General features: G+C 40.9%; 52 protein-coding genes and 5 tRNA genes (1 of these 57 only partly in view). 7 read left to right on the top strand and 50 right to left on the bottom strand.

All coding sequences use genetic code 11. The annotated features are described in order from the left end of the window. Positions 1-426: 426 nt before the first annotated feature. From BLU58_RS07630 to BLU58_RS07615, 4 genes are all read right to left on the bottom strand, one after another. Positions 427-1,335, bottom strand: a complete 909-nt coding sequence (locus tag BLU58_RS07630) for a tyrosine-type recombinase/integrase (protein ID WP_093291626.1) — start codon at positions 1,333-1,335, stop codon at positions 427-429. A 92-nt stretch (positions 1,336-1,427) separates the two neighbouring features. Next, positions 1,428-1,502, bottom strand: a tRNA-Ser gene (locus BLU58_RS07625). 290 nt (positions 1,503-1,792) lie between these two features. Further along, the gene (locus BLU58_RS07620) at positions 1,793-2,176 is read right to left on the bottom strand and encodes a hypothetical protein (RefSeq protein WP_093291625.1); all 384 of its coding nucleotides are present in this window, start codon (positions 2,174-2,176) and stop codon (positions 1,793-1,795) included. A gap of 128 nt (positions 2,177-2,304) precedes the next feature. After that, positions 2,305-2,610 (bottom strand): hypothetical protein, encoded by a 306-nt coding sequence (locus tag BLU58_RS07615; RefSeq protein ID WP_093291624.1) that lies wholly within the window; start codon positions 2,608-2,610, stop codon positions 2,305-2,307. Between the two features lie 495 nt (positions 2,611-3,105). Between BLU58_RS07615 and BLU58_RS07610 the strand changes: the two genes are divergently transcribed. Next, the gene (locus tag BLU58_RS07610) at positions 3,106-4,452 is read left to right on the top strand and encodes a helix-turn-helix domain-containing protein (RefSeq protein WP_093291623.1); all 1,347 of its coding nucleotides are present in this window, start codon (positions 3,106-3,108) and stop codon (positions 4,450-4,452) included. A gap of 317 nt (positions 4,453-4,769) precedes the next feature. On the opposite strand, the gene BLU58_RS07605 is transcribed toward BLU58_RS07610, so the two are convergent. The 25 genes from BLU58_RS07605 to BLU58_RS07480 all read right to left on the bottom strand — a co-directional run bounded on the left by BLU58_RS07605 (position 4,770) and on the right by BLU58_RS07480 (position 27,182). Next, positions 4,770-5,276 (bottom strand): stage II sporulation protein M, encoded by a 507-nt coding sequence (locus BLU58_RS07605; protein ID WP_093291622.1) that lies wholly within the window; start codon positions 5,274-5,276, stop codon positions 4,770-4,772. Next, positions 5,273-5,977: an ABC transporter ATP-binding protein gene (locus BLU58_RS07600; protein ID WP_093291621.1), complete on the bottom strand. Its 705-nt coding sequence runs from the start codon at positions 5,975-5,977 to the stop codon at positions 5,273-5,275. The genes BLU58_RS07605 and BLU58_RS07600 overlap by 4 nt, the downstream gene beginning before the upstream one ends. Beyond that, a complete protein-coding gene (locus tag BLU58_RS07595; protein WP_176786556.1) occupies positions 5,974-7,698 on the bottom strand; it encodes a hypothetical protein in 1,725 nt (574 codons plus the stop codon). The genes BLU58_RS07600 and BLU58_RS07595 overlap by 4 nt, the downstream gene beginning before the upstream one ends. Positions 7,699-7,710: 12 nt before the next feature. Beyond that, positions 7,711-8,319 (bottom strand): Yip1 family protein, encoded by a 609-nt coding sequence (locus BLU58_RS07590; RefSeq protein WP_176786555.1) that lies wholly within the window; start codon positions 8,317-8,319, stop codon positions 7,711-7,713. An 86-nt stretch (positions 8,320-8,405) separates the two neighbouring features. Beyond that, the gene (locus BLU58_RS07585) at positions 8,406-8,693 is read right to left on the bottom strand and encodes a circular bacteriocin, circularin A/uberolysin family (RefSeq protein WP_093291618.1); all 288 of its coding nucleotides are present in this window, start codon (positions 8,691-8,693) and stop codon (positions 8,406-8,408) included. A gap of 14 nt (positions 8,694-8,707) precedes the next feature. Further along, positions 8,708-8,884 (bottom strand): hypothetical protein, encoded by a 177-nt coding sequence (locus tag BLU58_RS16355; protein ID WP_176786554.1) that lies wholly within the window; start codon positions 8,882-8,884, stop codon positions 8,708-8,710. A 462-nt stretch (positions 8,885-9,346) separates the two neighbouring features. Beyond that, on the bottom strand, positions 9,347-9,955 hold the full coding sequence (locus tag BLU58_RS07575; RefSeq protein ID WP_093291616.1) for a hypothetical protein: 609 nt from the start codon (positions 9,953-9,955) through the stop codon (positions 9,347-9,349). Positions 9,956-10,451: 496 nt separating this feature from the next. Next, positions 10,452-11,045 carry an N-acetylmuramoyl-L-alanine amidase gene (locus BLU58_RS07565; protein ID WP_093291614.1) on the bottom strand — a complete coding sequence of 198 codons (594 nt, stop codon included), beginning with the start codon at positions 11,043-11,045 and terminating at the stop codon, positions 10,452-10,454. After that, positions 11,038-11,274: a phage holin gene (locus BLU58_RS07560; RefSeq protein WP_093291613.1), complete on the bottom strand. Its 237-nt coding sequence runs from the start codon at positions 11,272-11,274 to the stop codon at positions 11,038-11,040. Before BLU58_RS07560 ends, BLU58_RS07565 begins: the two co-directional genes overlap by 8 nt. Positions 11,275-11,286: 12 nt before the next feature. Continuing rightward, on the bottom strand, positions 11,287-11,583 hold the full coding sequence (locus BLU58_RS07555; RefSeq protein ID WP_093291612.1) for a hypothetical protein: 297 nt from the start codon (positions 11,581-11,583) through the stop codon (positions 11,287-11,289). Between the two features lie 38 nt (positions 11,584-11,621). Then, a complete protein-coding gene (locus BLU58_RS07550) occupies positions 11,622-12,710 on the bottom strand; it encodes a phage tail protein (protein WP_176786553.1) in 1,089 nt (362 codons plus the stop codon). After that, positions 12,701-14,128, bottom strand: coding sequence for a distal tail protein Dit (locus BLU58_RS07545; RefSeq protein WP_176786552.1), 1,428 nt, complete (start codon positions 14,126-14,128; stop codon positions 12,701-12,703). The genes BLU58_RS07550 and BLU58_RS07545 overlap by 10 nt, the downstream gene beginning before the upstream one ends. Further along, the gene (locus BLU58_RS07540) at positions 14,112-16,967 is read right to left on the bottom strand and encodes a phage tail tape measure protein (protein ID WP_093291609.1); all 2,856 of its coding nucleotides are present in this window, start codon (positions 16,965-16,967) and stop codon (positions 14,112-14,114) included. The genes BLU58_RS07545 and BLU58_RS07540 overlap by 17 nt, the downstream gene beginning before the upstream one ends. 176 nt (positions 16,968-17,143) lie before the next feature. Beyond that, positions 17,144-17,659 carry a hypothetical protein gene (locus BLU58_RS07535; RefSeq protein WP_093291608.1) on the bottom strand — a complete coding sequence of 172 codons (516 nt, stop codon included), beginning with the start codon at positions 17,657-17,659 and terminating at the stop codon, positions 17,144-17,146. A 76-nt stretch (positions 17,660-17,735) separates the two neighbouring features. After that, positions 17,736-18,668 carry a phage tail tube protein gene (locus BLU58_RS07530; protein WP_093291607.1) on the bottom strand — a complete coding sequence of 311 codons (933 nt, stop codon included), beginning with the start codon at positions 18,666-18,668 and terminating at the stop codon, positions 17,736-17,738. A 14-nt stretch (positions 18,669-18,682) separates the two neighbouring features. After that, the gene (locus tag BLU58_RS07525; RefSeq protein ID WP_093291606.1) at positions 18,683-19,144 is read right to left on the bottom strand and encodes a hypothetical protein; all 462 of its coding nucleotides are present in this window, start codon (positions 19,142-19,144) and stop codon (positions 18,683-18,685) included. Further along, entirely contained in the window at positions 19,144-19,575 is a 432-nt protein-coding gene (locus BLU58_RS07520; RefSeq protein WP_093291605.1) for an HK97 gp10 family phage protein, read from the bottom strand. Before BLU58_RS07520 ends, BLU58_RS07525 begins: the two co-directional genes overlap by 1 nt. Beyond that, positions 19,575-19,952: a hypothetical protein gene (locus tag BLU58_RS07515; RefSeq protein WP_093291604.1), complete on the bottom strand. Its 378-nt coding sequence runs from the start codon at positions 19,950-19,952 to the stop codon at positions 19,575-19,577. The genes BLU58_RS07520 and BLU58_RS07515 overlap by 1 nt, the downstream gene beginning before the upstream one ends. Beyond that, positions 19,952-20,263, bottom strand: a complete 312-nt coding sequence (locus BLU58_RS07510) for a hypothetical protein (protein WP_093291603.1) — start codon at positions 20,261-20,263, stop codon at positions 19,952-19,954. The genes BLU58_RS07515 and BLU58_RS07510 overlap by 1 nt, the downstream gene beginning before the upstream one ends. After that, positions 20,241-21,212: a phage major capsid protein gene (locus tag BLU58_RS07505; protein ID WP_093291602.1), complete on the bottom strand. Its 972-nt coding sequence runs from the start codon at positions 21,210-21,212 to the stop codon at positions 20,241-20,243. The genes BLU58_RS07510 and BLU58_RS07505 overlap by 23 nt, the downstream gene beginning before the upstream one ends. A gap of 17 nt (positions 21,213-21,229) precedes the next feature. Next, entirely contained in the window at positions 21,230-22,174 is a 945-nt protein-coding gene (locus tag BLU58_RS07500) for an XkdF-like putative serine protease domain-containing protein (RefSeq protein ID WP_369813706.1), read from the bottom strand. A 426-nt stretch (positions 22,175-22,600) separates the two neighbouring features. Beyond that, positions 22,601-23,101, bottom strand: a complete 501-nt coding sequence (locus BLU58_RS07495) for a hypothetical protein (protein ID WP_093291600.1) — start codon at positions 23,099-23,101, stop codon at positions 22,601-22,603. Between the two features lie 494 nt (positions 23,102-23,595). Next, complete coding sequence (locus tag BLU58_RS07490; protein ID WP_093291599.1) at positions 23,596-24,450, bottom strand: phage head morphogenesis protein; 855 nt, start codon at positions 24,448-24,450, stop codon at positions 23,596-23,598. Next, positions 24,447-25,874 (bottom strand): phage portal protein, encoded by a 1,428-nt coding sequence (locus tag BLU58_RS07485; RefSeq protein ID WP_093291598.1) that lies wholly within the window; start codon positions 25,872-25,874, stop codon positions 24,447-24,449. The genes BLU58_RS07490 and BLU58_RS07485 overlap by 4 nt, the downstream gene beginning before the upstream one ends. 12 nt (positions 25,875-25,886) lie before the next feature. Continuing rightward, a complete protein-coding gene (locus BLU58_RS07480; protein WP_176786551.1) occupies positions 25,887-27,182 on the bottom strand; it encodes a DNA-packaging protein in 1,296 nt (431 codons plus the stop codon). A gap of 131 nt (positions 27,183-27,313) precedes the next feature. On the opposite strand from BLU58_RS07480, the gene BLU58_RS07475 reads away from it, so the two are divergent. After that, positions 27,314-27,514, top strand: coding sequence for a hypothetical protein (locus BLU58_RS07475; protein WP_093291597.1), 201 nt, complete (start codon positions 27,314-27,316; stop codon positions 27,512-27,514). 144 nt (positions 27,515-27,658) lie between these two features. Then, on the top strand, positions 27,659-27,895 hold the full coding sequence (locus tag BLU58_RS07470) for a hypothetical protein (RefSeq protein WP_093291596.1): 237 nt from the start codon (positions 27,659-27,661) through the stop codon (positions 27,893-27,895). Between the two features lie 38 nt (positions 27,896-27,933). On the opposite strand, the gene BLU58_RS07465 is transcribed toward BLU58_RS07470, so the two are convergent. The 14 genes from BLU58_RS07465 to BLU58_RS07400 all read right to left on the bottom strand — a co-directional run bounded on the left by BLU58_RS07465 (position 27,934) and on the right by BLU58_RS07400 (position 38,135). Continuing rightward, positions 27,934-28,383, bottom strand: a complete 450-nt coding sequence (locus BLU58_RS07465; protein ID WP_093291595.1) for an IS630 transposase-related protein — start codon at positions 28,381-28,383, stop codon at positions 27,934-27,936. Further along, complete coding sequence (locus BLU58_RS07460; RefSeq protein WP_093291594.1) at positions 28,380-29,633, bottom strand: site-specific DNA-methyltransferase; 1,254 nt, start codon at positions 29,631-29,633, stop codon at positions 28,380-28,382. Before BLU58_RS07460 ends, BLU58_RS07465 begins: the two co-directional genes overlap by 4 nt. A 291-nt stretch (positions 29,634-29,924) precedes the next feature. Next, complete coding sequence (locus BLU58_RS07455; RefSeq protein WP_093291593.1) at positions 29,925-30,395, bottom strand: hypothetical protein; 471 nt, start codon at positions 30,393-30,395, stop codon at positions 29,925-29,927. 221 nt (positions 30,396-30,616) lie between these two features. Continuing rightward, on the bottom strand, positions 30,617-31,093 hold the full coding sequence (locus BLU58_RS07450) for a hypothetical protein (protein WP_093291592.1): 477 nt from the start codon (positions 31,091-31,093) through the stop codon (positions 30,617-30,619). Between the two features lie 14 nt (positions 31,094-31,107). After that, positions 31,108-32,967: an HNH endonuclease gene (locus BLU58_RS07445; protein ID WP_093291591.1), complete on the bottom strand. Its 1,860-nt coding sequence runs from the start codon at positions 32,965-32,967 to the stop codon at positions 31,108-31,110. Positions 32,968-33,151: 184 nt separating this feature from the next. Next, positions 33,152-33,541: an ArpU family phage packaging/lysis transcriptional regulator gene (locus BLU58_RS07440; RefSeq protein WP_093291590.1), complete on the bottom strand. Its 390-nt coding sequence runs from the start codon at positions 33,539-33,541 to the stop codon at positions 33,152-33,154. Positions 33,542-33,572: 31 nt separating this feature from the next. Then, the gene (locus BLU58_RS07435; protein ID WP_093291589.1) at positions 33,573-33,950 is read right to left on the bottom strand and encodes a RusA family crossover junction endodeoxyribonuclease; all 378 of its coding nucleotides are present in this window, start codon (positions 33,948-33,950) and stop codon (positions 33,573-33,575) included. A gap of 16 nt (positions 33,951-33,966) precedes the next feature. Continuing rightward, positions 33,967-34,149: a hypothetical protein gene (locus tag BLU58_RS07430; protein ID WP_093291588.1), complete on the bottom strand. Its 183-nt coding sequence runs from the start codon at positions 34,147-34,149 to the stop codon at positions 33,967-33,969. A 3-nt stretch (positions 34,150-34,152) separates the two neighbouring features. Beyond that, positions 34,153-35,457: a replicative DNA helicase gene (locus BLU58_RS07425; protein ID WP_093291587.1), complete on the bottom strand. Its 1,305-nt coding sequence runs from the start codon at positions 35,455-35,457 to the stop codon at positions 34,153-34,155. After that, complete coding sequence (locus tag BLU58_RS07420; RefSeq protein WP_093291586.1) at positions 35,417-36,337, bottom strand: hypothetical protein; 921 nt, start codon at positions 36,335-36,337, stop codon at positions 35,417-35,419. Before BLU58_RS07420 ends, BLU58_RS07425 begins: the two co-directional genes overlap by 41 nt. Positions 36,338-36,547: 210 nt before the next feature. Further along, complete coding sequence (locus tag BLU58_RS07415; RefSeq protein ID WP_093291585.1) at positions 36,548-36,775, bottom strand: hypothetical protein; 228 nt, start codon at positions 36,773-36,775, stop codon at positions 36,548-36,550. After that, positions 36,750-37,502: an ATP-binding protein gene (locus BLU58_RS07410; RefSeq protein ID WP_093291584.1), complete on the bottom strand. Its 753-nt coding sequence runs from the start codon at positions 37,500-37,502 to the stop codon at positions 36,750-36,752. Before BLU58_RS07410 ends, BLU58_RS07415 begins: the two co-directional genes overlap by 26 nt. 215 nt (positions 37,503-37,717) lie before the next feature. Beyond that, positions 37,718-37,936 carry a helix-turn-helix domain-containing protein gene (locus BLU58_RS07405; RefSeq protein WP_176786550.1) on the bottom strand — a complete coding sequence of 73 codons (219 nt, stop codon included), beginning with the start codon at positions 37,934-37,936 and terminating at the stop codon, positions 37,718-37,720. A 16-nt stretch (positions 37,937-37,952) separates the two neighbouring features. Next, a complete protein-coding gene (locus tag BLU58_RS07400) occupies positions 37,953-38,135 on the bottom strand; it encodes a MerR family transcriptional regulator (RefSeq protein WP_072336655.1) in 183 nt (60 codons plus the stop codon). Between the two features lie 231 nt (positions 38,136-38,366). Between BLU58_RS07400 and BLU58_RS07395 the strand changes: the two genes are divergently transcribed. From BLU58_RS07395 to BLU58_RS07385, 3 genes are all read left to right on the top strand, one after another. Continuing rightward, complete coding sequence (locus tag BLU58_RS07395) at positions 38,367-38,744, top strand: helix-turn-helix domain-containing protein (protein WP_093291582.1); 378 nt, start codon at positions 38,367-38,369, stop codon at positions 38,742-38,744. Between the two features lie 21 nt (positions 38,745-38,765). After that, the gene (locus BLU58_RS07390) at positions 38,766-39,182 is read left to right on the top strand and encodes a hypothetical protein (protein WP_093291581.1); all 417 of its coding nucleotides are present in this window, start codon (positions 38,766-38,768) and stop codon (positions 39,180-39,182) included. A gap of 113 nt (positions 39,183-39,295) precedes the next feature. Then, on the top strand, positions 39,296-40,417 hold the full coding sequence (locus BLU58_RS07385) for a site-specific integrase (protein ID WP_093291580.1): 1,122 nt from the start codon (positions 39,296-39,298) through the stop codon (positions 40,415-40,417). A gap of 98 nt (positions 40,418-40,515) precedes the next feature. On the opposite strand, the gene BLU58_RS07380 is transcribed toward BLU58_RS07385, so the two are convergent. The 6 genes from BLU58_RS07380 to BLU58_RS07360 all read right to left on the bottom strand — a co-directional run bounded on the left by BLU58_RS07380 (position 40,516) and on the right by BLU58_RS07360 (position 42,145). Then, positions 40,516-40,590 (bottom strand) — tRNA-Val (locus BLU58_RS07380). Between the two features lie 20 nt (positions 40,591-40,610). Continuing rightward, a tRNA-Ile gene (locus BLU58_RS07375) sits at positions 40,611-40,685 on the bottom strand. A gap of 17 nt (positions 40,686-40,702) precedes the next feature. Further along, positions 40,703-40,779: transfer RNA gene (locus BLU58_RS07370), tRNA-Asp, on the bottom strand. A gap of 4 nt (positions 40,780-40,783) precedes the next feature. Further along, positions 40,784-40,858 (bottom strand) — tRNA-Met (locus BLU58_RS07365). Between the two features lie 98 nt (positions 40,859-40,956). After that, the gene (locus BLU58_RS16350; RefSeq protein ID WP_176786549.1) at positions 40,957-41,130 is read right to left on the bottom strand and encodes a hypothetical protein; all 174 of its coding nucleotides are present in this window, start codon (positions 41,128-41,130) and stop codon (positions 40,957-40,959) included. 496 nt (positions 41,131-41,626) lie between these two features. Further along, the gene (locus tag BLU58_RS07360; RefSeq protein ID WP_093291579.1) at positions 41,627-42,145 is read right to left on the bottom strand and encodes a phosphatidylglycerophosphatase A family protein; all 519 of its coding nucleotides are present in this window, start codon (positions 42,143-42,145) and stop codon (positions 41,627-41,629) included. 130 nt (positions 42,146-42,275) lie between these two features. Between BLU58_RS07360 and BLU58_RS07355 the strand changes: the two genes are divergently transcribed. Continuing rightward, a complete protein-coding gene (locus BLU58_RS07355) occupies positions 42,276-42,713 on the top strand; it encodes a GNAT family N-acetyltransferase (RefSeq protein WP_255404645.1) in 438 nt (145 codons plus the stop codon). 73 nt (positions 42,714-42,786) lie between these two features. Here the strand turns inward: BLU58_RS07355 and BLU58_RS07350 are convergent, their stop codons facing one another. Next, positions 42,787-44,129 carry the 3' portion of a YecA family protein gene (locus BLU58_RS07350; protein WP_093291578.1) on the bottom strand. The gene runs 118 nt beyond the window's last position, so only the last 1,343 of its 1,461 coding nucleotides appear in the window; its start codon lies beyond the right edge, outside the window; the stop codon is at positions 42,787-42,789.

Genomic DNA, 44,129 nt, shown 5'->3' with positions numbered 1-44,129 from the left:
CTTGGTTTTCTGGTCATAATCGTTCCCTCGTTTCTCCTGTTGAAACAAGTTTACCTGACCTTATTTTTTCTGTCTAACTTACTGTAGCCTATCCAGAAATAAAAATCTTCTCTTGTACATGGGAAACAAGAATATTCATCTATGTTCATAATACCGCAAACATATCTTGAATTGAAACACAAATACCTCCCTCAAAAAGACAGGAGGTGCGTAATTATAGATCACAATTGTTATAATGCGATAATTCATGTAAGGTTAGAGAGTGATTACGTCCATAATCACTCTCTTTTTATGTCTTTGCTTGCTCCAAGATGATCCTAGCTATCATAGCCAAACTCTCTACAACACTATATACCCAAACTGTGTGCCTTATGTAACACATCATACAAAATTTTGCCACCTACTGTATTTTCTAAAAGAAGTGAATCAAATCAGGTCATTCAAAGGATTGTTTGTATCCAGTGAGTCTTTCAGCTCATGAGCAAAATACCCGATATATAGCTGTGTGACTGTGATTTTAGAATGTCTAGCAAGAAGTTGCACCTCTCTCAAGTTACTACCATTTTTTAATAATTCCTTGATAAAGTAGGCACGTAATGCGTGAGGACTAAAATCCGATTTTATCCCTAGTTTCTTCTTCAGTCTTTTAAAGAAATTTTGTATACCGTTTCGAGAAAAGGGTTCTCCTTTTTCTGTAACAAAAAGAGACAAAGGTACTTTTTCAAACTTTCTTTCTAGAAACAATCTCCAATCTAGTATTTCACGGGCAAGAGCTTCTGATAATGGCACACTTTGCTGTTTTCTCGACTTGCTTTCATTGATTCGGATTAAACTGTCTTGAAAATCGACATCTGCCCATGTTAAGCGTTCAAGTTCTTTAATCCTTAGACCTGTACCAGTCAGGAACAGAATTAGAGCGTAATTCCTTCTAGACGTAAACGTATCATCTCTTCGCCTATTCCGCCTAAGAGTACTTAGAACTAACTTTAGATCATCTGTCGACACAATTTTAGGCTTATGGTCTTCCTTCTGGGCTTTTATATTTTGGGTCAGCATTTCCTTAACAATCCCTTCTTCTACCAACCATTTAGAAAAGGATCGCAACAATTTAAGCTTTGTGTTATGAGTTCCAGCGTTATTTCCCTTCTCAACACAGTCTCTTAAGTACTGTTTGGATAACCTAGGATTCAAGTCCTCCAAATGTTCAATGTTTTGTTTATGTAACCATTGATTCCAATTTTTAAAAAAAGTTTCATAGGCTACAAGTGAATTTCGTTTCAATCCTTCGTACTTTTTGTCTGCCAGAAATTCTTTTTGTATTGATTCGATTAACATAAAAAGACCTCCTAACGAACTTGTTTAGAGTCCATTAGAAGGTCATTATCGCTCATTTGATGGGCTAATAACTGAAATCGTTAAACTGCACGTGGTGGGCAGTACTAGGATCGAACTAGCGACCTCTTCCGTGTCAGGGTAGATTTGGACGTGTTCGGTAGCTTCCCATAATGTAAACAAGCTAATTCTAGTGCGGAATATCAAACTCAATCTTTACCTGAGTTAACATCAGTTAACCTTATTTCACAATAGTGCGTGGTCAAAATGTGGGCATTGTGGGCAAATGGTCAAGTAGATATATAAATGTGGCAAGTTATGAATTCGCTCTATAGAAAGAACAAGCAAGCCCCTGTGATAGCCAGATCTATCAGAGATGGCTATCACAGGGGCTTATAGTGTCAGTATATGCGTGCTGATTTATACTGCTATCGCCATATAAAGAGTTGTAAGTATAGTGTTATGCTACTTGCCCGATAAGCTTAACCAAAGTCAAAGCATCTACATAAGGAAGACCAAGTTTTATAAAGAAAGAAGTAATTTCCTTTTCTCCTAGTAAATCTGCCTTTTCAAAGAAGTCCGCTATTTCATCTGAGTTACTTCTAACAACTTTTCCTGCTTTTGGTGATAGCTTTTCTAGAACTCCATCTAGGTATTTTCCTCCATTACGAAATGCATATGCAATTATTTTCGCTTTCGATCCGTCAAGCTTTAAGTTGTACTGAGCAATTTCAACAAGTTTATCCTGTTGGACATTAGAAGCTTTAGATTCCGATGCTAGTACTTGTGAACTTGCACCTATTATTGAGGTTGCCAAGATTGCTGATAAAAGTATTTTTTTCATTACAATTATGCTCCTGTTCTTCTCATGATTTAAATACATCAAAAGACTATGCCAAACTTGTTAGATAGTTAGATTCTGATGCTTACATCCCTAACACCCCCTTCTGTCTCTTTTGGTCTTAATCTTGCTTACAAATGTGCTTCCTTTAGCTTCTTCCAAAACTCATAATCTTCACTTTCTTCCTTAACCACTCTAAAGATATCTATAATTTGAAGTAGATTCATCCTTCTTACTGGAAGGTAACGGATGATACATTTTGCGCAATGCTTCACTATATCCCCTTCAATCTTTATCCCAATCTTCTGCTCTAATATCCTCACACTAGAACTGCGATATAGCTCGTACAAAAATAATTCAATATCTAACTTAGAACCTGTCACTTCTAATTCCACCATGTCATCATTTCCTTTCGATTTGAGTGGATATTCAATCATAAAATGCATTCTTTTATACAATATAAGTTGTAGGAAACCTATGGACTTAATATTTTTGAGTTATATTTGAAAATCACTTATATCAACATCAATCAACACCTTATAAACGTCTTCTTGGTAATTGATGTACAATAAAGCACAAGTTTCTATCTAGTTAGATAATACTAAAAAGAATAATTAATCGTCTATAGTTCTATAGATAATTGGCACAACAAGCGTTCGACAAAAAATATAGTGCGATCTAGAGAAAAACCTTAATCAAACATTGTAAATTACATCTTAGATCGTAAATATTTTATTTTCAGAAATTAAAACACTATTATATATCCATGCTTTCAGCAAAATACGACGAATATGTATTAATTGAACACTAGAATAATATGTAAGCTGGATGTGTTATAATTTTTTTATACATAATTATTGAATTATTATGCGTTGTATTTTATAATATTTATATATTATTTTAAAAATTCAATTTGAAGAGGAGCTCTTGTCTTGAAGATATATAGAATAGATCCTAAGTTAGATAAGCTTATACAATCTAATCTAAAAGAAATCGGGATGCTAATCCGCAAGTTACGAAACGAAAAGGGATTGCGATTAGTTGATATAGGAGATCTGCAAGCATCAACATCTACTATCAGTAATTTAGAGCGTAGTAAAGGGAATCATAAATCGGAAACAGCAGTCCACCTTTTTGATAAGCTTGGTGTACCAGCAGAAGACATCCCCACCTTCCTTGAAGGCGAATGGGCTAGCACCTATCTAATTGACTTTCAACTACAATCAACAGAAGCATTTTTAAAACTTGGTCAGACAGACAAGGCATTACATGAACTAGAGCAAATCGAAATATATGATTTTCACTATCTTGCCCCTAAGTATTATTATTTGAACGGAAGATGTATGAAAGACAAGAGACAATGGGATCGAGCTGAATATTTTTTTCGCCATGCCATTGATTTGTTAGTTGATGCTATCAAGGACGATAATATTGAAGCTGCATGTTATCTAGAACTCGCTTACAGCAAACACCATAATAATGATTTAGCCGAAGCACTGGATCTCACAAACAAAGGGATTTGTTCTTTTGTTTCTGGAGGTGATAGACAACATAATTTTTATACCTTACTATTAAATAAAGCCATACTTTGTAGCAAATTGAACCTCTATGCAGAAGGTACTTTAGCTTTAAATCAGTTAGAGTCATCTCTAGATCTTATCAAAAACCCCAATACCACTATGAAATACTATTGGTTAAAAGCAGAATATGCAAAAAAACATGGAAATACTGAAGAAGCCATGCTATATGCAGAAAAGGGGCTAGAGTTAGCTGGATTTAGTCATTCGTTTACTATGTTCATGGAGTTTTGGCTCTGGATAGGTGACTGTCTCGCATCACTAGGTAAATTTAGTGAGGCAGAAATTCGTTTTAAAAAAGCACTCGAATTTGAACACAACATGATCGAGACTAGTTCCATAATTTCTGCCAACCTGCGTCTAGGCTCATTATATCTAAAAGAGAAAATGTGGGATAAAGCTGAACCATTTGCTACCACAGCTAGAGAGCTGGCAATGGTACAAAATGATGCACCTAACTTATTTGCTTCCCTAATACTATCTGGTGATATTGAGAATGGCATGAGCAGTAATCATGTTAAAGCCATTCGATACTATGAGCATGCACAGGTAATTGCTCGTAGACACCATTACAAGGAACTCGAAATACAAGCATGGACTCAACTAGCTAAGTGTTGGGAGAATGTCGATCTAGAGCAATTTCAATATTGTGCAGGTCAAGCTTTTAAATTACAGAATTCTGCGATTTTGAAAGGAGATTGACACTGTGAAGAAATCGTTAAGGTTTTTTGTAACTTTGTCTTTTAGTGTAATTGCAGGTATTTCTGCTTTATCTTTCATTATAGTTAGTACACCAATAACTCCTGCCAGCAGTACAGTTAAGACTGCACTATCACCAATGATAGATTTGGAAGGGTCCTAAAGACTTAGTCTTAGGCTATAGCAACTAACCAAGGGCTAACGTTTTTAAACGTTAGCCCTTGGTTAGTTATTATTCAACTCTTTATACTACGTTAGAAAAAATCAAATAGCATTTTCCACAGCACTCTATTTTTTGAACTCCTCACACCCCACCCGATTCATAGTCTTGGCGTTAGAAAGCCCTCTATCAGGCCAGCAATTAGCATAAGAAGAATCGCCCCTCCGAATAATACAAGACAATCAGAACCAACTTTACTTTTTGGATATGTAAATACTTTCGTAATAATCCATTCCGCACTTTTGAATCCAATAGCTCCAGCTAATAATAAGGACGGTATCTCAAAAATTCCGTGCGGAATGGATGATAAACATATATCCCACACAGAAATGCCTTTAGACAAAGCGGACGATATTGCAAAACCAAATATCAGTCCATTTACGGCCAGTAGAATACTTGAAAGAATTCCTAGTGTGAAAAATCCCAACGAAATCATGCAAATAGCACTAATATTATATTGGACTAATTTTAAGAAACCTAATGGTCGATGATCCTCTTGTAATACAGGTATCACATCAGGGTAAAATAGACCAATCAAAAAGCTGACCAGGTAAAGGACACCTGAAATAATAATTACTGTACGGTTTCGAAGAAGAAACGCTTTCATGCTGACTCCTCCATTACCGAAATAACCAAGTCCTCAAAGCTATCGAATGCCCCTAATTGGTCGAGTTCCTGAACTAATTTACCCTCTCCTATGATACCCACACGATCACAGAAATGCTGAGCTACTTCTAAAATATGTGTAGTTACAAGAACTGAGTTCCTCGCCTTCACATATTCCCTCAGGAAATCTTTCATGAATTTTGCACTTGGCGGATCAAACCCTGTTAACGGTTCGTCCAATATTAAAATACGTGGCTTCGTCAATAAAGCAGCTGCTAGAGAAAGTTTTTGTTTCATCCCATGAGAATAAGTAGTGATGAGAGTGTCTCCCCTCTCTGCTAATCTGACAGTGGACAAAACCCCTTCAATTAAACCTTTCTCATTGATTCCCCATAGCCCTGAAATAAAATCTAGATATTCTCTAGCGGTTAAATAGTTGTATAAGAATGGATGATCAGGTACATATCCGATTAATTTTTTATACTCAAGCGGTTGATCTAATAGAGAAAACGCTCCAATCTTAATATCTCCCCTATCAAAACTTAATAAGCCTGAGATAATTTTGAGCAGAGTTGACTTTCCGGCTCCATTTGGCCCTAGCAATCCATATATTTCTCCTTCTTGAATGGAGAGTGACATTCCATCTAATACTCTATATTCTTCATATGACTTATCAATTTGATTGACAGTAAGTAAATTCATCGATATCCCTCCCAATGCCTCGTCCCTTTCCTTTCAAGGAAAATATACATATAACCTAGTAGTAATACTCCGATTAATAGACACCATATTATAGACCCTGAGAACATCATAAAAACAGAGATATGGTTAAAATGATGTAGAGTTGCAAACACACCAATTCCTTGCAAAATGAAAACAAAATAGACACCTGTTAGTATATTTTCTAACGTGACCGAACGGGATGATCTACCAATCTCTGAATAATGTTCCCAGTCAAATCTGGGGTAAACAGCTGTTACTTGGACCTGAGTAGATCCATAAACAATCGATACAATCGTATTTATACTTAAGCCAATAGCTATGGCATATATAGGAAGGGAAAGAGCTAGGGAAAGGACTAATAAAAAGATGGTGCTGGAAAACAGGAGAACTATCACTTGCAATAAGACCTTGGAAATAATCAATTTCTTGGGATCAAAACCTCTTTGCAAGAACAGATTGATATTCGAGCTTTCCGAGTCAATCGAAGTAACTCCTAGTAAACTAGTACCTATTAAAGAACTTAATATACTTGATAAAATAACAAAAGTGATGAGTAGCCCTGTATCACTTACAAAATTTCGGGCTCCATTCATCCCTAGCCCGATGAATAATCCTGATGTTAAAGAAAATAGGTATAAGATTTTTATAATCCGATATCGAAACATTTCACTAATACGAGTTAAACTTTTGATATCTTTGTCAAGTATAAATCGATACTCATTTGGTAGAAAACTTAGTAAACGAAGATAGAACCGATGGAAATAATGGTATCTATTTCCTCCCTTCATCCTTTTAATCTGAAGCATTGGATTAACGGAAATAAATCGGTTTAGCCTACAAAATATAAAAAATGTAATAAACGACACCACTATGCATTGAACAAGCATCATTAGAAAGAAAGGTTTGCCTGCGATAAAAGTACGGATCGCTTCTATAAACCAGTTAGTAGGAACCCAGTTACTTTCTGCAATTCCTCTGATCAGGTAAACAACTCTTGCTTCGCCCATCGATGTACGATCTAGAAACCAAGATACCAAGGGAAAGCTTGCTAGGAACCCAAGAATAGTAAAAAAGACGGAGTTAGAAAAAATACTGATCTGTGTCCATTTCCAACGATGCATGATACGGTAACCTATATAACCAGCTACTCCACTAATTGATGAATAAAATAAGATGTACAGCATGCCCAGTATTGGAAAAACAATGAGGGAAAACCAACCCACCTCACTTGCAAGAACAGAGGTAATACAAAGTGGTAAAATTAGAAACAATAACAACCCGAGTAAGCTGAGTAGACCCTGTGATACAAAGCGATTTACTACAAAAAGAAACGCAGGCACTGGGCTACCACTGATGATTTCATAATCCTCTGGTTGAATCGCACGCTCATATCTTGTTATACATCCAATAAAACCCAGTAAAATATGGATAAGAAGTACAAAACGAATCCAACTCAAAAGGTCTGAGGAGATCCCTTCTGTCAAAAATGCTTTCATAGGGAAATAAATCATGCTCGTAATAGTAGATATAACTGCCACTCCTATACCAATTAGACACACATTCAATCTTCTCTTAGTAATGGAGTTAAGCTCATGGTTATGAGAATATCTGTTAAGTACCCAATAGAAGCGATTATATAGACGCTTTAAGTCAGTACGAAATATTAAAAAGAAAATTTTGATATAACGACTTGTAACCACAGCTCATCTCTCCTACACAAACATCAACTTCCCAGTAGCGAGTATCAAAACAATAATTAAAGATTTCCACCACGGTATACGATGTGCTTGTCTGATTCCAACATAAAGTAAAAAGCTACTCCATACGAAAAATGGGTCACACAGCGTTGTATATAGTTTATATTTCACAAATATAGCGTCAAACAATGTCTGGAATCGCTCTCCCATAACCAAACTTACAATCGCTATGATAAGTGCTTTTATAGCCATAGGAATTTGAGAATAGAAGTATACAGAAGCCACAGCACTCATCTTTCCCGTCCCGTTCATCAGGATGGATAAGCCATGTGTAATAAGCACGCCAACACATAAGGAAATGACAGTCTGAAATAATACAAATAAAAATGTCACGATATAAAAGAAATTCTTCATGTCACCCGACTGAAAGTCTATGCTTGGAAGTTGATCCTTAAATGTATCTAACATATATGGTGTAAGAATAAAGGACATTAACATAAATGCAAAAGTCACAAAAAGAAATGACATAAACAGTCTCGGTTTGTCTTTTAGGTTTGAAAAGAAATTTGTTGGATTAAATAATATGTCTATCAACTTGAATTCCGCAGGAATTTTTTGGTTCATATGCAAACTTCCCATTAAGTAAACCCCCTGTATTCATTCTAAATTAGGGTTATCGAGCTGTACTCGATAACCCTAATAAACGGAAATTAATAGGTCAAAGCAGCATGTCTACCATATTTGGCAAGTTGTTTTTTCGCCATTGCAACACAGGCCGCTACTGCTGCCGCTCCCCATCCAGCGCCCACAATTCCAGCTATAATAGCAGTAATCGTCGGCCAAGTTGCGGCTACCTCAATATAAGATAAGATCGTGCTAGCCTTGGAAAGACTTATTCCAAATGTGTCGGCAAGACTCAAAATCCCACCACCACTAAAAGAAAATACAAAGGCCAATGCACCAAAGCCTAATAGGGCTCCCAACATTCTTTTGTTCATATTAAAAACCCCTTTTATTGTTTATTTTTATTCGCAAGGTAATTTGTTGTGGCAACAATCACTATTAAACCTATCAAAGAGACAAGGCGTTTGATCCAAGGATGAGGGAAAACAACGAATTCCCATTCGATTACTATATCAAACAACACAGCTACTAAAATTCCAAAGACTAGATATCTTTTCCGTTTCAACTAAATCCCCCTAGCTAAAACGGTATTAGATAGTTACAAGGGGAGTGTTTATGTAACCCCCTTGTATCACTATTTACTTCTCATCTTTATTTCCTCTTAGATAATTCTAGCCAACGATTGCTTCTATACCTAAAAGATTTATACAGAACTCCAGTACTGGATCTGAAATATTGATCACATTGAACGAGAATAGTGCCTGATATGACATACACAATACAACCGTAATGTTGATTAAAACATCTTACTCCTCTTTATTCCATTTCCTACCTAAATATCTCATCACAGAAATAATTGTTAGGAAACCCAAAAAAGAAACAAGTCTCTTGATCCAAGAATTCGAAAATGTAATAACATCAAACTCAATCAACGCTGAATATCCCATGCAAAGTAAAGCCGTAATTAGAATAAAGTATTTACGTTTCAATTAAACCATCCTATCTCAAAGCTATTACCACAGGCACCCTATTGACGTTTGATAACCATTTCTTTAACACTGAGCCAGTAACCTTTGGCATAGATAGCTGGGATATAATCTTTACCAAACTCTTTAATTGCATCCGCAATTACACCTACGGCGACTGCTTTACCTAGCGCATTAACAGCCCATCCCCAACCCCCAGCTACACCGCCTATACCTACAGTTACTAACTTTTGCATTAGCGATTGACTAACCCAAAGCTCCCATCCCCACCAATGTACCGAAACATCATTTTTTCCTTCTTTTGCAAGCGTCATCATACCGCTAGGAGCTACAGTTACAATAAGAGAATTACCGTTTACTCTAACAACAGCATTTCCCTTAACTGCTTCGTTTGCTTGTTGAATAGATTGCTTGACAGCCACAAGTTCGTTGCTAGAAATTTTCTTTTTGAGCTTATCTTCATTGACCAGTTTGAATTGCTTGTTCTCAATCTTCACATACGGTTCAACTTTGCTCTTAAGAGCTTCAGAGATTTGCCCCACACTATTCACCTGAGCCTGATTTATAGGTGTATCCGCCGAAGCAAAAGCTGGTACTGCTCCTACTGCTAATACTGAAACAGCGACTAAACTAGAAACTAATTTTTTCATAATACTACACTCCCTTGTTCCTATATATTAATTTCGCTTAACAAGACTTCACCTAAACAAATGAAACCTGATTCACTAGTTATAAAAATCTAACTATTTTTGTTTAAATGAAACATCTGATTAAACCGAAATATACGACTAGTATAATACAGGAGAAAAAACTGTCAACATAAAAAATAAATTTTTTAAGATTTATAATATACCATTTTTGGTAGTCTGCTTAAAATATAAAAAATCAGATGCACTTATTAACCATTTATTGGTTTAAATGGTTAATAAAAAGAGTCAGCCTAATCATAGTTCAAATACCGCTATCACTAAGAATATAAACTGTCCATACCATCATCTCCGATAGAGCATGTGCATAACTCACAGATGACGTTCCAATAACATTACCAAAAATGGTGCTCAAAATAGACGCTTTATACTGCGTTGGAAAAAATAAAAAAAGAGTATCGCTCACGGGCTTAAAGTGAGCAATACTCCCTCTATACATCTATCTCTTATCCAATCCTAAAGCTAAAGCAACCCCCACCGTAATTGCCTTAGCCAACCCATCAAGGAACTGGCTGTCCTTCAAAATTTTGTTCTCTGTAGGATTATCGATAAACAGACACTCCAGCAAGACCGCAGACATCTTCGTATCCCTAACAACAGCGATTCTACCCCGTGCCGCTTGAATGTCAACTTTCTCCGGATTCCCATGAGCCTTGACTCCGTAGCCCTTTAAGAACCCAAGCACACTATCATTAATGACCTTCTGAATGCGCTTAGTACGAGTCGGTGCAGGTTGAGCTACATAAGACTCAAATCCAGATCCCCGACCTGCGTTGCAATGTATTGATAGGTAGAAATCAGCACCTTTGTTATTTGCATATGCAATCCGTTTACGGAGCCCTTCTTTGCCGGATGGATAGCTTGCCGATGTATTCTTGTTTCGAGTTAGAGTAGTAACACAAGCATAGCTACCCAGATAGTGATTCACCAACTCTACTAGTTTTAAAGCTACGTCTGCTTCTCGAAGCCCATAACCTACCGCCCCTGGATCTCTACCGCCATGGCCAGCGTCCAGACAGATTAATTTAGTCATGATTAATAGCCTCCTTGTTATCTTTATCGTCTAGGAATCCTTGATTCTGAGTAGTGGGGTTATTCAATATCCCTAACACAACAAGTAAACCTACGATTGAATCTGCAACTGTGGTAATGGCTCCTTGTTTTACTGGAGTAATGTCTACCCCGATAGTCTGTAAAAATAAAAAGACCAACCCCGTTAGGCTGATCCACATTCCACTATTTTTCCAACGATTATTTTTCATATTTATCCTCCACTAGATTGATTTTTTTATAAAAGAAAGTAGTAGCGTAATCGCTCCTGTAACCAATGAGCCTGATACAATCCTCCAGAGCCACACCTGTTGGCTTTCTATTTTGGAAGCAATGTCGTATGCCTCTTCTGACTTTCTAATCGCCTCACGACTCCGCTCTTCCGTTTGTCCAAAGTCCTCTAACTTAGCTTCCATCACGCTTATACGAGTCAGAATTTGTTGAGACGTACTTCCAATAGCCTGTATAGATTCATACATTTCTTTTCCAGATATATAGATGCCTTGCTTTTCTTCATCCAATGGGATCACCTCCTCTCCGATTCAATCTGCTCACGGGATTAAACGCCCCCTAAGATCACTTGATTCTGTTGTGGATCAACACTCGTCTTGCTACTCTTCTTCTCGGTGACCCTGCCTCGGATCGCAAGCTCCGGAGTAAAGCTGTGATCCTTCACAATAATTTCATCCCCTAATCGGCATTGTTGCCCTATTAGTCTTTCGAGTAGGAGAACACTCATCTGATAGGTTACTTTCGGCCTACTCCTTTTATCGAGTTCCTTTACTGTGTTCTGATAGAGTTCAGCAGGATTCGTAGCCGATTCATCTTTGTAGACTCCAAATATATGCTTGCCATTTCGCCTCCAACGCTGTAGAGATTCGATACTCCCAACCCAGTCTTCATTCTTTTCATACTTGAAATTATCTGGAGGAGTATAGTCTTGAAATGTGAGGATACTCCCATCACCCTCATCCTTCCCGATACCAATTAGGGCCGTTACCAAATCCTTCGTATCCCTCGTCCTCTTAACCTCTACTAGATCCCGTCCATAAGAGAATATCTTCCCTGTGACCTGTCCTCTTTTCCGATAGACGTTTACATATTTTCGTTTTAGTCGTAACCCTTGAAAGTCAGCTCGAAACTCGACCTCCGCTTCATATTGATCCATGATTTTGTGGAGAGCTGCTAACGATGTTGGATAGTCCTTAAACACGAAGTCTTGTACACCCACGTACTCAACCGTGCCTAATTCCCATCCAGTTCCTTGGAGGATATAGTTCATTGCTTGCTCTAGCGTTTGACTGGGTAGAGAAACAGGGCGCACAATATTAGACAACAAATCTGGAACCGCCGCATTCTCGCAGAAACAATAGAGATCTCCTTTGCTGGTATCGATCATTTCTTTGATCTGAAACAGCTCCATTTTCCAATCTAGGTTTGGATATAAAATAAACCCATTTTCCTGTAGGAGAATGGACTTAATATGCTTTGCTGGCACAGTAAATTCAAGTGTTAGAAAACCATGCTTTAGCTTTTCAACATGCTCATCATCGTAATAGGGACAGGCGTTCTCTAACTGATTACTTAGAAGTCCAACAACTTGATAATGTGGATCTAACACATAGAGATAGTCGTTGATTAGAGCCACCTCTCTTGAAATGTCACCTTACCGTTCTGAATCACAGATGGAGAGCATGTGATGACATTCTTGCCTTTTTCTAAGCGAAGAAACTGACTTGATGGCTTCAATGAACTATAGAAAGGAAAGCCATTCTTTAGTACTTCCCCACTTGCACAATCGATTTGAAGTTGGTCTCCCTTTTCGAATACATTCGGTGTCTCTTCTTGGATTACATTTTCTTCGAACACTCGAACTAGGTCAAAGTAGGCATTCGTATACGGATCATTCTCTCCCCTGGCTCCGATGTGAATTTGGATTCCTGCTATTGGAGTCTGGTGCAAGGACTCAGTATCAAAATACTGGTTAGACCATACTTGTGCCGTCACGAAGCCACCTCTATTCATCTTGAAACTCCACATTTGTCCGATTCGAGAAATGGAGATTCTCCCAGAAAAACGTGTAAGGAAGAGTCCCTCTAAATCCTGATTCACAAAATAGTGCCCATCATCTAGTGTTCCAGTTCTCGCCTCCATCGTGGGCCTATTCATGGCGGTCGTAAAATTACAGAGAGCCATTTTCCCTATCCGATTGTTGTTTACATCTAGCAAGTAAATTTCAATTCTTCCCACACGTCCTTCATGTCCCTCCATAGCGAGTGTTGTAAATCCCACACGAGCTTCTACAGAAAAATCCTGAAGAGGCTGGGGAAACACCTTAATTTTAGCTGGACCATGCCAACCTTCCCCTTTTCCATAATCAGCGACCCGTATCTCCTCCCCATTGGACTCGAAACTACCTGTAACCGTTCCACCATCCATCGCAATACCGGATGTCCACTTTGCAATGGAACTCCCATCATCATCTATCACAAGTTTTTGTGTGGGAACATTTTCACCTTTGGTATCTATGGCTGGTTGTCCAAAGTATAGAGACTGAGCTTCATTTAAGACGGCAAATTCGGTTGTGGGAGCTGTGAACTCCATTTCAATCAACGGCAGGGTATCCACTCCACCTTGATTCTCAACCTCCACAGATCCCGATTGAAAAAGGACTTCTTTCTTTTTTCCATAGGCATATGGGTCTGTACATAAAAAGGAGATCCGACATTGACCTATACTCAGCAATAGGTTTAAATCGGTATCTCCTGTTAATTTGGCAAGATAATAGACATCTGGATCGTCTAGAAGTTGAAGTGATTTTGCTTCTGTGTAATAGAGCCACTCTCCGAAATCTCTCACTTTCTGAAGCAGATCAGACAAGCTATCTGCTTCAATCGTAATATCCACTGAAATAACCCGGTCCTCTAGCTCATTTCCAAAGTCCCATGAACCAGCACGGCCTTTGATGTTAGATGTTGTCTGCTTCACACCTGTCAGGATCGGAAGATGAAGATCTTTGACTATTACATAAGAAGGAAGGTCTTGTTTGTTAAATCGAATAGCCAAATGACATCCCTCCTGCACGTTTCTGAATGGTTTCTTGTCGTTCTATTTCTTCTCGGAGTAACTTGGCTATCTTGGAAATATCTATTTCTTCTCGGACTACTAATTGCTCGATGTTGATAATGATGTCACTCTGTCCTGTAGATCTCTCTGGCATCTGTTTGGCAATGGTATCGGCAAAGGGTTTCATTCGATGTCCTGAGAGGGGAACGACTGCTTCCGGGCCAGCTTCACCAACCCCGATCACACTAGCTCCATCAAACAGTCCACCTTTGGCATACCAGCTAATATTAAAGTCTGGATACGGTACTGAGACTCCTCCAATATTGGCAGTAGCCTTTCGTACCGAGATATGAGGTAGTTTCGGTTTCGGTATGGTAATCCTCATGCTTGCAAAAGCACTTACAATACTGCTTACGATGGACTTCACTCGATCATAGGCCCCTTGGATCGGGTTAATAATCGCTGTCTTCACCCCATTCCACACACTTGAAGCGGTAGAGAGGATGCTATTCCACGTGGAGGATAACCAGCCAACTATAGGCGAAACAACGGATCGGATTCCTGATACTGTCCCTGACCAAATAGAAGAGGCTAAAGACCTGATTGAACTCCATATACTTGATGCAGTGGAACGAGTACTGTTCCATATGGACGACAGCCACCCCACGATAGGAGATATTGCGACACGGATGGCAGAAGATACACCTGACCAGACGCTCGAAGCTACCGATACCAAAGAAATCCAAATGGAGTTTAGAAAACCTACTAATATAGACCAGCTTGTCCGAATCCAGCTTACAATCGTGGTCACAATGGGGCTGATAACGGACGATACTAGATTCCATCCCACTTGAAATAATGCAGGGAGCGTCCCACTAAATAGGATCGAGAAGAAGGTGACTAGTGCTGTCCATGCTTCTTGGATGAAAGTGATAACAGGCATCATGTATGGAGAAATCACTGCCCATAGGTTGGAAAAGAACTGGGTTACGGTCTCAGAGACGGATTGCCACAAATTGGACCACCACTCGCTGAATCCGCTCCATGCATCCATAATCCCCTGTGCAATAGAAGTGAAGAAACCATTCACATCTACTCCAAAACTTTGAAGGATGGCTACAGTCCCCTCCCACATTCCAGAGAAGAGTTCCACAATGACTAAGCAGACGTTTTCTGCTACTCTGCTTACATCTTGCAGGGCATTTCCAAAGTGTTTCATGGCTCCATCAAAATCACCTGTGAGTAAAAGAACCAATCCTGAGATCATATTAGCGGCGGCTGATAGTGCATTGATGATAAGATCAATTAATGGCCCGAGTGCGCTAAACAGCCCATTTAGAACGGGCAGAATCGCTATTAGGGCTGTAACCAGAGCATCACCGAACAGCTCAATAATGGGTTGTGATGCTTTCCATAGACGTGCAAGGCTTGCTTGGATCGGCTCTAGGTACGACGAAAACGTGGAAGCTGATGTTGAGAACATTTCTACCGTAGCTGACCATATACCGTCAATGGCTTGTTTGAACCACTCAAATTGTTTATACATCCAAACCAGCCCTGCGGCGATGGCTCCGACTCCCACTACAACGAGTCCTGCTGTAGTTGCAAAGAATGCAAACACTTCTGCTACAGCTGACACTACCATCACTAAGGAACCAAACACCATGACAACCAGAGGCAGAACAGCTAGTATCCCCATAGCACCTATCAGGAAGAGTTGCTGTTTATCGTTCAGCTTACTAAACCACTCGGAGAAGGATTGAACCTTCTCAATCACAGCAGGTAGATACTTTTGAGATAGATCAACCAGAACACGTCCTAATGGTTCTAGGGATTCCTGTAACTTTCGCCAATCGGAGGCAAGTTGTACCCAAGGCGAACTTTGAATCGCCTTTGCTACTTCTTCTGCTCTGCCTTTTGTTTCGAGAAGGCGACTATTTAAGTTCTTCCCACTCAGGTCTGCTGTCGTGTAGCCTGCGGCGATTAAGTCGAAAGCCTGATTGCTAGTGACCTTAAACTTATCCATGATCTCCTTTGCTTGATCGATGGATTGAACGGCATCGATTCCGAGTGCCTTCGATAATGCAAGAGCTTGATAGACAGCATCTTGCAATCGTGTCTCGTTTAGCTTCTGAAACTTCTCTTTCGCATGACCTGCTACAATCGCCACTTCTTCCACGTCTTTGCCGAGTCCATCTCGGAACACTCTCTTTGCGATAGGAGCCACCTGTTCGATCTGACCTCGAACGCCTCCTAATTTCGCTGTTAGAATCGCCATCATATGAGAACTATCGGCCGATGCTTTGAATGCAAGTGCAGATATAAGACCTATGGGAGCAGTAAGACCTTGCGTTGTATTGTCCGCGAAGTCCACCATTCCCTCGCCTACTTCTCTGCCTCTCCTTCCTACTTCCCGAATGCTATGCCCCAGTCTGTTTACTTCTGATATCGCTTTTCTCACATTGGCATGAATGGAAAAGAAGTGGTCTCTGGATGCTTCTTTCACTTTTCGAGACAGTTCTTCAACCTTACTCTCAGCTTTCTCTGTTTGAGCGTGAAACCGAAACTCCACATTGTTATCCACACTATCCACAGTCGATTGCAACTGTTTCACATTCGATTCTACTTGTCTGATTGCACGGATCACTTTTTGTAAATCTCGAACGGACTCTTCTGTGTGTATATCCGGATTAGGTATCTGCTCTATTTTGCGATCCAGCTGATCCACGATCTTAATTACATTCCCAAAAGATCGATCTGCCTCACGAGCTACTTTCGCAAACACGGAAGAAGCATGGTCTACCCCGTCAACAATAATTTGCACAGACTCTTTTGCCATTCCATCATCGCCCCCCTACAGGAGTCCGTGCTTGACGCTTCATTCGAGACTCTTCTTGCTTTTGCTCTTCGTTCCAATTCAAGACTAAGACTTGCTTTTGTAAGGGGGTTAGGTCCGCATAATCACTCGGTCTCATCCCGATATGACGAACGAAGAAGTAAAACTCCCTTGCCGCATTACTCTTGGCGAAAGGAGTTTAGGTTTTGCTCACCTTGTTCTGTTTGTTCGGTTTGCGTATTCAATTCTTGTTGGTCATCTTTTGGGGACTGCTCTTGTGGTTCCGTTTGTGTTGAAGCAGATTCTTGTTGCTTCTTTTTGTTTGCTACTCCTGAAATTTCTAAAATTCGATTGTACGCACCTTCGATCCACTCCGCCTTCCAAAGTTGATCGATCATGTCCTCCGTCCACTCTGGATCAACTGTTCCGAGAGCTACTGCTTTCAGTTCTGCTTTCGCAGAGTCCCGAATCACATCTGCGGTATTCATTTCCATCTCCTGCGATGACATCCGACCTGATGTACCTACGTTCTTAGAATTCATTTTGATCGATGCTGTTTCGACTGCTTGAACCTCTGCTTTTTCAATATGGGTTAATGGACGGATTTCAATTTGATAAATCTCTTCATCTACTCGAACCTCGTAGAAATCTCGGTATTTCTTGCCAGCTAGTAATGCAGTTGTTAGTTTATTCATTATTGGTTCCTCCAATTGGTTTATGATTTCACTTGTATCAAACAAATATATTGCCTACTACAAAAGTGTAACAACGTTAGTAGGTAGACCTATCATTTGTAATACTAAACTCGATAGGCCCAGTTCCATCGGGTTTAACGAGTGCTCGTAATGTGGTGGTTTGTTCAATAGAGTCACGACCTGAGAGTGGTTGTTGCATAGAGGTGTAAACACCCCTTGGGATAACCAGATCGATGTGATCCCCTATATGAATCTTCGTTTCAAACTCTAGTAGCTTATTTTGAGTCGGCCCAGTAGAATTCCCCCAAAATCGCTCTAAATGAACTGTTGAAAAGAAAGAGAGGTTCATTTCCATCTCAACTAGAAACGCTCCTCGATATGCTCTTCTTGGGAAACGAGAGCCAATGGTTACACCTTTTTCATTGTCCGCACCCGTCTCAATCTTAATCGAAAACGACTGAATATAGGCTGACTCATCAAGCCCGTTCATAGTCGCTGTCACCTGACTAGGGCTATAGATGTCTCCTGATGTAAATATAGGGTTGGTTTGCAAGGTAGACTTCTCATCTTTCCCACCGATAATATCAACCGATCCAATCAGAAAGTTAGCGTCTAGTTCCAAGTTCACTGCACTTACAACGCATCCAGAAAACTGATGCTCAAAGACATCTTTCCCAACCCTCGCTGTAAAGGAATCCATTAATGAGGATTGCTTTGGGTAAAAACGATGTGTAAAGGATGGCTCTTTTCCAACCACCTCGTAGCCTCCTAGTGCCCACTTCAGGAAATAGGGGAAGGACTTTAAGTCGAATGGGACGGATAAGCTTCCTTCAGATCGATAGATCCCCGGTGCAACAATCCGATCCAGACGAGAAACCCCTTCGTAAATCAATACCTGATCCCCAGCAGGGTCTAATTCCGCTGACTCAGGGTCTATGATTTCGGTAGCTGGAACCGGGACCCCAAATTCTTTCTCTTCCCCAAAGCCAAAATAACGTGCAATAGCCATTTAAACACCTCCCTTCACTCTTTTCTTTGAATACGAAAAGCAAACTCACAACTTGCCCAGTACACGTTCGAGTTAGCCATTGCTTCATAAGATGGATCATAATGGAGTGGCCTGACATCAAATACTTTTCCATTCAAGGTGCGATTAGATGAAATGAGATCATATACCTGAGCTGTTAAATCCTCTGCTCGATCTTTCCCTATCGCTGGCTCTGTATCGTACACCATGACCACAAAAGTGAATGTAAAGTCGTGAATAGCCATGTGGCCACCCTTTAGATCCGGTTGATGTGGAGAAGGAAGAACCCATAATAAAGGCATATCTTCAATATTTCCGATGTCCGTTCTGTCTCCATAAACAATAGAGACGAGATCGGATAGATAACCCGACCTCGCCTCCTGTAGGCTGGTAAGGAGTGTTTCTTTGATTTCTTTCCTGATTACCGCTAGGTTCCTCGCATCAATTGAATATCCCACTATATAAGCCCTACCTCCTCTAAAGCCATCTCTACAAATTCCGCCTTCCGATGCTCAGTCTGTTCGATAGATTTCTCGATATACTTTCTTCCTTTCATTCCACGGACACTTCTAGCAAATACTGTTCTCCCTTGGCTTTGGAAGACAAGAGCTTGTCCACTACGAGGACGTATCGGTTGTCTCCGAGGACCATAAATTCCTGTCCCATCGTTTGTATATCGAGCATAGGCAACTGCTGTCTGCACCTTGTATCTTAAACTGCTTAGTCGATTCATCTGCCACGAACCAGCCAGTCGGCCGTGGCTAACGGGAGAGTTTTCTCTAATGTTCCCCCATACATCAAGGGCTGTATATTCTACTGCTTGTTTGACTGCCATGGATGCTTTTCGGGCAATCTCTCGGATACGATCTTCTTGTATGTGGGCTGGCATTAGATTCTCCACTCCGATCCCGAATGAAACAAAGAGAGCTGTCTTTTTTGATAGGGGCGAAGCTCCCAGTCTAGATCCTTTACAACATCAGATGCATTGAGGATTTTGACTGCAAACTCGCCTACTTGAACCACTTTGCTTGTTCGACTCTGAACAGCATAACCAACTAACTTGGATACGGTACGAATTACAACCGATTCAATCCCCTGCCAACGAGCATCGCTAGGTTGAACACTCTCTCCTAAGCGCTGGTCCACTTCGGCTGAAATGTGGACTAACCATGTGACTAAAATAGCATCTAGTTCCGAATCACTGACTTTGAACGTAGTAGGCTGAACCCCTGTCAGCTGTCTCACGAGTAATGATGATCCATACATTATGATTTACCTTTTAGTTCTGTGAGCTTGTCCAAGAGTGTCTTACGATTCTTGGTTCTCTGCTCCGCTTCTATAGCCTCTTCAATCGTCAGCTTCTGTTCTTGTATCCCTTGCAACACTTCGTCTACTGTCATGTTGCTCACATCATATTGCTTTAGAATCTCGACATTTAGGAATTTACAAGCTTGTAAGAGAGTCAGATGACGGGGATGATCCATATAAATCTCTACTGCTTGCTTCGGCTGAAAGTAGTAACCTAGTCTCTCAATGACTTGGTCGGGATGTGTATTATTTACCTTTACCTTGATCACCTGCCACTACCTCCTGTCCTGCATATCCTGTCGCCACGACACTCGCATTCTCATCTTCATAATGACAATCCGTACGTGTGGTAATGACAAAGTCCGTTCTACGTGCTTTCGGCACACGATCTGTCTCTACTTTGATGTCTCGATAGAGTCCATAAACTAAATTACTTGGTGGTGCGAGTAATGCGCTTCCCATAGGCATTTGTGGTACATACTCCAGTTTGATCCCTTTATAAGATAGATCAATCGCTCCCGTTTTGGCTGCGTCGCCGAGTGCGGTTTCTCGTAGCCCTAACTTCTCACGGTAATCGTCAAGCATGTCCCATGTTACATAAAAACGCCATTGCGTTAAATCAGTTAAGTACTTCTTCGGACAAGCATCTAGCATTTTTCTCAGCAGGCTTTCCACATCTGCATTCACAAACTGACTGGCATTAGGAGCTGTAGCGACACCTGTTACCTTATTTGCGGATTTTTTGAGCCAACCATCCGTGATGCTGAGAAGCTCATCGGGGGATGATTTGTCTCCAGCGAGATACAAGTATTCTAGGTCTCTACCTGATGCCTCGCCCAATAATTGCAGCACTGTATCTTCAAACTTCCCACGCTCTATATTGTCTTCCAGCGTGTGATCTGTAAGACCGACAAACCCACCTAGCTCTTCCGAGGTAAGTTTATTTACTGCAGTGGCTACCTTTTGTTCATTGCTAATATCCTTCTGTTCGCCGCCCGTCTTTTTCAGGATACGACCTGCGAACATCACTCTATCGATTTCACGAGTATGGGAGTTCATGTCTAGGCGACGTGCTGATCTGAGTAGCGGAGTGGAATTTTCCACTACTCGAATAAATTGTTGTGCCTTTTGGGGTGTAAGTAGACTAGAACTGATATCGGATCTCGTTATAGCTTTAATGGTTGCGTTTAGCTTGGTTAAGATGTTTTGTGTGTCCATTGATTGATCTCTCCTTATTAGTTAGATATACGAATCCCAAACGCATTACGAGTAGATGGTTCTGGATCGTCAGGCTCTGATGGGCTATCTAGATCCTGTCCTTTGAGCTTCTTTGAATTAAAAAAAAGCCCATACGACTTGGACTTTTCTGCAACGTTTTCTATTTCGTTTATCTTGGAAAGAAGCGAATCATATTCTTCTTTCGACAAGGTAACAACCTCTTCTGGTATATCTACACCTTCCTGTTGATCTACTGTTTCAGAAGGATTAATTACTTCCCCTTCTTCCTTAGCTGAGGCGCTCACCTCTTCCACAGCCTTTTTAACCATCTCTTCCACAAAAGATTGTATTTCTTCTTTATCCATCTGCTCTCCTCCAGTTGATTCTTCCACACTCTTATGGCTCGATATTAATTGTTTTAACTTGGCAAACAAGCCATCTGGTGAATCTTCTTTTTCCTTTGACTTAACGACTAAGAATCTAGCTTTAGGCACACATGGCTCATCCACAAGCGAAACAGCGTTAACAATCCAATCCGCTCCGAGATCCTTGAGTGTGATTCGTTTTAACGCCATCTGTATGTCTTGATTAGATTGGTTTTTTATAACAGCCTGTGGAATTCCCATAATAGAGAAGCCTGTAAGTTTGCCTTTCTTCACATTTGACCAGGCTGATTCATCCGTCACACGAACACCTAGCATCCACGATCCTTGAGGAACGGTGACATCATCAAAGGCGAGATCCACAGGTGCTATATATGACTCAACCAAACTCCCAACATTATTTAATGAGTGCTGTAAGTCGATATTCGCATATTTTTCTACGAATCGATGAGCAACCTCTTCTATTTTTTCTTGGCTAATCCTATCTCCATCATGATCCGGCTCATTCGGAACCAGTACTGGCCCATAAACAATTCTTTTTTCACTATGCTTGTGAACAAACGGTGCTGTTAGTTCGATGCTTAATCCCCTCCTGTTTGGAATAACTCCAGATATCTACGAATATCTTTTATTGCACGACAAATAACCTCCTTGTGAAAGGAGGGAGTAGCATTGATCTTTATTAAAGTCATAATTAAAATTACGCTAAAGAATAAGTAATACCTTTCGACGAGAGTGGTTATGTGGGTAATCACTCTCTTTTTTCCTGCCTTATTGACATATTACATGCCTTATAATTGTCATTTTGACCGGACAGAGAGTACAACCCCTACTCCATTATGGAAGCATGATTCTGTATACTATATGAGTAATTCGATATCATTTAGTACCTTTTGATATCTTTTTTGATATCATTTTTTGATATCATTTTCGATGTCTTTTTTGAATCATTTTATGACATTAAAAATGATTCAATTTCAAGAAAAAATTGTATAGCAAATGACTTTATTGACTTGCTTTAACTTCAAACTTCGCTTCGTGATACTCAATTACTTCGCCTTTTTTCGGATCATTATCTGCAAACTGAACAGCTGTAACAGTGTACTGGTTAGGCTTTAATAACTCACCCTCTAATGGCAAGGACCCTTGCATCATTTCACCAGCCTGTGTTGTCTCTAGGAATTTCTTATTGACATAAAGAAAGACTTCCTTATCCCCTTGAAAATTCTCTAGCGTATACCCAACCTGAATAAGCACAGCGTCTTTGCCTGCAAACAGTACAGGAGTTTGCCCTTTAGCAGAGTCTCCACTCTCTGTTTGTACACTTATTTCCCCTTTCCCTTTTTCTGTGGAATTCGGGAAAGCATATTTGCTTTCTTCTTTCGGCTTTTCTGCAACTTTTTCCTCAGCTTTAGGCGTATCTACTTTAGTTGCTTCCTTAGTTCCACAAGCCACCCCAATTAAAGCTACAGATAGTGCAAGAGATAAGACTAGAATCCGTTTCATGTGTTTGTTCTCCCCTTAGATAGTATCTATATTTTTAGCTTCTTCACTATTTTACTACGTCCCTAATCACTAGGATATCAGTAATAATCTACTCTTTCTGGATAAATAATCCTAAATCAACCATCGAATCACTCATAGAGCCAGCTTTTCCTCCATAGATATCCCATAGGAATAATATCCCTTCACGACAAAGACTCCCTTTAGAAAGGAGGGGATAAAATGAGAGCTATCTTTAGGGCTATAGCAAAACTTCTAGCCATGATTTCATCTAGAAAACAAACGACCATGATCGTCATTCTAATCAACACAAAATAATACTTTAGAAGAGGGTGATTACTGGCATAATCACTCTTTTTTCTTTGCTTGCTATATATCATACATATACATGATATATATTCCTTAGATAAAGATATATGTTTGAGATAGCTTTGGGAGCTATATAAAAAGATATCTTTGCCATGCTGATATTGTATTAAATAAAGACTCAACAGTGATTACAGGCTATGTTGCATAATTGTAACCACCTCATCTCGCTTAGGCAAATACGGTCGAATCCGACACCGACAATGAATCCATTCCCTCGGTTCACCAGATCGATCACCCGGGAAAAATAGCCCATTTGAAAATCGCTCATACAATCCCACCACTTCACCATGCATCTTCACATGATTGGCTTTATCTCTCGGCTTATTCCCCCTCACTCTTCGATCTCTAGCGGTAATCCATTGTTTATATCTGACCCCAAACTCGCTTAACGTTTCGAAAATCCCCTCATTCTGAGCAGAGTTAATCTCCGTTCTAGCGATCCGCTTTAGACGGTATTCCTTGATCTGATCAAACTCCCTTTGTAGCTCCTTAGACGCTTCCTCTATTCCCAGTCCCTTTTTATACGACCGAGCCAAGTTTGCTGAGAAATCGCCTATAATCCGCTCTGCCGTAGCCCGACTGAAGGTATATGACTGATCTCGCAACCTACCATATGTCCAGCGATCAAAGTCCGAATAAGAGTAAGTAACCCCGTTCTCCTGCAGATCATCGAAGGCAATCATTCGTCCTCGTCCAGCACTCTCCATTGCGTTATTAGCCACAACCTTTGGTAAATCGTCTTTGAGATGCTTGAAAAACTCCTCAATAAACAACAGCCGTCTAATTGGATCTTGCGGAACATAGCCCATCGATATGAGCTGAGAGATCATGCGGTTCTCGACTCCTACAAATAGCTTCCAAAGCTGATATTCGAGCTTCTTCTCGGCTTCCAATAACTCCTCATCTATCTGTTTAAAAGCAGGTAGACAACCACACTCTGCTAGAAATGAAGTAACCTCCTCTAGCATCTTCTCTGCCTTCATTTGGTTACCACCTCTAGAAGTCGCTCATGAAGTGATTTGATCGACTTGAGTAATTCATCTGGGGAATGAGTAGGAGGCTTCCAGCTTTTCAACTGATCAATCGGAACTCCGTTAATGTATGGTGAGTCCATCAAAGGATGCTCCATTCTCACTTCCCCTATGAGTTCTCTCACCTTGTTAGGAGTAACCGCACCCATGTTGAACTGTCTAGAAAAAACCTCTGTCTGCCTTATTTCATCTCGGTTATCAATTTCATTAAATTTGAAAGTCCAATCGCTAACTCCAAAAGCATTGAGAATATGTTTATTTAGCCGAGCCTCTACCATTTCTTGCCTTGGATTGATGATGCTCTGCTTATAAATCTCGGTTGATTCCTCTGCTGTCGATCCACCTAGTTTTCCATCTTCAGATATACCGATCCGATAGCTAGGAACACCATGACTAGACAACACCTCATCTCGATTGTCCTTCCTATATAAACGAAAAGAAGCCTCCTGCACATCCACAGCAAGAGCCTGAAAGTTAAACTCTACTTTCTCATCTCCACCACTAGCAGTCAGCACTAACGTAGCATGTCGGTTCTCTTTTAGATCCTTTTGGAAGAATCGTTTAATCATGTCTTCCGTATACTTGTCCAAGTCCGCTCCCGATACAGTAACAGCATAGGCTGGAATGGCATGATTCTCAAAGAAGGAGATGTTGAACTCTTCCCGTTCCTTATCCCCTAAGATCGCTCCCAGTGCTGGTAAAATGTCTGGAACCCCATAGTAGTCACTCCGTGGCGAGTAATTGAGAATATGAATAATTTCCGTTGCTCTCTCATTATAAGGAAGCCCACCTAATGAAAACTTCTCCCCCGTCTCATCATGTACATCCCACGGAGCTCCTGCTCGTTTAAACCATCTCTTCCTTATACCCCTGATTTGTAAGAACAACGAGTCGTCCATATGTCTTCTCATGGTATGAGAGGGAATATGATCGATCCCCGTTAACTGCTGGTTTTCATCTCGAATCAATTCTAAGTATCCATTCCCTGTTGCCTCGAAATCCTCCATCCATTGACCTAATACCTCTCCTAATGTTTTTTCTGGATGGAGGCTGTTAAGAAAGGGGAGAACCGATTCCTTCTGCAATTCATTTGGATTCTCTATCCCCTCCATCGGCTTTAGCTTCCAACCCAGACCTACCGTATCCCTTGCTTTCACTTTGACAGCACGATAGTGGTACGTGTTCATCTCCATGAGCTTTGCGAGAGCTTCCATATTATAAAGTGGCTCTACAACCCCTCGCTCACCATACTCATTAACAAATACATCGGAGGGAATTTGCTTTGACATCGATTTAGCAGAGTACTGCTGTAAATAGTCTGAGGTAATTACTTCTCCATCCTTCAATACATAAGCCTTCACTTGTGATTTATCCATATACATCCTCCACTACACTACCCTTGCTTTCACTTTCGCTTTTCCTTTACCAATCATCAACTCAGTTAATGCCCAGACCAAAGCATCCATCCGGTCTGGCGATTTCATATGATGCGGTGACCATGTACACATTTGATCTTCTAGCGTCCCCAAGCTTCCTACATGATGTACACGACCTTGCTCATAAAGTGCCGCCACAGGTTCCGCTCTGATGTATTTCCCACGTGATGCATGAACTTTCTTATAGGCAACCATCGGATCCACGGTTCGAATAGTATGTTCTACTAGGTCTCCCCCGTTATTTGCTTCGGCCACAATTCGGTCGGCTTGATATTTGTAGTAAGCAGTCACAGCCGATCTTGCCCACCCATCCGGTGTCCCCTGTAACGATAAATCATCCAGTACATAAGCATGGCCATCTACTCCTTTACCGACAATGACAATCCCCGTTTCATCCGATCCCTCTTCACTCGTGACCGCTGGATCAATTCCCACAACCACTCTTATCAATTCAGGATGACACTTCACTCTTAAATCATCTAACTGCTGTCGCTTCCACAATGCTCCTACCACATCGTCCAAAATCTCCGCAAAAAGCTCCTGCCTTCCAAGCCGTGTCCCTTCGTATTGGTACACGATTTGCTCAAGAAAAGCAGGAGCTAGGTTATCCGCATTTTCAAAGGTAGAACCCCTTGTAATCGAGGTTGTACTTGATTTAACGATAGTTTGAATTAAGGGAGTAGGTTTCGGCGTGGTTGTAATGATCGCCCGTGGATTTACACCGAGTCGCAGACCGAACATTAACATATCCCATGTTTCTTGCGGATATTTCCAAGCGGCGAGTTCATCACACCAAGCCAGTTCATGTTGGGGGCCACGCAATTGTTCGGGATGTGCCCCTGAGAAAATAGTAGCTATCGCTCCGTTTGGCCATTCTACACGCCGTTTAGAGGGGTAATAAGTCGGCATAAACCAAGGAGGGCTAATCGTAAGAATCCCACTCTCTCCTTGAATCATCACGTCCCTTGCATCGGCTGGCGTAGGGGCTACGAGAGCCAATCTCTTTACCTTCCCTGAGCGTACTTGATCAATGACATACTCAGCCCCCGTCCTTGTCTTTCCGAAGCCACGTCCAGCAAGCAAAAGCCATGTCCTCCAATTCCCCTCTGGTGGCAACTGGTTCGGCCTCGCCCAAAAATCCCAACTATAAAGGAGTTTATCAATTTCTTTATCGGATAAGCCGTCTAGTAATTCCTCTCTTTCATTTATTGGAAGTTGACTTACAAGGATGGCTAAACTCTTGTCCAATGTGCGTCTGCCTCCTTATTTTCTTACGAATAATGAATGAAAAACCGTTTACTTTAATGAGTTAATGAGGTAATATGTGAGTGTAGTAGAAATTAATACTAAATATGACAAAATAAGGGGATATGACAACAATGAAAAACATCCAGCCAACCGAATATGAAGTAGAAAAGGGTATAAATTGGTATATCACGAAAGAGCAAATCACCTTTTTACAACATTTAATGACCTCCTGCCCTATCAATCTCGCAAAGGAATATCCGCACGAATTCCTCGATATCCCAGAGGAGCTAGAACAATTACGACTTGAGCTAATGGGCCAAGAATCTAAATAAAGAAATTCCCTAGCCCTTCGGGGCTTTTTTCGTTCCTCCAGCTTTATTCGTCTCAATTGTGTCTGTTCGCCTAATTCCCTTGCTGTTTCCTGCATTCAGAGCTATTGTGTCACATGCAAGAACAAACAGAAGGGATGATGCTAAATGAAAGAAACGGCAATGACTGACTTCAATTTCCTTGAATGCGAAAATTACCAAGAACTGACCAAAGCCATTTACGATGAAGACTATGACGGATATATCTTCCGAGACCTCACCATCGTACACGCCAAGAATGATGCGAGTGGCATGATTATTCTAAAGTCAGGTATCCCGATAGCTATGTTTGAACCTCATCTAATGGGTCAAGAAAATCTCCTTGCCATTATAGAATTTCTTTAATTTCTAAAGGCTATCCCACACCCTAGCTTGTAAACTAGCTAGGGCTTTTCTTCCCTCTTCCTCGCCAACTGTTCCAATCTCTCCACCAACATTTGTTTCGGGCTAGATACCTCGATAGGGTTACCATCCTTACCCGATATCTCGTGTTGAGTCCTCCGCCCCCACCTAGCTGGATACTTCCGCTCTAATCGCCATGCCGCCGCCTGCCAATTTGTCTTGGCTGACTGTGCAATCAAGGCCACGTCCCTCATTTCTGCCTCGGACATAGCTTTCTCAACTGCCACCGCAAACTTCCTATACTGATTATTGGTGGGCGCATTTGCTCCCCTTTTCAACCAGTCATAGAGCGTAGTCTTGTGAATACCCACGAATGCCGCCGCAGTCTCCATGTAATTCCCCATACGGAGGCAGTCACAAATTTTCCGCTGTATCTCAGGAGTTAGCTTAGTTGTACCGATGGGTCGTCCTCTTCCTTGATTCTCTCTCATTCAGGAGCCTTCGCTTTTACTGCGTTGGAATAATTATCTTCCTCCGATAATCTAGTCGCCTTTTGTCCAGTGAATTCTTCCCATCTTCGAATGATCACATCGCAGTAAACTGGATCTAACTCCAGTCCATAACAAACTCGATCCGTTTGCTCTGCGGCTAGTAATGTAGAGCCTGATCCAGAGAACAAATCAAGTACAATTCCTCTGGGCTTACAAGAGTTTTGAATGGCCTTTGCAGGGAGCACAACTGGCTTCATGGTAGGATGTTCCGCATTCCGTACTGGTTTGTCTATTTCCCAGACAGTCGATTGCTTTCTATCCCCATACCAATTGTGTGGTGACCCCGATTTCCAACCATAGAGGATAGGTTCATGCCTCCAATGGTAGTCAGATCGGCCAAGTACAATCATGTTCTTGACCCAGATGAGACATTGCTTTAACTCCCAGCCCGAATTCATTAGAGCAGTCCTGAAGTTCACTCCTTCGGTATCCGCATGACAAATGTAAATGCCGCCCCCTTGTTCGGTGACGGCACACATATTCGAAAATGAGTGGTATAAAAACTGATAGAATTCATCATCGTTCATAGAGTCGTTTTGGATAGTGAGTGCTTCCGATGTCTTTCCCGTGTACGAAACGTTATATGGCGGATCAGTAAAGACCATATTAGCTCTCTGGCCATCCATCAGCTTCGTTACATCATCAATCATAGTAGCATCACCACACATCAAGCGATGATTGCCCAGTATCCATACATCTCCTTTTTGAGTGACAGGATCATCAATCTGATCTATAGCTTCTTCCTCATCAAAATCATCCTCCTCTGGCTCCATATCCGATAGAAAGTCACTTAGGATTTGATCGACTTCTTCTTCGCCAAAACCAGTCAAGTCCATATCTAGCCCTGATAACTGTATATCATCCAGTAAGCGAGCCAGCTTCTCAAAGTCCCAATCACCGCCTACTTTATTTAGACCAATGTTCAAGGCTTTCTCTTTATCTTCGGGCAAGTCAACAATCGAGCATTCGACCTCGGTAACCCCCTGCTCGATCAATACCTTGAGCCTTTGATGACCGCCGACTAGATTTCCCGTTTGAGAGTTCCAGATGAGAGGTTCAACGAAGCCAAATTCCTCTATCGATTTTTTCAGCTTCTCATATTCAGGATCACCCGACTTTAAGTCGAGTCGTGGATTGTATTTAGCTGGATTGATCTGGTTAATAGATACACTTTGTATTTTCACTTTCATCACCTATAAAAAATGGCCAAAGCCCTTAGGGCCTGACCAAATTGATATATAACAAGGGGAAACAAACATGATTTGATACTATTTCGCACTTACTATCTTATCGTGATTTCACTATCATTTGATGCCGAATTACTGCCAAAAAACTGCCAGTTTTCCGACCATATCCATCCCCTTAACTATATAGGCATCGGAAGTTATATTTGCATTCAGACAAACTACAGACCAAACTACAGACCAAACTGAAAAAAGCAAGCCCGAAAGCCTGCCTAAAGTTAAATATATAGCTCTAATTTATGCATCCAGTCCTTCTATATAGTCTGGAAATTCCTCTGCCATAAAATCATATACATCCCCATTATTGTACCGCAAATAGAAAGGGAACCTTGACTCCTTCCCACCTGCCTCATTAAAACACTCTTGAAGGAAGAAGGGGATGTATTTCTTCGTTTGGAAGCTAATTTCTTCTAAGAAATCAAGACTTTGTGTTATCTCATTAGGATATTGAGACATTGAACTAATATCAAATCCACCTAAAGCCGAATCAGAATCGCCATAGGCATTTGTAAAAAGCTGTGCTCCCCAATCTGCCATTGCCGACACAGCTATACCAAAATCACCACTATGTCCTTGTAATTCCAATAGGATGAACTTTGTATCAGGATGATAAGGATATTCATGTAAAATAAATCGAAAATGCTTGATCGTTTCTTCTTCATATACACTAATTGTTTTAACAACCAAATCTCTTATATTTTGTTCCACTAGTTATTTCCCCCTTATCGAGCATGTCCACCCCAAGTCGGACGTCCTCCAGTATGTCTTACTGCACCGTGGATTTTGATTCATTCCATTACAAACTTCAGACAAATTCATCAAAAAAGGACAAGCTCAAGGCCTGCCCGAAAAAAATGAAATTGTTATTAAACATCTATCTGAAACAGAGCTATTTTTCTACAAAATAGAGAGCTATCTTAAATCTAAAATTACGCATCCAGACCCTCAACATAATCTGGCCATTCTTCTTTCACTAGATCATAGGCTTCCCCTGAGTTTGGATAAAATAAATAGTAGGGTATCCTTGACTCTTTTCCTCCCGCTTCATTGAAACATTCCTGAAAAAAAATGGGCAGGTAATCTTTAGTAAGAGAATCAATTTCATCTACTAAATCAAGATTTTTCACTACTTCTTGATAAGAAAGTTTAGACATCGAATCAAAACCAAAACCAACTAATGCTGTGTCAGGTTCACCATGAGCATTTTTCGTAAGCTGTTCCTCCCAACCGTTCATTGCTGTTATCGAAACTCCAAAGTCTCCTCTGTGCCCCCTCACCTCCAAAAGAAAAAACTTCGTATCTGGGTGATAAGGATATTCATGGATTATAAACTTTAAATGATTGAGCGTTTCTTTTCGTGATTCTCGGATTGATTCAATAACTAGTTCTTTCATCTTTGGTTCCATTCGATTACATCTCCTTAGCGATTATGTCCACCCCAAGTTGGACGTCCTCCTGTATGCCTTACCGCACCATGAACTTTCGATTCTACTAACTGCATTTTACCTTCATCTTGATTATGATGCCAAGTATAACCGACCGGATCTTCACCCGCCTCTATCCATTCGTGATTCGCCTTCACAAATTCGTCCCTTAAATCCTTATCACTCTCTAGCTTTTCTAGAAGGCTTTTAGATCCTTTACCAGAAGTTATGTTATCAAACTCTGCTTTAGGAATTTTTTCTTTCAATGACGACCTCTCTAGAAACCTTTGTAACTTCCTAGCAGCATTAGGGTTTTTCTCACCCCCACCATTTCCTAAAACATCAAGCAGAGTTTGATCAATTTCCTTTTTTAATGCTTCATTTCTTTTTAAATCTTTAGATACCCTTTTAGAAAGTAGGCTAAATTGCTGAACATCCGAAAGTAAATATTGATCAACGTTCAACTGTGATTCATAATCTACCCATTTAGAAAAATCAGGAAATCCATTTTCATCAAAAGGAACTTCATAATCCTTACCATTCACTTTAATTTGGAAATTAGATCCGGCTTCCTTTGATTTAACGATAGGTTTACTGCTTCCATCATAATATTTTATATACTTCTTACCATTTTTGTCCTCGATTTCACCCATTTTGGGATCGGGAGACCATGTTTTATTTGATGATGGTTCATTTCCGTATTTTTCTACGTTCTGTTCTTTTATACGCTCACGTATGTATGGATCTACTTGAGCAATCTTGTTTGTTTTCCCAGACCCATCAGGTAACTTTATATCGCTATCCTTGCCTACATGACAGTCAAACAATTTGGCCAGAGGTAACTGAATGGAAGCCACATAATGACCTGTATCCTGTTGCTGTATGGCTACACAGTCCTTGAACTTCATTAATAGTGGTTCGATCTTCGGCCATGCAAATGTAAGTCCTGTTACTGCAACCGCACCGGCTGTCGTGGTAGCAAGGATTCTCTTGCCACTACCGAATAGATTATCGCCGAATGACTTTACTTTGTCACCCAACCCGGTTAATGAGTCAGAGATTGCATCAAAAGCTTTACTTGCTAAAGGAAACTTACTAGAGAGGCCACCTGACTTCGAAACAACATTGCCTGCCTTACCAGCTTTATCTACACCTTTTAACCCAAGAAGTTGTGAAAATGCATATCCGAACCACTCTGAACGAGATTTTCCATCACCGTTGATTACCATACGATCCCATGACTCGGTTATCTCTTTCCAGATCCCTACTGCCGCATTGGATATGTTATCCCAAACTTCGCCCGGGTGTGTAACCCAATGCTTGAGCTGGTTCCATGACTCCCTAGGGTTTAGAATGACATACCCTAGGAGTCCTACAGCTCCTAGCGCTAAGTCAAAGACCCCGATGAGCATGTCTGCCAATCCTCGTAACACACCTTTAAGGAAATATGCTGCCCATTCCAACACTTTTAACATTGGAAACTGCTTCTTTAATATGACCCATGCTAAGGTAACACCAGCCCCGATTTCCAATCCCCATTCCCATAAACGATCCTTCATACTTTTGATTTTAGCACCGAAATCATCTAAGATATTATTTACATCATCGTACAGCTCACCGCACCAATCCGTGAAACCATTCCACTTGTCACTAACCCAATCTCCTGCTTTGTCCCACCACGACACCTCGGTCTCGGGTTCACCCGCAAGATCGGTCGGGAAATGAGAGTCAATTTTGATGTTGTCTATATTGAAATCAACTGCTTGCACAGTCGTCCCATTTCCTGCAATTCCTAATCCCAATACTAATAAAGTGATCATCATAATTAATATAAATTTCATTGCTTTGTTTCTCATAGATGTTATCTCCCCCCAACTCCAGCAAAAGAGGGCAGTTGGATACCTGCCCTCATCGGTTTACATGCTCTATATATAACAAAATTGAAGTTTTTTCACTATTTAATAATGAATAATAAGATTGTGTATCTTTTAAATTGCAGTCACTTCTTATCACCTATTCGTGAAAATGGGTATTATCATGTCAAATGAGATTTAAAGTATATGCTACCTTCTCGATTGCCTCTTTCTTAACCCGATAATAGCTCCGCTTGCTCCAACCGATCCGATCACACACAACTTCATCATTCATTCGTATACGAGTGAAGTATCGCTCTTCTACCAATTGCTTCTCGTCCTCATTTAATATTTTCAAAGCCTGCTCAATCCTCTTTAACTCCAATTCTTTCTCTGCCCGTTGCACCGCATATTTCTCCGTGCTTGATATATACTCTTTCTGACCTCCGTGCATGGGTTCACCATAGTTAGAGGTGCAAGAAGGATATTGATATCGAAGATCCTCTACAGCTACTTTTAGGATCGGATACCTTCTAAGTCTACGTTCCACTTCTTTCCGATAACTTGGTTTTCTCACTCACCTCTGCACCTCCAGAAACCTGTAAGCCTTAACTAGCAATCTGAACCCAGACCTCTACCCGTTCATCGTCTTTATGATCCACAAATACTTTCTCCGTATCTTTTGTATATCTCACTATATATCGGTCATCCTCATACACCAGCCGGTTGAGTGCGTCCTCAATCCCTTTTACGTAGTTAGATAGGTCACCATCTAGACCGCCTTTGAGATATACCTTGCAGCCGAACTCAATCGGGACTTTCTTTGGGATGCATTGCCAGCCCTCCTTTGCCATTGCTTGTCTTGCGTGTAGCTGGACAACCTCTTGGTAAGCTAAGTATCGTTGTGCATCTGTCCTCACATATTTTCCCCGACGTGTCATCCTTGTGTAAGGGACAGCTCGTCCCTTAATCGTGAAATGTAACATGCCATCCCTCCGCTCATCACATACCTCGTTCTTTCATCTTCTTTTGTATCCGTATATATTCCGCACAAAGCTCATCGTACAGGCTGTCAGCTCTCGCTCGTTCTTCACCAGAGGGGAACGGATTATCAAGATAATCCGCCCCCCGATAAATTCGTGTTTCTAGCTCTTCATATCGCTGTTGTAATTCTAAATCGGTCATAATCTATAGCTCATCGAAGCGTTGAATCCAGCCTTTAAAGGCATAGCGGAATTCATTTACTCCAATGTCCCGTCCCTTAGCTATTACCGATTGAATTACTTTCGCTCCCATGTGGTCTCTACCTGGATCGGTATCCTCTGGATCTTCCCAGAGAAATTCCACTAGATCGGCATCTTGCTCGATTGAACCCGACTCCCGGAGATGCTCAAGCGATGGTTTAATTGCCTTTTTCCCTTCTCTGCTCATCTGGCATAGCAAGATTACTGGGCAATCGATCTCTATGGCTAGGTGTTTCGCCGCTTTGGTTACCTCTCCTACCGCCTGTGCCCTTGTTTCGCCCTTCTTGGTGGGGATGTTCATAATCCCCAAGTAATCCACAAAAATGGCTCCAATCCGTCCGTGCTTTCGTTTCTGCTGTCTGGCTACTGCTCGGATCTCATCAATGGTCACATTTTTTGCGTCGGCTATGGAGATCGGGAGCATTTCTAGCGCATCATAGCCTTCTCGTAAGTGCTTCATATCACCCTCCGATAGATGCTTAAGGCGAATCCGATTCGCACTCACCCCTGTCAAGCTGGATAACATACGGTTAAAGAGCTGTGGGCGTTTCATTTCCTGTGACCATACTAGACATTGTCCTTTACCCTGTGTGGCGATTCCTTGGATCATTTGCAACATCTTTGCTGTTTTCCCGACCGATGGTCTGGCAGCCAGTATGTATAGCCAGCCTCGCCCTAGTCCGCCCATCCATTCATCAAACTTAGGGAAGCCCGTATGGATTAAGTCGTCTTTCCGAGCGAGGTAATCAAAGTATTCTTGACGTGCGTCTGTGATCGAGACGAGTTCGCCATTTCCCTCTGGTCGTATAGAATCCGATAGCCTTTCAATGGCTTGTAGCATATCCTCTTCTTCGGAAAATTCTCCCTCGGTTGCAATGGATTTAATCCGATCTCCTAATTCCATGATTCGTCTCTGTACAGCATGTCGATGAACAATTTCAGCATAGTGTCGAGCGTTTTGTACGGTGGGTACAACGGATGCCAACTCCGTCATATACGCTACTCCGCCCGACTGATCCAATTTCCCATATGTATTTAGCCGATCTGTTAGGGTCACTAGGTCAATCGGTCGATCACTCTCGTGCATATGCTTCATGACGGTGTAGAGAGTCTGGTGTGACTGAATCGTAAAGTCGCGAGGCTCTAGCTGTATTGTCAGATCATCCAGCACTCTGTTATCTAGTAAAATAGCACCCAGTATCGACATCTCAGCATTCGCTTGTCGAAAGTCGGTGTCCTTGTAAGTCATTTACATTCATTCCTCCGCTCAGCCATTTTTCTAGTAGGTCTCTGTCCGTTTCAGGATCAAATCCAGCTGAGACAAATTGTCCTACTGCCTTCTGGTATTCAAAGCTCTTGATTTGTTTTTTCTCTCGCTCGTCTTTCAGACTAACTACTGCAGCTGGTTGACTCTTTCTAGCTTTGTGAGCCTGTAGCTGATCGAATTGCGCTCGTAGTTTACTAGCTGACAAAATATTGGCTTGCCAGAAATGATCCGTTGTGGCGAAGTCGATCACCTCTCGTATTTCCTGCTTGGTTCGTTTGTCTAGCTCTACTAGTTTTCGAAACTCATCTGCCCACTTGTTGAGATCATCTGGAGTTCTTGCATTGGGCTTCCAAGAGAGGATTTGCTTTTGCAGATACTGTGCCATTTTCATATAGGGGGATTCATCGTCGTAAACGTTCTGTTTGCGACTATAATCTTTTTTATCTTTTTTCTTTTCATTCTTTACATTCTTGTTAGGTGTTAGCTGATTGTTAGACGTTTGTTGATCGCTTTGTTGATCCTCTTCTGATGAGGATTGGTAAACCTCCCAATTCACTAGGGTTATAAGCCTTCCCGTCTTTGTTGATTTGTTTGTTAGAAATCCCCACTTTTCTAATTTCAACAATGCCGTTCTGATACTCTGAATTGACACATCATTTCCACAATTTTCCTTGATTTTTTCAAGGGATGTAACTACTTGTCCAGACTTTACAGTAAATATTTCTCCCTTGAATTCCCATTGATTGTCCTTATGGTTTACCATGAGAAGAATCGCAATAAATACATCTCTTTGCTTGCTATTCAGCTGTTTATACAGGTCGCTTTGGCATAGTTTTCTATGCAACTTAATCCAACCATCCATACTCTCACCTGCCGTATTATGAGGTTATATATAGATAGGGCGACCTTGCCCCTATCTATATGTATAAAGCTCTACACTCCACCATCAGTAGCCCCTAAAAGGCTTCCGTGTCTATCTGTCGCATATAACCGTTGATCGCTTCCAATTAGGCTAAAGTACTTATTACCAATTTTAAGCATGTGTTCGGATTGGGACTTGCTCCAATCATCCTCATAACGCTTTCTGTACGGTGTATGTTTCCGTGGTCGATATCTCATCCAGATCTCCTTCCAGCATGCTCTTTGCTTCATCAATCATGAATCTCATATCTGTAAACTTTCTGGATACAAGGCTCAGTAATTCCTGCTCACTATATTGAAATTGAACAAGTGCATCGCCTGTTCTATAAATCTCGTCTTCTAAGTCCTCTAGTCTAGCCCTCAGCAGGTTCATCGACATCGTCTGTACCTCCTGCTGTTTCTTCTTCAGGCTGGTTGTAAAACGCTTGTTCAAACTTCTTGAAGCTAAGAGGAAGAGTAGAAGGTAGCTTACGTCCAAACGCATGCTCCGTTCGATCTCCAGCCTCCCAACTTTCATCAGGTTGTGTTCGAATCACTCTTATAGATCCCTCATTCGTCCTAACACTTTCCGCATAGAGAATAATGTCAACCATTCCGAGTACTATATCTCTACCGGATCTAGGGATGGAAGGAACTGCTTTATTGATCGTGGACACTCTGGTTTTGACTTCATAAGACTCTACGTGACTAGTGAACACCAGTCCATAAGGGAGTAATGAAAGCTTTCTGATTACCCTAAAGAACTCATCTTTAATCAATTGCCAGCCTTTACCGAATCCTAGATCGCTCTCGTGCTGAATCCCCTGTTTTTCCTTAATAAATTCGGCACAACATTTCCAGAGGTTGTCGACCGTATCGATCACAATCGTTTTAAAGGGATGGTTGCCCTTGCTGAGTTCTCCACACACTCTGATAAAGGTTTGCCAATCAGGGACTTTCACCTCATAGCAGGAAAGTGCCTCTAGTCCAGGCTCCGTTGCCAAGAATAGGGGGTTGTCCATCCTACTACAAAAAGTAGATTTACCAATTTTCGGCTGACCGTAGAGCAGAATTGAATAATCTTCCAACTTCTGTTTAGGCTGCGTTTTCTCTGTAGGTAATAGCACAATATGTCTCCTCTGTATTCAGTTGTCTAAAGATCGTTTTTCTGGTATCCTAGTCATACATTTGTTTTTTAAGTGTTGAACTCGCTTTTGCCGAAGCGAGTTTTTTTATGCCCTCTTTCAACCGCCCCACTCCTTTCTTTGTTCTCGTTGCTCTTTGGTATGTATCATTACCTCCAAGCAGTCACATGGTATACTTGGTTTCACACACAAGCAAGTCATTTCTTTACTTTATCTGTAGCTCCATAAAGATAATCGATAGTCGTATCAAAGAGATTTGCTATGTCGATTAGAACCTGTGGTTTTTGGGGCATCCTTCCACTTGACTCGTAACCTGTTACGGTCTTTCGATCAATCTCGAGGACATCGGCTACTTCTTGTTGAGTCAATCCGTTTTCGATCCTCAATTGTTTCATGCGTTCAGAAAATACATCCATGTTTTCACCTCGTCGTTTAATCCTGCGCTCCATGCTCGAACCAACTAAAAAAAGCATCCCGTCCAACTCTTTTCAATCTTCCTATTCGAATAAGTGGAAAGCTCTTATACTCCATTACTTCATAAGCTCTGCGCACTGAAATACCTAGAATGGTTGCCACATGCTCTGCTCTTAGAACTGCTGGATATTCCTCAGTCACTGAATCTCCTCCTCTCCATCATTCTAGCTCCATTAAGCTACATTTTGAAGCCTAAGGGTATTTTTGAAGCTAAGAAAATTCTATCCTTTATCCAGCTAATCGTCAATCATAGCTTATTGGAAATTCAAACCAAAGTCTATCCATGTGTTTCATATTGAAGCATTTTGTTATAATATGTTTCATAATGAATCAACTATGATTGAACTACACTGAATAAAGTAGGTGTCAATAATGGAGATTTTTTCGGAGAGACTTAGAAAACTACGAGAATTACGTGGATGGACACAAAAAGAAGTAGCTGAAGCCCTACACGTTGATCGAAAGACCGTTACAGGTTATGAATCCAGCGGAAGAACGCCTAGAGAGCGTGATATCTTGGTCAATTTAGTCAAACTTTTCAACACTACATCCGATTATCTTTTCGGTATCACAGACGATCCGAGCCCCAGACGAGAACAAACGATGGAAGAAAAACTGGAAAATGATCCCTATTTACAAGGGATTCTGAAGCAGATAGAATCAAATCGTCGCTTCACTGAGGACAAGAAAAAAGAACTCAGGAAGCAAATGATTGAACTCTATATCCAAGGTCTTTCAGACGTTGATTGATAATAAAGGAGAGGTTTATCTATGCTACAAACGTTAGTTAATTTATCTACTAACTATTTCGGACGAGAAATAACACTCATTTTGAAAGAACTATCAACAGGATTTGCCTTCTCCTTCTCAACCTTGTTATTTACATTACTTTTCATCTGCTGGCTTGTTATTCGTGTGAAGCATAGCCCTGATATTAGCAAAGCCGTTGTTAGTTGCATTGCACCCATTCAAGGTCAACCAGTCGGTCAATATAACGCAAAAAATATTAGCAATCTTATTCAAGCATTCGATACTATGATATGCTTGATTGCCACAATCATGGCACGTAGACCAATTACATTTGAAAATATGAAACGAGCACGACTTATCTTTTTAGGTGCCGTTTTTTTTATGCTCCTTTTCATCTATGTAGGACTGGCAACAGCTACTACATTGTTTCTGCAATAGTTCAATAAATTAAGCCAATGATAATTCAATCATTGGCTTTACTTTTAGCAACAGATTGTTTAGAGTGTCACACCAAGGGAACAGTATTTCAGCATCATGAGGAGGAACAGAATATGAAAGGATACTTTCGCAAACGAGGTACAAAATGGTCGTTTACAGTTGACTTAGGACAAGACGATCAAGGGAAGAGAAAACAAAAAACAGTCAGTGGTTTCAAAACAAAAAAGGAAGCCGAAAAAGCGTGTATGGATTTAATTTCCCAAGTGGAGAAAGGAGATTACACAGAACCCAGCAAGGTGACGGTAGGAGAGTTTTTCGAGGACTGGAAACTTACAGTCGCAAAACAAGCATTAAAAACAACAACTTTTGAAACTTACAGTATCATAATGGACACACACATAATTCCTATGATTGGGGAAAAACAAATACAAAAAGTAACACCTATACAAATCCAAAGACTGTACACTCAAAAAACTGAAGAAGGCTTGTCCTCTGCATCCATACGAAAAATTCATCATGTTCTTAGCAGCTCATTCAAATACGCAAAAAAATGGGGATTAATTCAAAAAAATCCCATTGAAGAGGCCGAACCACCTAAGTTAACAACTAAGGAAAGGCCCATCTGGACTATTGACGAGGCCACAAGGTTCTTGAGTAGTACAGAAAAAGAACCTCTATATATTGCTTACCTCCTTGCCATCTTCACAGGTATGCGTATGGGGGAGATTCTCGGATTAAGGTGGCAAGCTGTCGATTTTGAGAACAAAGCATTGAGCATACAGCAATCCTTGGCTAAAACCAAAAACGGGCTTATATTTCAGGAACCAAAATCTAAAGGATCTAAAAGGTTGATATCAATAACTGATGACGTAGTCCAAGCCTTAAAAAAACATAAATTAGAGCAATCAAAGCAAAAGCTACAACTAGGAATGTCATATGAGTATTTTGATTTGGTTGTTTGCACCAGCCTTGGAACCCCCATGATCCCCGAAAACCTTAGACGACACTATAACAGAATGATATCCGAATGCGGAATTAAAAAAATCCGTTTCCATGACTTACGACATACCCACGCCAGTATCATGCTGCAACTTGGAGAACACCCAAAAGTGGTTAGTGAGAGGTTGGGACATAGTCGTACAAGTGTAACTTTGGATATATATAGTCATGTAATCCCAGGTATTCAAGAAAAGGCAGCAGAGAATTTCAGTCATGCATTATCCAAAAAAGGATAAAAAAATACCAATGTGGTCAAAATGTGGTCAATCAAGGTTTTTTTGCCCTAATCGTAAAAAAGACAAACAAAAAAACCTTGATTTCTCAAGGATTACGGTGGTGGGCAGTACTAGGATCGAACTAGCGACCTCTTCCGTGTCAGGGAAGCGCTCTCCCACTGAGCTAACTGCCCTCGTCTATCTAGATTTTTTTTGGTGGGCCCAACAGGATTTGAACCTGTAACCAACCGGTTATGAGCCAGGTGCTCTGCCGTTGAGCTATAGGCCCGTATGTATTTACGGAAATGGCGGAGCTGACGGGATTCGAACCCGCGATCTCCTGCGTGACAGGCAGGCATGTTAGGCCTCTACACCACAGCTCCACATTGGTTGCGGGGACAGGACTCGAACCTGCGACCTTCGGGTTATGAGCCCGACGAGCTACCACTGCTCCACCCCGCGATATTGTGATTGTTTCTTATTTTATCTAACTTGTTTCAGTCACAAGTAATACTATACAACAGAATGTAAAATCACACAAGTACTTTTTTAAAAAATGATTAGTGCCTCCAGATGTATTTCACACCAAAGCGCCCTTTTCTTGAGCGAAATACTTCCACAGTATCAGGGCTTTCATATCCATATAACCACCAATCTTCTTGCATTCGTGTGGCTAATACTTTTGCTTGAAAGCGGGATTCATATAATTTTGCGCAATAAATCCATTGATCCATCTATATCTCCTCCTATATGTAGTGTTACTCACATAGTGGGAAATCATTCTTAATGATGGCTGTTTTCATTTAGTGAAACTAGACTAACGCACATTTTACATCAGCGTCCAAACGGCTTATGGAGATTGACATAGTATATACAGAACAAGCAAGTCACTTGTTCCACCAAATTCCCTCCTCAAATGACAGCCGAGTACAGGGCAGTACTCGGTTTTTTTGTATTTTCATCGTCTCTGAAGCACTACCACTTAATGCCAAGAACACCAGACCAGTCATGACCCATTATCTTAGCATGTTCTACCAGCAGTCCAAGCGGTGAAACGAATGAAACTCTGTTCAAACGTCTAACACTATTCGAACAAAAATGGTGGCTTAAGCATCCTCACCGGGAGGATACCAAGCCACACCCCATTCATTCACCTCAGAAGAGGAAATACTCTAGGGTAAGTTCGGTAGAGATTACAACCTGTCTACACTCTCCTATGAGATCAAGCGTCTATGACCCATCGACTTCTTCGTCTTCATCACGAATTCGATGGGCCAATCTCCCGGCAGCTGCCGCAGCAATCGCACAAACAATATCATCTAAAAACGTGTGACAATGTTCCCCTCCCTCATTATCCAGACTTTTGATAATGCCTATCTTTTGTTTATCTAAATATCCAAAGGTGGTAAGAGCAATACTTCCATATCCAAATACAGATCCTAAAGCTAATGTTTCATCACAGCCAAATAACCCTTCATCTGCCTTGACAATACTTAGTAGTGGTTCAGAAAGTATGTTTTTCTCGGCCAAGGTATCTAGTTCGACTCCAACTAAAATCGCATGTTGTAATTCTCTTTTTTCTAAAACAGCCAATACACTTTCCATACAGACCTCTTTCCGAAGATCCGCTTTATAAGGAACTTGCATCTCATAGACAATGTCAGCAATAGCCTCCAGAGGAACTCCTCGCTCCGTTAACTTATTCATCACGGCTTGATAAACCTCACTACTATGAACTTTTCTACTCATTTCTTATTCTCCTTCCAGCATGGTAAAATCACTATTATTCAAATGAACTCGATAGGTTTCCTTTTTCTCAAAATTCTTCTCCAATCTTTTCAACGAAAAGGGATAAAATATAGAAACAGGAGTGATATTTATGCGTATGAGTGTAAAAAAAGTGGAATCCAACGACGAATTAAATCAAGCTTTCGCAATTCGGCAAAAAGTATTTGTACAGGAACAAGGGGTTCCTGAGGATCAGGAGATTGACGAAAAAGAAAGTTCCTCCATTCATTTTTTAGCAAAATTAGATTATAAAGCAATTGGAACTTGTCGTATGAGATGGTACAAGCCTCATGTAGCGAAAGCAGAGCGTGTAGCGGTCCTCCCAGAAGGACGTGGAACAGGGGCTGGACGTGAACTAATGCTTGCGTTAGAAGAATATGCCCGGCACCAGGGGGCAAAGAAAATAGTCCTATCTGCCCAGACACATGCCCTCCCTTTTTATGAGAAACTAGGATATATAGCAGAAGGCGATGTCTATCTAGATGCGGGCATCGACCACAAGGATATGCAAAAGAAGCTTTCCCTGTGAAAAGGACAAGCTTCTTTTTCCGTATAATGGTAACAAAAGAAACAGCCCTCTAACAATGAAGTAGGCTGTTTCACTATTTTTGACCTAATACATGGGCGTTTGGTAACTCTTCTTCCATTAATGTCATGGGATACACGTTTTCAATATGAGTAAAAATACAGTGGTTTCCACTCATTTGAATCGTTCCTCGAATCCAAAAACGCTCATCTGACCAAATCGCAGGAAAAGCACGAAGTTGAACAGGTACCCATCTTTCACCAATCAACAACACAGGACCTGTCCCTGAGATCCCAAGCATGAACATATTTTGTATCATGGTTCCTGTATGGTCTGTTTCTTCTGTATCAATTGCGTGTTCTGCTAACCAAGTACGTGCCTCAATCGTTGTAGGTAATTTATGAATTAAAATAGAGTAAACTTTTTTGAAATGAAGATATATATTGGAAATGCCTTGGTTATAGAGCCATTGAAATAGGTTTTTCAAGGTATTTAAGAAGATCTTAGAAGCCATTGGGGTAGCTTTTCCACTATCTAAATACCAAATGCTAAAAAAGTGAATGAAGGCTTCTTCGTTTAGCATAGACCATTGAAAAGATTGTCCAAATCGTTTAGAGAGATAATCAAACAGTACCTCTAGCGATTTACTGTAGAATTGTTGGGTTCTCTTTTGTAATGGATTAACCTGAGAAACGTAAAACTGCTCCAACTGTTGCATGATTTTAATCGGCAATCCTGATTGTTCAGACGTATACTCGACATTTGGCCAGAACAGAGTTTCACGGATGCTGTCCACCATCTCGGGTGTGGATGCTGGTGCTAACTTCTCCGCCTTTTCAAGCTCCTGAGCGCGTTTCATGGACCATCCAAGTACTTGCCATCCCTGTTCACGAGTTGCATATTTTTGTTGTTCTTGGTCTAGGTGGTTAAATTTCTCTAGTTGCACGAGTATCTCCCCTCTCATCTCATGCACAAAAGATGTATAAGGGCCAAACAGCTCATATCGATTTCCTAAACGTATTAAGCGAGTAAAGACAATCCGTTCACGAGGGACCTCTTCCCCTCGGATCACTTCATACTCAACTCCATCTAATAGAGATCGAAACAGCATGCTATCTTCCCTTACGTCGATCATTTCATAACATGTGAGTTTACTATCCAAATAGCTTGTCAGTACTCTTTCCTTCTCTGGTGTTCGGCGGACTGTTGATGCCCACAGCTCAACCGGTCGCTTATTTTGGACACAGGGGGCGTCAAGTAACAACCAATAATGAAAGGAAAAGGAAAAAGATTGTGGGACTGGTTCTTGTAGAGGTAAGTGCAATAACTCTTTGAAACGATGCCCCCACTTACTTTGCTTTTCCATTTTCCAATACGGATGAAACCACTGATTTAGGTCTGCGAGTAATTTTTTTGATA

The sequence above is a fragment of the Thermoactinomyces sp. DSM 45892 genome (assembly GCF_900107305.1).
Taxonomy (GTDB): Bacteria; Bacillota; Bacilli; order Thermoactinomycetales; family Thermoactinomycetaceae; genus Baia.
Note: the sequence above shows the minus strand (reverse complement) of the source record. Positions and strands in the feature narration are given on the sequence as shown.

What these genes read in the sequence shown, in the direction of transcription:
- BLU58_RS07630 (WP_093291626.1), bottom strand. Translation starts at nt 1,335, where the DNA reads ATGTTAATCGAATCAATACAAAAAGAATTTCTGGCAGACAAAAAGTAC.
- BLU58_RS07390 (WP_093291581.1), top strand. Translation starts at nt 38,766, where the DNA reads ATGCTACAAACGTTAGTTAATTTATCTACTAACTATTTCGGACGAGAA.
- BLU58_RS07600 (WP_093291621.1), bottom strand. Translation starts at nt 5,977, where the DNA reads ATGAATTTACTTACTGTCAATCAAATTGATAAGTCATATGAAGAATAT.
- BLU58_RS07430 (WP_093291588.1), bottom strand. Translation starts at nt 34,149, where the DNA reads ATGACCGATTTAGAATTACAACAGCGATATGAAGAGCTAGAAACACGA.
- BLU58_RS07520 (WP_093291605.1), bottom strand. Translation starts at nt 19,575, where the DNA reads ATGCCAGCCCACATACAAGAAGATCGTATCCGAGAGATTGCCCGAAAA.
- BLU58_RS07445 (WP_093291591.1), bottom strand. Translation starts at nt 32,967, where the DNA reads ATGAGAAACAAAGCAATGAAATTTATATTAATTATGATGATCACTTTA.
- BLU58_RS07620 (WP_093291625.1), bottom strand. Translation starts at nt 2,176, where the DNA reads ATGAAAAAAATACTTTTATCAGCAATCTTGGCAACCTCAATAATAGGT.
- BLU58_RS07405 (WP_176786550.1), bottom strand. Translation starts at nt 37,936, where the DNA reads ATGGATGTATTTTCTGAACGCATGAAACAATTGAGGATCGAAAACGGA.
- BLU58_RS07395 (WP_093291582.1), top strand. Translation starts at nt 38,367, where the DNA reads ATGGAGATTTTTTCGGAGAGACTTAGAAAACTACGAGAATTACGTGGA.
- BLU58_RS07535 (WP_093291608.1), bottom strand. Translation starts at nt 17,659, where the DNA reads ATGAATAAACTAACAACTGCATTACTAGCTGGCAAGAAATACCGAGAT.
- BLU58_RS07465 (WP_093291595.1), bottom strand. Translation starts at nt 28,383, where the DNA reads ATGAGAGAGAATCAAGGAAGAGGACGACCCATCGGTACAACTAAGCTA.
- BLU58_RS07540 (WP_093291609.1), bottom strand. Translation starts at nt 16,967, where the DNA reads ATGGCAAAAGAGTCTGTGCAAATTATTGTTGACGGGGTAGACCATGCT.
- BLU58_RS07415 (WP_093291585.1), bottom strand. Translation starts at nt 36,775, where the DNA reads ATGTCGATGAACCTGCTGAGGGCTAGACTAGAGGACTTAGAAGACGAG.
- BLU58_RS07470 (WP_093291596.1), top strand. Translation starts at nt 27,659, where the DNA reads ATGAAAGAAACGGCAATGACTGACTTCAATTTCCTTGAATGCGAAAAT.
- BLU58_RS07615 (WP_093291624.1), bottom strand. Translation starts at nt 2,610, where the DNA reads ATGATTGAATATCCACTCAAATCGAAAGGAAATGATGACATGGTGGAA.
- BLU58_RS07605 (WP_093291622.1), bottom strand. Translation starts at nt 5,276, where the DNA reads ATGAAAGCGTTTCTTCTTCGAAACCGTACAGTAATTATTATTTCAGGT.
- BLU58_RS07475 (WP_093291597.1), top strand. Translation starts at nt 27,314, where the DNA reads ATGAAAAACATCCAGCCAACCGAATATGAAGTAGAAAAGGGTATAAAT.
- BLU58_RS07450 (WP_093291592.1), bottom strand. Translation starts at nt 31,093, where the DNA reads ATGGAACCAAAGATGAAAGAACTAGTTATTGAATCAATCCGAGAATCA.
- BLU58_RS16350 (WP_176786549.1), bottom strand. Translation starts at nt 41,130, where the DNA reads ATGGATCAATGGATTTATTGCGCAAAATTATATGAATCCCGCTTTCAA.
- BLU58_RS07565 (WP_093291614.1), bottom strand. Translation starts at nt 11,045, where the DNA reads ATGACTAAATTAATCTGTCTGGACGCTGGCCATGGCGGTAGAGATCCA.
- BLU58_RS07590 (WP_176786555.1), bottom strand. Translation starts at nt 8,319, where the DNA reads ATGAACCAAAAAATTCCTGCGGAATTCAAGTTGATAGACATATTATTT.
- BLU58_RS07460 (WP_093291594.1), bottom strand. Translation starts at nt 29,633, where the DNA reads ATGAAAGTGAAAATACAAAGTGTATCTATTAACCAGATCAATCCAGCT.
- BLU58_RS07360 (WP_093291579.1), bottom strand. Translation starts at nt 42,145, where the DNA reads ATGAGTAGAAAAGTTCATAGTAGTGAGGTTTATCAAGCCGTGATGAAT.
- BLU58_RS07355 (WP_255404645.1), top strand. Translation starts at nt 42,276, where the DNA reads ATGCGTATGAGTGTAAAAAAAGTGGAATCCAACGACGAATTAAATCAA.
- BLU58_RS07575 (WP_093291616.1), bottom strand. Translation starts at nt 9,955, where the DNA reads ATGAAAAAATTAGTTTCTAGTTTAGTCGCTGTTTCAGTATTAGCAGTA.
- BLU58_RS07435 (WP_093291589.1), bottom strand. Translation starts at nt 33,950, where the DNA reads ATGTTACATTTCACGATTAAGGGACGAGCTGTCCCTTACACAAGGATG.
- BLU58_RS07420 (WP_093291586.1), bottom strand. Translation starts at nt 36,337, where the DNA reads ATGGATGGTTGGATTAAGTTGCATAGAAAACTATGCCAAAGCGACCTG.
- BLU58_RS07585 (WP_093291618.1), bottom strand. Translation starts at nt 8,693, where the DNA reads ATGAACAAAAGAATGTTGGGAGCCCTATTAGGCTTTGGTGCATTGGCC.
- BLU58_RS07425 (WP_093291587.1), bottom strand. Translation starts at nt 35,457, where the DNA reads ATGACTTACAAGGACACCGACTTTCGACAAGCGAATGCTGAGATGTCG.
- BLU58_RS07560 (WP_093291613.1), bottom strand. Translation starts at nt 11,274, where the DNA reads ATGAAAAATAATCGTTGGAAAAATAGTGGAATGTGGATCAGCCTAACG.
- BLU58_RS07385 (WP_093291580.1), top strand. Translation starts at nt 39,296, where the DNA reads ATGAAAGGATACTTTCGCAAACGAGGTACAAAATGGTCGTTTACAGTT.
- BLU58_RS07495 (WP_093291600.1), bottom strand. Translation starts at nt 23,101, where the DNA reads ATGAAACGGATTCTAGTCTTATCTCTTGCACTATCTGTAGCTTTAATT.
- BLU58_RS07505 (WP_093291602.1), bottom strand. Translation starts at nt 21,212, where the DNA reads ATGGACACACAAAACATCTTAACCAAGCTAAACGCAACCATTAAAGCT.
- BLU58_RS07530 (WP_093291607.1), bottom strand. Translation starts at nt 18,668, where the DNA reads ATGGCTATTGCACGTTATTTTGGCTTTGGGGAAGAGAAAGAATTTGGG.
- BLU58_RS07490 (WP_093291599.1), bottom strand. Translation starts at nt 24,450, where the DNA reads ATGAAGGCAGAGAAGATGCTAGAGGAGGTTACTTCATTTCTAGCAGAG.
- BLU58_RS07515 (WP_093291604.1), bottom strand. Translation starts at nt 19,952, where the DNA reads ATGTATGGATCATCATTACTCGTGAGACAGCTGACAGGGGTTCAGCCT.
- BLU58_RS07485 (WP_093291598.1), bottom strand. Translation starts at nt 25,874, where the DNA reads ATGGATAAATCACAAGTGAAGGCTTATGTATTGAAGGATGGAGAAGTA.